Consider the following 55,412-nt stretch of genomic DNA (forward strand, 5'->3'; position numbering starts at 1 on the left):
ACCGAAGATCTCATGTCACTAAACACCGCTCCCGAACGGATGCACCTCGCAGGTACCAAGCTTGCCCTGCGCGACCTCGCGCGTCGATGGAAGGCCCTGGACGATGAGATCAAGCAACTCAACGTTCAGATTGACGCGCTGGTGACAAACGCTGCCCCCGACCTCATCCAACTCCACGGCGTTGGCACCGAAATTGCGGGACAGTTCCTGGTTACGGTCGGCGATAACACCCACCGGATCCGCAACGAGGCCGCGTTCGCGAAACTCTGTGGAGTTGCGCCACAACCCGCCAGCAGCGGACGGACCACCGGGCGGCACCGGCTCTCCCGTAGCGGCGATCGCGCAGCAAACAGTGCGCTCTACATCATCGCGATCGTCCGCATGCGCAGGCATGAACCTACCCGCGCCTACGTCGAACGACGTACCGCCGAAGGACTCAGCAAACGCGAGATCATCCGCTGCCTTAAGCGTTACATCGCCAGGGAAATCTACGCCAACTTGCCCCCAAGCGACCACTTGACAATATAGGAGCATCGAGCGCTTCAATCGGATCCTGCAGGAGGAATGGGCCTACGCCAGGGCATACCGGTCGGAAACCGCACGTCAATCCTGCTACCCAGACTTTATCGAGCACTACAATCAGCGCAGGCCCCACACCGCACTCAGAGGCGCCTCACCCATCAGCCGCGTCATCAACCAACCGGGTTAGTACATCTAGCCGCCGCTGCACTTCTTCAGTCACGCACTCCACCTCCATCCACGTCTCTTTTCCAAGGGGACAGGTCTTCCGCAGCTGCAAGAACCATCTAATAAGGCTACTTACTATCTTGTTCTATGGCCACCCCAGGACATTTCAGTCCCTGGATTGTCCTGTTGGCAGCAGGACCCGAAGACGGCCCCTGCCGCGTCCGTTTCAGCCATGGGCGCCTTTGTGGGATGACGTGCTTGCTCTTCGCGGCGGTTGTACAGGCCCTCCCATGTCGGGCTGGAGAATACGAAGAGCCGGAGGATAAAAAGAATGGGAGCGGGCTTCCTTTCAGATCTGAGACCGGAAGCCAGCTCCCCGGCGGCATTTCCCCCGATGAAGACCAGAAGCCTCCCCCAGCAAAAGGTACGAACACGCGCCAAGGCACATCTTCTGGCATCAGCACTCCCACGTCAACAACCGACCATGCCGGGCTGGCTCTAATCAAGCCTCCTGTCCGGGTGCTGCGTGGCTGCGGACTTCCGTGGGTGCGTTGGCTGAAAGACTTGACGACATGGACTACGAGCTGAGTGTCATCCCCGGCTGCCCCAACAGCGCCGCTGCTCTGGCGTTGTACTCGAAAGCGCTCCTGGCAGAGGACGCTCCCGGAGCCTACGCCTCGTGGAGCCGAGCACGGACGCACAAGCCGAGTCACTCAACTTTCACGGCTCGCCGTCCTTCGTTGCCGGCGGCCGCGATTTGTTCCACTCCACGGCAGCACCGGCCCTGACGCGCAGGGGTTTACCCGAAGCCAACTTGCTTGACCGGTTTACCGCTGCTGGAGGAACTCCAAGCCGCGCTGCGCTCGGCACCTAGGCTCCGCCCAGCTGAAGAAACACCGGCAGTCCGGCTCGCCAACCCTAGGCGCGCACTAGAGTCAGCGCCCGACCCTGCATTCGTGGACAAGCGTGTCTCTTAATTCCAGGGACATGAAGTCTCACCACGCCGCGCCCGTTTAGAGGTGCCGGAAGGTCAAATCTTTGGGACTTTCAGCGGGTAACTGACCGCGTTTACTGAATCTGCACCCGGGCGATGACTCTTCGGGCTCCCAGGGCTGAAAACCAGGGGCACCCGGTTATTTTTTGCCTACTGGCGGAGCATCGCGTAGGTGTGCACGACTGAGCCGGGGCAACCCGAAGGGCAAGCAGCGGATGGATTGTGGGAGGAAATAAAGCCAAGCGCCCACACAAGGCCTCCGCTGTGCAGCCGTCCGCAGGACGGTTGAGCCGGTGGAGCAGGCACCTACGATCCGCAGCCAGCAGCACAAACAAAAAACGCTTCTACAGTCCGGCGAAGCGAGGACCTTTTCAGCGCTTGAAGGACGCTGACCAGCACAAACTCTGTTGACGAGTATGTACATCCGTTGGATATCCCGGTAGCGTGCTCCTGTCGGTTATTGGGGGACGACGGGCTTTTGAGGAAGCTCCTTCGGCCGGCTAAGCGATTGTGGGGAGTCGTTGGAACGAGTTGAAGTTGAAGGTGGCAATGGCACAGTCGTCCTCGGGGATGACGAAATCCTTCGCCTGCGTTGGCACCCCGGGGTGAGAATTGAGTCCGCCGACGCCCACGCCGCCATGGCGGCCGTAAATGCCGCGGCGGATGGCTCCGAGTATCCCTTGCTGGTGGACATGTCAGCCACAGCCTCCCTCAGCCGCCAAGCACGCTCCGTCTTCACCATCCCCTGTGCGGCCTCCCGCATTGCGCTGCTTGGCAAGAGCCCCGTTGACCGGATGCTCGCCAACTGGTCCCTGGGCGTGCGAAACCTCCCCAGCCCTACGCGCTTTTTCACTTCCAACACCGAGGCCATCACCTGGCTGCTGGAAAACCAAACGACTACCCGGACCTGACCCCACCCTCGCCTTCCCAGCGGGGTCCCGATCCCGGTCACGACGTAGAGAAATGCCGCCCGAAGACAAACCCACAAAACCGCCCGGTCATGGATCCCCTCTTGGGGCTGTTGGGACTAAGAGCAAGCACAAACATCGCAATCTAGCGCCGACATTCCTAAGGCGGCCCCCTTGAATGAGTGTCTGGTAAACGGCCGGGTTCACAGTTCCATGTCAGAACCGTTACGCAGCCAGCGGTGATGACCGAATGTGGGCGCCGACGACTGCGACTCTTGCTGCACCAAACTCTTCAAAACTGCTCAGCGCAGCATCAAGTGGAGGCCGATGTTCCTCAAAACCGGCCCGGCACACCAACCCCGAATGACCCGCTGGAGTGAATCGTGTATCCGCATAGGTGAGTGGGACGGTAGTGGTAACTGCCCAACTCCTTTAATTCCCACGATCCCTCTTGAGGGTAAGGGCAACGGCGGATGCAGCGGCCAGCGCATCAGCAAGCCGCATGGCGTCCAGTAGCCGCATGCTGTTGGACCGCCGCACGCTGCCAGCCTCGCTGGTGCAGATCACAAGCGCCGCAGTGACCTCAGCTATCAAGCCCGTGTCACGACTACGCCTGTACTCCCGTGCCAGGTCCTCCGTGTTCTCAAGCGCTCCAGAGACAAACACCGCGACCTCGGTCCTGCGTGCCATGTCAAATTTCATCAGCACCGATGAGACCATGCTCTTCACCGTCTTTTCGGCCAAACACATTTCCTGTCCGATCTGGCGGTTAGTCAACCCGCGCCCCACTCCGACCGCCACTTTCATCTCCTGGTTTGAAAGCATCCCGAACCTAAGATCCGGCCCGTTCGTCTCGTTCGCCCGGATCGGAGCCAGGATCCCGGCCTGGAAGCGGCGGCTGTAGGCGGTGTATCCATGCACCGCCCGCCGTATCAGCCTGAGCTGCTCCGAGTTGTCATCCTGTTGCGACAAGCATCCCCAAGCACCGGCCAAGATAGCCGAGATCAGAACGGTTTCGTCGGTTTCACCCGTCATCAGCACACAACGGACGGTCGGATCAGCAGCTGCGATAGTTCGACACAGCCCGCTGCCGGAACCATCGGGAAGGTCGTCGTCGATGATGACCAGATCCGGACGCAACGCAGGAATTCGTCGTGCGGCCTGGCGAACAGACGCCGACTCACCGGAAACGCTGAACCCGTTAGCCTCCAGCAGCCCCTGCAAACCCCGCCTGACGAGCTCTTCACCACTCACGACGTACACACTCTGGGCCAAGGACTCCCCACCCAGGCCATGGTCAGTCACCATTTCGTTTCCGTTCATTCGCCCTTAAAACCAAAAGGCGCTTGCTACTCTCCTGCTGCCACCCTGGCCCCACCTTGAAAAGGAAAACAGTTACTCAACCCACAGGCTTCTGTCCAAAAAGCAAACGGACTTGCCGACTCACTTGCAAGGCTAGCCCTATAAGCAGAATCCGGACACGCCGCCCGGGTTCCAATCCAGGACAGCCTGCCGCTGCCAGCGCAAAGCCATCCCCGATTTGACGCCTATAGGAGCACCGGCTAAAGGTTCACCGAGACGGGCACAGGACGTCCGGTGGACGGCATGAGTGCCGGCCACCGGACGTCCCTTCGGATCCGCGCGAACAACTCCACTCTCGACTCCATCCAGACCAGCCTTCCGCCGCATCCATCCACTGATGGATCCAACGTTGAAGGCGGGGCCACAAATAACCGTCACAGGTGCCCGGCGAGTCATGAAGTGGGGCCAGATATAACCGTCCTACCGGGGCCATCCAAACCTGTCACAGTCAGCGAAGCCTTGGTGTTGTGCCCGAGGGCACTCTGAGATCTCGTGACACTAGCCATACGAGGCTTCTCACCGCCGGTCTAGAACGCATAAGTCAGTGGCCTAAGGTGTCCCAGTCCCAGCTCTGATTTTCGATTCCCTACCCTCTATGTACCTTGGAAGACACGGTCTCTAAAGAGCCGGCTTCCCGCGCGTCCAATTAGCCTGGGTCAGGTGCTTGGGTGCATAGGTGCGGATTACGACCAGCGGTCTCACTGAAGGCTACGTAAGCGGGAAGCGATATCGTTTTGAATGGCCGTTTCGAGCAGTTCGCCGTACCGGTTCGCTCGATCGCCAACACACCAAACGCTGGGAGTAGATTGTCCACGCCATCAGACCCTCGTTTCGAAAGCGTCGACCTCACCGGATGGCTGTTGGATAGGGACGAACCTGCAGGTGAAAATGAAAAAGCCTGGTTCAGGGATCCCACTGCCCCCGACCACCGTTGGATATACAAGCCGAATCGCCAACACCGCAGTGAACATGAGGACCGCTCTGAACTAGTTGCAGAAGCTCGGCCTTCCTTCCACCGCGGCTCCCTTTGAGATACTGGCCCGGTCATTTGGAAAGCGTGTTGCAGACACTTACGAGATGTTTGCGGAGCCTCACGTCGATTTGACGGCGGACTCGCTGCGCTTCTTAGTTCCCATCCACGGACTCAAGTATCAGAGCAGCGGGGCCCGCGAACTGGGTTGACTCTGGACGGCTTAAGGATGAAGCCGCACTTCGGGTTATTCCAGAGCCACACAACCCGGCAGATGTGCGGGCGCAGGCTGTATTCGCCCCAACAGGCGATCAAGCTGGGCTATGTGCCAGCGCCGGTTTTGGATTACGTGCAAATTCTGGACCAATCCGGGTCCTTCACAGCCGACGTAGCGGCTGTGAACCCTTCATCGGACGGTCTACACCTCCGGGTGCTTATGCGGCTGGAGTGGAGGGCGCACGTGCCCTTGGATGCTTGACTCACCAACGGTGAGAGCGGATTCACCCCGACGCTCGAAATTAACCGGGGTCCCTGGTTTCCAGCACCGCGAGCACCTGCCGTGCTGCGTCCAGATGATGCACGGCCGCGCCCACGGCATTACGCGCCGTGCCGTGCACCTGCTCAGCATCCCGCGCGAGCGTGAGGAGATCATCCTCAATCAGATACCCCAGCCTGTCCTGTACATCCAACAGCAGGCGGTAAAGCTCATCAGCAGTAGCGGTATCGATATTCACTGGTCATCTCCCATTTTTCGGGTAGCGGTACACGGAGGCGCGCGAGGCGCCGATTAGCTTCTGGATCGCGGCGAGGTACCTTATCATTCTTCACGCGGAGCGCCGCTGGAGCTCACGGTAGACCGTGGTCCGGGATACCTGGAACAGCTCCGCCAATTCAGCCTGCGTATGCTCCCCGGCGTCGTGCAGCATCAGAAGAAGCTTCCGCTGCGTCTTGGACAATTTTGCCTGCTTGCCTTTCAGCCGCCCCTTCGCCTTAGCGATCGCCATGCCCTCACGGGTGCGCATCCGGATTAGGTCCGCCTCAAACTCGGCCACCATACCCAAGACGTTGAACAGCAGCCGGCCTACCGGATCAGTTGGATCGTGCGTGCTGCCGCCGAGACTGAGCACTACCCCTTTGGCCGTCAGTTCGTCGGCTATATCCCTGGCATCGGAAAGGGAACGTGCCAAACGGTCAAGTTTCGTCACCACGAGCGTATCGCCGGCTCGGCACGCTGCCATCGCTTCACGGAGACCAGGGCGACCCTATTCGCTCCCGTCAGCCTGTGCCAGCCAGGACCTCTTTTCCCTTGGATCAAGGTGACCCACACAATGGAAACGTCTTTCATCCCGAAGCCCGTGGAAAGCAGCTTAGGTCATGGATCCTCTCGTCTCGCTGGTAGCGCTTATTGAACCGCAGGACCTCAACGCCGTGAGCCCCGTCCCCCAGACGATCAAGGACAGGGACCTCCCGGAACTAGCAGACCTATACCTAGATGCTTACGCTGGCGGAGCATCTGATCCGGACGCAGCCGGGGCCGCCGCCAGCATCCACGCTGTCTTTGCCGGCGCCCGCGGAGCTGTCATTCCCCAAGCTTCCATGCTCAGCCGTGACGTAGAGGGCCGTATCACCGCCGCCATCATCACCACAGAACGAACCTTTCGAAGCGACAAACCCAAAACAGCCTTCATTGCAGAACTTTTCACCCACCCTGACCAACGCGGGAGGGGCCTGGCCGAGCTGCTACTTCGTCATGCAATGCAAGCCCTGCACGAAAGCGGCTATAAGACCTTGGCAGTGACTATCAACAGTGCCAACGCCGCCGCTCAAGCCCTCTACCTGCGCAGGGACTTTCGCCGCTTCACCCCCGCAGTGCCCATCGACTAGATGTTGAATTGTGGATATTTTGTGGAGAAGTGGGCAAGTTTGTCGTGGCCTTCGCTCGGTGGCTCCCCTGGCCAAAACTTGTTGGGCTGAGCACATCGACACTGCCCCGCTACCCGCCCCGGCCCGTTACTACCCGCACCAATCCGCGATGCGGCGTCCAAGAACTCGACCTCGACCTCGACCTCAGTGATCAGAACCGTTGGACGGCCAACGGAAAGATGTCACCTCAGGCCCCATCCAGTCGGTCGTATCGCCCAGCGCACTGGGGAGTCAGGCTTGTGTCCAGGTCCCAGGAGTCACTTGGAGGGCCGGGCACTGGGCGGGCTGACTTCCGCCTCCGGTTGTGTAGCCGCTTTGGCGACGGGCGGGGGCCCTGCAGCCGCCGGGGACTCAGCGGACGCCGGTGAGTCTGTGCGGAAGTTGATCAGCTTGTGGGTTCCGTCGCAGTAGGGCTTGATCGCCGAAGCGCCGCATCGGCAAAGGGCGATGGTCTGCCGGTGCCTGGGGACCGCTTCACCTGAAGGCGTGAGGATGTCGAAGTCACCGCGGACGAGGATGGGACCGTCGGGGCAAACCACGAGGGAAGTGTCACCTGGGTGTCGGGGGTTGTCGTTCATGGGATCTTCCATTCTGAGCACGGGGGAACCGGAGCGGGTGCTGGGCGGATTTTGCCTGCGTGCCGGCGCCGCAGGACGGCCTCCGAATGCGCGGCTGTTTTCAGGCGGCTGCCTGCGTAGGGAACTCCACCGGCAGCTCGGAGCGCCACCGCGGCCCACACACAGACGGCGCGTTCCAGCCCGGTTGATCAACGCCCGGGAGGTATCCCAGCAGGCATGCCACGGCCAGGCACTGAAGTAGTTTTGCGGCCGCACGATGTCGGCCTCATCCAGCCCGGCTACGACGGCTGCAAGGGAATCCCGGGTGTACCGCACATCATCGTCGGCGATGACCAGCCTGTCGGCAGCGCTGGCCCGCACGCCGGTCAGGACTGCCCTGACCTTTCCATTGCCCTCTCCACCGGGCGCGGGCCGGAGGTGTGTCACGGAGGGCGGAAACCGGGCCCGGTGGTACTGGAACAGTTCATCGGGGGATCCGTCCACCACTGTCACGGCGATCCACCCGCACAGCTGCTGCAGGTAGGCCACGAGGCTGTCCAGCGACGAGTCCTCAGCCCACCGCAGCCGCAGGATGTACTCGTCCTTGGGCCCAGAGAGGACAGGCGGCGCCGCGGCCGTCATACGGCGGCGGGAACGGGGACCCGCAGGGAGGACCGGCCGTCCTGCCAGGCATCCAGGACGTGCCGGGCAAAGAGAGCGTCCAGACAGGCGACAGCGGCCGCGCCGAAGAGAACGTCCTCCAGCAGGTCAGGTTCCGCCTCCACCAGGCCGCCGGCGAGGTCTCGTCCGGCGATCTGCTCGTGGACGGCATCGGCTTCGACGTGCTCGTCGAAGTACCTGGTCACGTCCTCACCGAAGCCAAGACGACGGAACCCGTTCCCGTAGAGCTGATTGGGCCGAGAGGACGTCATCTCATACATCGCCAGGTGCCCGGCAATCGCTCCGCGTAACCTCCGGTTCAGGCCGAACAGGGACATCGCGTTCACCGATGCCAGCGACACGGCCGGCATCCCATCAATGTAGGCGCCGTAGCTGTCATCCAGCCCCAGTCCCCTCATGGTTTGGGCGAACAAGGCACTGTGCATGCGCTCCGGGTTGCCGCCTCCGTACTCGTCCGCTTGGATTTCTACGAGGGCGGCCTTGGCCCGACCGGTAAGCCGCGGAATGGCCCAGGTATGCGGATCGGCTTCCTTGAGCTGGTACAGCGACTTGTGGATCACGAATTCACGAAGCTGCCCCTCCGTCGCTTTCTTGGCCACGTGCCGGGACAGGCTGGGACCGCCGTCCCGTGCCGCGAGACCGAACAGGAGCGCAGCCGTCCCGTCACTGTCCGGAACACCGGACCCAGGACGCTCGACGGCGGCGATCAGCTCCCCGGCTTCGGACCGGAGCCACTGCTCAAAGGGCTTCTCCAGCAAGTTTCGGATCCCAATCAGCCGCGGGTTCCATTCCCAGCTGTCATCAACGCCCTCCAGCCCTCCGTAGTGCAGCTCGTAAAGACAGAACAAGGTCAGCTGCACGTCCTCATCAAGCACGTCCCCGATGCCTGCCACGCGTGCGGCGCCCGGCATCCGCCCCGCGACACGGTCATACAGGTCAGCCTCGGCGGCCGCGTCAGCACCCGGCATTCCGACAAGGAGCGAGAACAGTCCGGAGCTGAAAGGCCCCCGGGCTTCAGGGATACGCATGTGTCTCCTAGATGGGCCGCTGCCGCGGAATGTGGCTAAGAACCAGTCAGGGGCGGGCGGTGGTGGCTTGGGCGGGGTGACGGCGGTGGAGCAGCAGTGCCAGGGCGATCATGCCCAGGCCCAGCAGGAGGTGCAGCCAGTTGTCGGCGTCGTTGAGGGGGACGAAGTTAGCGGCCGAGTCGTGGTCGATCACCAGGCCGTAGATCCACAGGACCAGATAGATGACACCGCCGTAGAGCAGGAAGTTTCTCGCCCCTGCCCGGGTACGGCCCATCAGCAGGCCGGCGGCCCCGAACAACAGGTGAACGATGTTGTGGAGCACGGACACCTGGAAGATCCCCAGCAGCAGCGCCCCGGAGCCACGGCCGGCGAAACCGAGCGTGTCATAGCCAGAGGTGATGCCGGGAATGAACCCCAGGACACCGACGAGCAGGAACACCGCCCCGACCACCCGGGCGGCCTTTTCCAAGCTGGTCATCTGCCCGCTTACGCGCTCACTATTGGTATTAACCACGCCCGCACTTCCCTCCATTGGGATAACCACAGTTCCTTCCCGAAGCTGCGGCCTGAATTGGCACGATAGAGCGCCATGCTCTTCAAACAGGGCTGGGCGCACCCCAACCGCAAGTCGCAAAGTACCGCTCCTGCCATGGGATGAGACTACGCCGACCCACCCGGCTCCAAAAGGGGGCGCGGCCTGCAACAACGGAAATAGTGATACCAAATCCTCTGTGCACATTGCCGGTATAACTCGACTCCTCCGCGGCAAATTTCACCTCGAACACCCACCCCCAGGAGCGCGGCCCGCCCCCAACCAACGCAACTTTCCCCTTCAACCCCACGCATGAAGGGGAACAGAGAATCGATGACAGCGCATTGGGCCGACCGCCCGGGCTCCATGCCACACACCACCGCATCCCATCCTCCTGATTGCTGCCACCGGGCCAAACGGCAGGTCGGCGTGCAAAACGATACTTTTGGCCCACGGATATTACGCCGGCCCGGCCCTTTCGTACGCCACAAGTGCAGAACAGGGCTATTCAGACGTTGCCACCTGTGCGTATCCTGTCCGCACACGGGGCGCCAGTTTCCTGGCTTTGCTCTTCCGGCTTGCAAACACTTTAGGAGCTCGCCATGGCAGGAAATCTTGTTGCACGATCCATTCACGACCTGACCGCCGCTGCGTGGTTCGGCGGTTCCCTCATGGGCGCCATCGGACTGAACGGCGCAACAGCACAAGCCCAGGACCCGGCCGAACGCACGAGGCTATCCAGCCTCGGCTGGAAAAAGTGGTCTCCGTACCAAACCGCAGCGTTCGGCGCGCACATCCTTGCCGGCGCGGCCGTCATCTTCGAAAACAAGGACCGAATGGCCAAACAGGACGGCGTAACGCGGCTCACCATCTACAAAACCATCGTCACTCTGGCCGGGGCCGCCGTGACCCTATACGCCGGAATGCAGGGCGCGAAGGTAGACAAGCTCTCAGGCGAAGGAGCCGCAGGAGCAACCGAACCCACCCCCGGCGCTTCGGAGGAACTGCGCTCCGCCCAACAACAGCTAAAAATCCTCCAGTGGGCCATCCCTGTATTCGCCGGCTGGGTCATCGTCCTGGGCGCCAAGCACGGCGAAATGCAGCGACCAAAGAACGTCTCAAAGGGCCTGGCACGCTGATAATCCGGATAAGCGGCCCCCTCACCGGCTAAAGACTCTTACGGTTCAGGGGCAGTACCCTTCCGGTTTGTTCATCAATGATGCCGCGGCGGGAAAAGAGCGTGCCAAACGACTGTCGAATAACCCCCTCTCACACCCGTGAGCGCCTGCCGGTTCCGACAACCTTCCCCTGGGCCCCTCGGTACCCGGCCAAAGCAAGTGATCCACGCCGCCCTCTCACCAACCTCAGATGGGCAGTTCGATCGCAGGCAACGACGTGCAGAGGGCTTCAGAAACTGACAGCAGCATCGGTGGATTTTGATAGCACGGTGATCAACCGGCTTACGGTCCATGCTGCATGTCTCCTCGTTGTCGGCGCCGATAGGGTGGGATGGCCAGCGCGCATTCCAACAAAAGGACGCCCATGCCCAGCGCAGTTACCCTCGTTCGCTCGAGTACCCTCACTGCCTCCGCGCAGTACGCATATGCGGCGACCGTTCCCGGCGACGCACGCCTCATTTTTCTAGCCGGATCATGCCCCTTGAATAAGGACGGTACGACCGCAGGCCTCGGGGACTACGCTGCACAGGCTGCAAAAGCGATTAAGAGCTTGTGCCTTGCCCTGGAAGCCGCCGGCGCCGGCATTGGGGATGTAATCTCCACGCGCGTACTTGTGGCATCGACCGAACGGGCCGACTTGGTAACGGCGTGGGACGTGGTTCGGGCAGCTTTCGGTGAGCACGATGTGCCAAGCACGCTGATGGGAGTCACGGTGCTCGGCTATGAAGACCAGTTGGTTGAGATCGAAGCAGTCGCCGCAGTTATCGATTGAACCGGCGCTGCCGCCGTACAGCCCGCAAGGGGATCCTGCACTGGGCGCCTGCTCTTCTAGTGTTAGTGGCCTTCCGGGGACATTAGCTGCAGGATAGGGTTTCTGGTGTAGGAGGCATGGAAGGGTGAAATTTGCAGCTGGACACTTACATCTCCCGTGCCTCCGACGGGCTGTTCACGGCTAAGACAATGCAGATGCCGGAACTAACCGCTCAGGCGCGGACGATTGAAGAGATCCCTCACGCGGTTCGCTCCGCTGCTGCTGCGATATCCGGCCGGCCGGCCGAAAACTTCGACGTCATCCTCGACTTTTGACAGCTTCGTCGGGCGCCAGATGGAAGTCCGTTGTCCCCGTCCGAGGACCCGGTCCGATGTGCAGTAGCTGCTACAGGCTGTGGTGCCGGTGAATGATCCCCAATCGGACGCAGCGGCGTCGGCTTACGGGCCTTGCGGATGCATCGCGGCGCTGATGATTTCAGGCCGAAACATCCGATCAGAGCATCGCGGTAAGCACGCCTCCATCGGCGCGCATGGCGGCCCCGTTGGTCGCGGATGACAGCGGACTCGCAAGGAAAACAGCCAGGTTCGCAATCTCTTTAGGGTCTATAAACCTCTCAAGGAGCGAGGTCTGATTTCCACCGATGATGACCGCCTTGAGCTCACTTGCCGTGAGCTGCTGCGTCTTAGCAATTTGCTCGACCGTTTCGGCGACACCGTCTGAATATGTAGGTCCGCCAAGGATCGTGTTTACCGTAACGTCGGTACCGCGGGTTAGCTTGGCAAGTCCGTTGCTCAAGGCGAGCAGTCCCGCCTTGGTCACGCCGTAGTGCGTCATATCGCCAGGGATGTTCACTCCCGACTCGCTGCCAATGAAAATGATTCGACCCCATCCCGCCTCGATCATCGGGGGAAGTATTGCACGAGACAGCCGCACACCACTCATGACATTGACATCGAAGTAGCGCCCCCAGTCATCATCCGAGATCTCCCCGAAGGGTTTCACCTCGAAGAGTCCGACATTGTTCACCAGGATGTCGATGCCCTCGAGTGAACTCAGCAGATGCTGTACCTTGGCGGGCTCACGGAAGTCAGCAGCAATGCCTGAGACGACCGCGCCGGGCACCTCTGACCCGAGTTTCCGCACCGCACTCCCAACCCGACTCTCAGCACGCCCGTTGATGACGACAGACGCTCCCTCTTGAAGAAGTGTCTTCGCAATCGAGTAGCCGATGCCCTGGGTGGAGCCACTGACGAAGGCTCGCTTGGTCGCTAACTGCATATCCATAATCTTGAGACCTCACGTTTACTTGCTTGGGAAACAAAAGACTACGGTTTAATGATTGTCCAAGCAACTAAATGAGCCGCGCATCCCGACTGAATCTCGTACTCTGGTCGTATGACTGATACCCGCTCTCCGGTAGATCTCGCTGGGGAGGACCTTGATACATGGGCGGGACTGGCTACGGTTCTGGAGTGGTTGCCGCCCGCGCTCGATGCGCCGTTGGTGCACGATTTTGACCTCACACATTTCGAGTACGGCATCCTGTTCGCATTGGCTGACGCACCGGATCGGACACTTCGCATGAGTGATCTCGCCGGCTTTGCCAATAGCTCACTCTCACGACTGTCCCGCGCAGTGTCACGGCTGCAAAGCCGAGGCTGGGTGCAGCGCTCCCCGGACCCCAAAGACGGGAGATCCACCCGAGCAACTCTGACCGACGCCGGCCTCGAGGTGATCAATGAGGCAACTCCTGGTCATGTCGACACCGTCAGAAGGTTGGTCCTCGACCCGCTAACAGCCGCGCAAAGACGCCAGCTGCGTGAGATCACCTTGCGCATTCAACAGGCAATCAGGACACAAGAGGGATGGCGGCCACCGCGGAGTATCCGCTCTCCCGCAGCGTCGGACTAGCACTCGCCTAACGGCAACCCGCTTCCGTTCTGCTTTGCGGTCCTTCTCCTGCGTCCGGCAGGTCCTTCTGAGGACGAATGAGGGGGCACCTTGTGGGACATCTTGGCTTTTCGGGCACGAAAATTTGACAGACCTTGAGGAACAGAAGCGACTATTAGGGGAGCCGTGTAGCAGAGTGCGGCAACCCCCCGGAGCGGGCCTTGCTCGTTTTCCAGGGCCAGGCAAAGTCCCGCCGCTGGCCCTGCAGCTCAGCGGCGGGACTTTGACTGGTTAACGCATGGCCGCCGGTGAAGGATCGGCTAGCGTGGACGTTCCGGTTTCGCAGCAGCGCGTACCAGGTGCCGCCGTTGAGGTCGATTTCGTCGATGGACCTTTCATCGGATTTTTGCGTTGCGGCGCGGTGTCCCAGGGCGCGCACCGTGGCCTCAGACCCTAATCTTCTCCAGGTCCTCAAGCAGGCCCGGGTGCGTGGGCTCCCAGCGCAGCTGGGCGCGGGTGCGGATGCTTGATGCGGGCTGGTCGACCTCGAAGATGGCGCCGAGGGGACCAAAGGTCTCTGTCGGCCGTGATTCGACGGGAAGCCCGAGCCGCCGCCCTATCACGGCGGCGATGTCGCGCACCGCGTCGCCCTCGTCCGCAACGGCGTGCCACGCCGTGCCGCCGGGGGCCTTCTCGAGCGCGAGCCGGAAGAGAACAGCCGCGTCCAACGCATGCACGGCCGGCCAGCGCTGGGCGCCGTCTCCTGGGTAGCCGGCCACGCCGCTCTGGCGGGTGATTTGGGCGAGGATCCCGGCGAATCCGCCGTCGCCTTCGTTGTGAACGGTGCGCGGGAGCCTGACGGTAGATGCCCGCACCCCGCGGTCCGCGAGGGATAGGGCGCGATTGACAGACACGCTGCGCCCGCCCACAGGCCCCTCGGTCGGCAAGGGGTCGTCTTCGGTCGACGGGCGGCCGGCCGCGCGCGGAGTGCCCGACACCGTGACGAGTGGCTTCCCGGTGCCGACGAGGGCTTGGCCGAGCACGTCGAGGGCTGCGGATTCATCGGCGATGTTCTGACCGAGCGCCTCCGGCGAGCTGAAGTCGTTGCCGAAGGCGAGGTGGATGACACCGTCGGCCTTCTCAGTCTCGGCGCGAAGGACATCGAAGTCGACGAGCCCTCCCCGAATGGTGTCGGCGCCGGCCGCTTCGGCTTTCGCGGCCGAGACGTCGGAGCGGGTGAGGGCGGTGACAGAGTGCCCGGCGGAGAGCAACTCGGCGACGACCGCCGACCCGATCAGACCTGTTCCTCCAGTGATGAATACACGCACGGAAACCCTCCACGAAGTGATGCGACTAATGTCCCATCAGCGTAGCACTGTGATAAGACTTGTGTCGCATCACGTAGAATAGTCGGATGTCAAGATGGAAACCGGCTGCACGTCAGCGACTGGCCGTGGCTGCTCTCGACCTCTTCGCCGAGCAAGGTTACGACGCGACCACCGTCGCGCAGATCGCGGAGCGCGCCGGCCTCACCCGCAGCACCTTCTTCCGCTACTTCGGCGACAAGCGCGAGATCCTCTCGGCGGGCCAGGAAATGCTCAGCTTGCTGCTGGCCGAGGGCATCGCTGCAGCCCCGGAAGATGCGACCCCCCTGGATGCGGTCGCCGCCGGCCTCGACCGCGCATCCGGTGCCATGACCGACTTCAACCGCGAACTCGGCCCCCGCCTCCACGCAGCGATCGAAGCCAACGAAGAGCTCCGCGCCCGCAGCGCCATGAAGAGCATCGGCATGGCGGCCGCGATGGCAGACGCGCTCCGCCAGAGGGGCGTCTCCGAGGCGGCCGCGCAGGTGTCGGCCGAACTCGGTGTGCTGGCGTTCGGCATCGGCTACCGCCGCTGGGCCGACCCCGCGGGCAAGGACGCCCCTGGCGAACTCGTCGCTCACACCCGCACCGCCTTCGCAGAACTCCGCTCGGCTACCGCCACCCTCCGCTAAAGACGAGAGTCCCGCTCAGGGATCCCCTTAACGGCTGAACTCACGCGCCAAATAGCGCCGCCAGAACGCCGCCACTTATCGCCGAAAGTCACAGCACTTCCCGGCACCTCAGGGGCGGGTCGTCAAAAACGGTCGTTTTTGCCACAGGTGTCAGTTTCAGAAGTTGGCCGCTAAGCCCCCAGTCAACAAAAGCCCGGGCAGCCCCAGGGGCCCGGGCGCTGCGTCCGGGCCCTTGTGCATGTTCGGCTGAAGGCCTGCTGAAAACTCGGCTACCGGTCCGCAACGATCCAGATCCGTATTCCCTGATCCGTCAGACTCCGGCGAAGGCTCTCTTGGACGCTTATCTCGTACCAAAAGATTGCCGCCGGATCCGGCCGTGGAGTATCAAGGTTTCGGAAGAGTGCGTCCAACAACCGCGCCAGCTGCACGTCTGACAAGCCGGAAGTTATCGCTTCCGGACCGTTGGTGTTGCTGATGATCGCGAATAGTTCGGTGTCCGTCATCGACGAGGGCTCGGATCCTACTAAGCCCCCGCCGTCCTGCCGCCCCCTCAGCGCATCCTCCTACATCCGGCCGGCGGTAAGGTCCGGGTCAGCATCAGGATTCGTGCGGCCGGTCTCCTCGACAGTCAGGGAGGGCGCGGGCTCATCCTGAGACGCCTGGAGGGAGCGCCACACGAGCACGCCGGCCGCGACGATGGCGATTAGTGCGCCGATCCACCACCATTTCCTGGACGCTCTCCGTGCAGCCGCCGTCGGCACCGCAGCCTGAACCGCCGCTGCTTTCGGTCCAGCATGCCTTAAGCGCTCGTGGACCCGAGGGGTCAGTGTCTGTACCCCGCCTGCCAGCTCGTCAGCGAGCTGACGCACAACAGCTTGGAGGCGAGGTGATGCAGTCTCGATGCCGGTGTCCAGCCCGGCTACGGCTCTCTGCAGAGCAGCCTGCACCCCGGGGGTCGCCCATTCCTTGCCCTTGGCCAGTTGAGTCCTGAGGTTTTCGGAAAAACGGTGGACCTGCGCGGTTTCCATGGTGGGTTCTGCCGTTCGCATTAGGTGCCTCCTGGTAGTGATGGATGCCTACGAAAGATCTAAAGGATTGTGACCCCGCATGCGGAGCGCAAGTTCCGCTTAGGGGCGGACGGCGACTGGGGGGACGAACCGCTGCTTAGGGGGTTCGTTTCGCCGCCGGCCCGGTCTCACCCACGCCGGCCCCAAGGGAAACGCCACATCTCGTTACAGCAAACATTAGGTCCAGGCTTCACTCCTGTCAGCAGAAAGGGGTACCCATATTTCATGAGGGGGTGAAGCCAAGGATGCTCAGATCCTCGCTGTGCCCGCTCCTCCATTCCTGCGGCGAGGAGCCGTCTCCGATGCTGGGGTCGAAGCCCTGGGGCAAAAACGCATCTACGGGTTCGCTGCGACACTTCAGCCCGACGCTAACTTCGGCCGGATCCTGGCCGCCTACGGTGGCGTGTTCGTCGCCGGCTCCCTTGCATGGGGAATGGTCTTCGACGGCTTCCGGCCCGACCGCTGGGATATTACCGGCTCGGTGATCTGCCTGCTCGGAGTGGCCGTGATCATGTTCGCGCCCCGCAGCGCCGGCTAAAACTCTTAGTACAGAATTGCCTGAATACAGGCACAGATGTAGTTTCGGGTTATGGAAACCCTCACGCACGCCCCGGTGCTGGCACGGTTCGGTTACGCGGTCTCGGATCCGACCCGGGCCCGGATCCTCCTGGCGCTGGCCACCGAAGCCGCCTACCCGTCCAATCTGGCTGATTCACTCGGGGTGTCACGGCAGAGCATGTCCAACCACCTGACCTGCCTGCGTGGCTGCGGCCTCGTGGTCGCCGTTCCGGATGGCCGGCGGAGCCGCTATGAACTCGCGGACGCCAGGTTGGGCCATGCCATCACGGACCTGCTCGGCGTAGTGCTGGCCGTTGACCCTGCCTGCTGCGCACCGGACGGGACGTGCCTGGTACGACCACTGCACTCCAAACCGCACCCACCGCGTCCCGGCGCGCCGTGCTGAACCGCCGGATTCGGCTCTTCGCCGCTGCGACCATCACGTACAACATTGCCGAGGCCATCGTTACGCTCTGGGCCGGGAATGCCGCGGACTCCTCGGCGCTGATCGGTTTCGGACTCGACTCAGTGATCGAGGTCGCATCCGCCGTGGCCCTGTCCTGGCAGTTTTCCGCCAAGGCCCCTGAACAGCGCGAGCACCTGACCCTGCGGATCATCGCGCTCTCCTTCTTCGCCCTCGCCGCGTTCGTCACGGTGGACTCTGTGCGGTCCCTGACCGGCGGCGGCGAAGCGCAGCACTCGACCCCGGGCATCGTGATCGCTGCCCTGAGCCTGGCCATCATGCCGGTTCTGTCCTGGGCGCAGCGTCGGGCCGGACGGGAACTCGGATCCAGGACCGCGGTCGCTGATTCCAAGCAGACGCTGCTGTGCACCTACCTCTCCGCAGTCCTGCTGGTGGGACTGGTGCTGAACAGCACGCTGGGCTGGTGGTGGGCTGATGCCGGCGCAGCCCTGGTCATCGCCGCGATCGCCGTCCGGGAAGGCATCAACGCCTGGCGCGGGGATGTCTGCTGCACCGTCCCGCACGGCCACAATACGCCCGAGACCGCAACGGATGATTGCTGCGCCGGCTCTGACATGGGCGACGGCGCCGGCCACCACAGCGGCGAGTCCGGGCACGGCACACGCTTAGCTGCGGAGAGCCAGACCGATGCGCCCGGGGCTGCCGGGTGCTGCGAAGGCTGTAACTCCAAGTCCAGATCCCAAGATCGTCAGCCTGTCGCCGCCGGGCCCGGGGGAACACTGACCGTGGACTACGAACTGCGCACCATCCCGGGCTGTCCGAACAGCGGTCCGGCCCTGGAACTGTTCCGTCAAGCCCTGGCAGCCGAACGACGGGACGCCGGCCGCCTAACGGTCCGTGAGGTAACGTCCGAGGACGAGGCCGAGATGCTGGGTTTCCACGGCTCACCGTCCTTCATCGCCGACGGGCAGGACTTGTTTCCTGCCGGGACCGCACCTGCCCTGAGTTGTCGGGTGTACAGCTCGGAGGACAGGATGGCCGGGCTTCCCTCCGCCGGGTCATTGCGCGCCGCCGTCCGTGTCGCCGCCTCCGACGCATGAGCGACCGGGACTCCACGCCCCACTGCCCGCCGGTCAGCCTTCCTCGCCCCAACACCTACGCCTGCGCCTACGCCTACGCCCTGGAGGGCACTACATGAGCGGACATGACCACGACCACGCCGCTGGTGCAACCAGTCACCGGGGCAAACTGATCGTTGTCTTCTGTGTCACGTTCGCCGTGATGGTCGCGGAAATCGTCGGCGCGGTCCTCACCGGCAGCCTGGCGCTGCTGGCAGACGCGGGCCACATGTTCACCGACTCGGTTGGGCTGCTGATCGCCCTGATCGCCGCGTCCCTGGCCCTGAAGCCTGCCACGCTCAAGCGCACCTGGGGGTACAAGCGCGCTGAAATCATCGCCGCCGCAGGGCAGGCGGCCCTGCTGCTGGGCGTTGGCGGATTCGTCATCATCGAAGGAATCCGGCGGCTTCTCGAGCCCCCGGAGATCGCAGGATCCACCATGCTCTGGTTCGGCGTCATCGGCCTGGCCGGCAACGCCGTCGGCCTGATCGTTTTATCCTCGGGCCGGAACCACAACTTCAACATGAAGGCCGCCTTCCTCGAAGTCCTCAACGACGCCCTGGGATCCGCGGCCGTCATCGCCGCGGCGATCATCATCGCCGTCACCGGCTGGGTCCAGGCCGACGCCGTCGTGTCCCTGCTGATCGGTGTGCTGATCATTCCCCGCACCCTGAAGCTGCTCCGCGACACGGTCAACGTGCTGATGGAAAACGCACCGGCCGGCCTGGACCTAGCCAGCGTCCGCGGCCACATCCTCGCCCTGCCGCACGTCATCGACGTCCCCGACCTGCACGCTTCTCTCGTGGCCTCCGGGACACCGGTGCTTTCCGCCCATGTCACCGTCGAGGACACCTGCATGACCGACGGGCACGCCGCCACCATCCTGGCGGACCTGCAGCGCTGCGTGGCAGAACACTTCGACGTCAGCGTCGAACACTCCACCTTCCAGATCGAACCAGCCGCCCACCGCGACCAGGAAAGCTTGCCGCACTGATGACACAGACGGGGAGCCGCCGATCGGTTCGTCGAGCAGCTCGTTGACCGATGTCTGCCCTTCCAGTTCCCCAGCCTCCCGATTCCGGCCGCTGGGTAAGACCGGTCCCAAGATTACCCGCCTCTGAAGTCACGGTCGCGGGTGGTGCACACTGGCGGGCAGGTGTAGCCCTCCGCACAGCCCAAAGCTGGGCGGTTTCCAACAACCGACGCAACAGTCCGTGTTGACGCTGACGCCAGCAGACGAAAGGACCCCGTCCAGTCGGTGTTGGCCGGGGTCCTTGCGTCTGCTTTTTGATCTTGGTTAGTGCCCGGCGCCGAGTTTTCCGCCGAGGCGTTCGCGGATGAGTGTGCTGGCGTTGTTGAGGCCGATGATCTTCACGTCCTTGCCGTGGCGGTGGTACTTCTCGGTGATGGCGTCCAGCGCTGCAATGGTCGAGGCGTCCCAGAGGTGGGAGGCGTGCATGTCGATGATGACGTGCTTGGGGTCCAGCGCATACTCGAACTGCGTGTAGAGGTCGTTGGAGGAGGCGAAAAACAGTTCGCCGTTCACAACGTAAGTCACGGTTTCGTGGCCGGCGACGTTTTCGACCGTACGTTCGACAGTGACCAGGTGCGCGACCCTCCGGGCGAAGAGGACCATGGCGACCAGGACTCCGACGCCCACGCCGATGGCCAGGTTGTTGGTGGCGACCACGACCAGGACGGTGGCCACCATGACCGCGGTTTCGCTTTTGGGCATCATCCGCAGCGTCGAAGGACGGATGCTGTGCCAGTCGAAGGTCGCGACAGAGACAAATATCATGACGGCCACGAGGGCGGCCATGGGGATCAGGGAGACGACTCCGCCGAGGGCGACAACGAGGATAAGCAGGAACGTGCCGGCGAGGAAGGTGGAGATCCTGGTGCGGCCACCGGAAGCTTTGACGTTGATCATGGTCTGGCCGATCATCGCGCAACCGCCCATGCCACCAAAGAAGCCGGTAACGATGTTGGCCACGCCCTGGCCCCAGGCTTCGCGGGTCTTGTGGGAGCGGGTATCGGTGACGTCGTCGACCAGTTTGGCGGTCATCAGGGATTCGAGCAGCCCAACCATGGCCATGGCCAGGGCGAAGGGGCCGATAATCTGCAGCGTCTCCCAAGTGAGGGGTACGTTAGGGACGAACAGCGAGGGCAGGCTGTGCGGGAGTTCGCCCTTGTCGCCGACAGTGGGTACCTTGACGGCGGCCAGGACGGTGATGAGCGTGAGCACGATGATGGCAATCAACGGTGCGGGGACCGCTTTGGTCAACCGCGGCAGTCCGAAGACGATCAGCAAGGCCAACGCCGTCAGCGGGTACACCAGCCACGGCACGCCGATGAGTTCGTGGAGCTGGGCGCTGAAGATCAGGATCGCCAGGGCGTTCACGAACCCGACCATGACCGAACGAGGGATGAACCGCATCAGCTTGGCGACGCCGAGAAGGCCTAGGATGATCTGCAAAACACCGGCGACGATCACTGTGGCCACGAAGTAGTCCACCCCGTGGCTGCGGACCAACGGGGCGATCACCAGGGCCACGGCCCCGGTGGCGGCGGAGATCATGGCCGGCCGGCCGCCGACGAGGGAGATGGTCACAGCCATCGTGAACGAAGCGAAAAGCCCGACCCGCGGGTCCACCCCCGCGATGATGGAGAAAGCGATGGCTTCCGGGATCAATGCCAGGGCGACGACGAGCCCGGCAAGGACTTCAGTCTTAAGCCTGCGCGGGGACTTCAGGGTCTCCCGGACGGACTGCAACTGCTCCGGGATATAGGCAGGGGCATCCCCCGTGGTTGTGACGGCCATGAGCCGGCTCCGTTCTGCGTCGTGAAGGCATACTCGTGCCTTCGTTGTATGAAGAGAAGAGGGGCGCAGCTGCGCGCCGAAAGAAAATTTTAGGGGTCCGCCCTGGCGCCACGGGCGACCACTTAAAACCATACCCTAACGTGATGGTAGAGTTTAAATTCCGATCTATAGGAGTTCTTGATGACGGCAAAGACCGGAAACACCATGCACATCGGTGAACTCGCCGAACGTACGGGATTGTCCTTACGGACCATCAGGCACTACGACGAGGTCGGGCTCCTTCCCGCCACTGCGCGAACAGACGGAGGCTTCCGCGTGTACTCGGAGGACGATTTCGAGCGGCTCCTGGTCATCAAGCAGATGAAGCCGGTAGGTTTTTCACTGGAGGAGATGGCTGAACTGCTCCGAATATTTGCCACGGGCGACCCGGCCGGACTTGTCGAGGCCGACCAGGCAAAGCTTGTTCAGTTCCTTGAGAAAGCCGTCCAGCAACGAGCCAAAATGGCCCGAAACCTGGCCCAAGCAGACGAACTCATCGAAAGACTCAGCCGAAGCTAAGCTACGGGGGCCGGCTGTCCCCACCGAGCATCGATGTCACTGGAAAACCATTCCGCCGGTGCGGGAGCGGGACGGAGCTGCCCGCGCCCGGGCGGTTCGACCAGCCCCGGCAGCCTTTCGCTTGAACCTGGACGGCGGCATGAGTTGGGCGGTTTCCCACAAACGTCGCGGCAGGTCTGCCGAACGTATCAGGTTTGTGGGGGTTCGAAGACCAGTACTACTCCCGGAGTGGTGAGTAGCGTTTAGGGTACGGGATTCCCCAGCAGTTTTGCGGGGGCTGATTTCATTTTCCGTCGTGCGGGGCGTTGTCTTCGTGTGCTGGGTGCAGGTGTTGCCGGGGGTTGATGTAATTGGTGCTGTAGGGGGCGGTTGGTGGAGGGGGAAGTTCGTTGATGAGTTCATTGACGGCGTGGGCGACGAGGTCCCGTTCGTGGGCCGGGAGCTCCAAGGATCCGTTGAGATAGGCGTCTACTTCGTACTCGCCTGCGACGCCTGTGAAGCTGAAGTAGCGGATCCACACCTCGCCGAGGGGAAGCCTGGCTAGTTGCATCGCTTCCCGGGTTGCTTCTGCCTGGCTGCTGGATTCATCGAACTCGTCCAAGGGGTTCTCCTACTGCTCAGTCATACCCTGGACGATTTCCCGGGCTACCTCATGGAGTGGTTTGCCCTCTCCCCGGGACGCGGACAACATGATGGTGAAAGCTTCACGCGAGGTGATGTTCATTCTTTCGATGAGGACGCCTTCGGCCCGGGAGATCATGTCGCGGTTTGCCAGGGCTTCCACCAGCTGCGTGCTGAGCCGTTGCGCTGTTTCGCGGTCCCTGGCGTTGCCGAGCATGACGGCGGCCGGAGCGGCGAGCCGCTCGATCAGGAAAACCGAATGGTCATCAAACGCCATCGGGTGTGGGGAGTAGACCTTAAAGGCTCCGATGTGTCGTCCCTGGGTGGTGACTGGGGCGCTGAGGACGGAGCGGAGGGGAAGGTCTGCGACTGCTGCGGTCCACCGGGGCCAGCGCGTTTCCTGCCTCGCGTCCTGGATGATGATGGCGCGTTGTTCTGCCCAGGCGCTCAGGCACGGTCCCTGGCCCAGCTCGTATTGCAGTTTGTCCGCCCGGAGCACCACAGGGTCGGTGACGCCGGCGCTTTCCCGGCGGCCGCGGGCGTTGATGAGAGAGGCTCCGGCGCCGGCCGAACCTGGCACGGAGTCCTTGAGTACATAGGCCAGGGATTGCACGGCTCTGGCGGCGTTCTCCTCGGTGAGGAAACCGCCTGCCAGTTGTCCGGTCAGCGCAGCCAGTTCGTTTACTAGGGGATTGTCCATGGCTTTTCTCACCCTTTCGTGCCCTACCGGAGCTAGGCCGAATCGAAGTGTGTGGTGGGCGTGGTGCCGTTGAAGCGTGCCAGGACGGAGAGCGCTACGTCCCTGAGCTTCTCGTTGCGGTTGCTTGAGGCTTTCACCAGGATGCCTACGGCTTGTTTTTGGTCGCAGCCGGTCTGGGCCATGATCACGCCGGCCGCGAGATCGATCGCTGTCCGTGATTCCAGAGCGGCAGCCAGATCCGCAGACTTTTCTGCCTGTGTTTGCAGCTTCACGCTCAACGTCACCGCCCGCGCCGCCACCGCCGTGAAGTCCAAAAGGGTCTTTTTCACGTTGTCAGGGACCGGGCCGGGGTGGGGGCTGTACGTGTTCAGTGCGGCCGCCCCTGCTGTTTTCAGGGCGATCGGAATGGCTAAAATCGACCGCATCGGGCTCCCGGTCATGGCCCTGGTGTACCGCGGCCACCGTGTTTCAGTCCGCAGGTCAACAACCTCACAGACCTGTCCCGTCCTGGCGGTCTGCATGCACGGGCCCTGATTCGATGCGTACTGCACCTCATCCATGACCGCTGTTTCAGGATCGCTGCTGCAGACTGTGACCGGCCGGCGGTTCCTCCACACGGTCACACTGCAATGGGCCTCGGTCAGGACCTGGCCAAGCTCACGGGTTGAAATCTCCACCAACCGCTGCAGGAACACTGCCATGTCCGGGCTGTCCAGGAGCACGTCTATCAGCACATCAGTCCCGGAGTGCGTCAGCTTGGTATTCACAAAATCTCCTGCCTGCCGCCCTGAGCGGTACGTGTGTTCCTGTCCATCCCCTTACCCAGACCTGAGGGAAAGAACTGCTATGGGTCAGGCGGGCCCTGGTCTGCCGATTACCAGCGGGCCAGAGTCGGGATGGAAGCGAGGAAGCGGCAGGACAGGTCATCGACCGCGTAGTCGAGAATCTCCACTTCGAACACGTCCGGGTCCCGGAGCCCGTGCAGGAAAGCGTCGAACTCGAAGATGCCCGCGCTTCCTCCGTTGGCCCAGAACCTCAGCCATAACTCCTCAAGCCAACCCGGGTCCTGCAGGACCATCACCCGGGCCACCTGTTGTGAATTTCCCATGCGGCGCCCTCACCACTGTCGGTGGACTATCGCTTTGAAGCGCCCCTCTACTCGAGACACTATCCACGATGACAGCTAAGGCACCCCGTCACAACCCCCGAAAAGCGCGCGAGAGAAGCTTGCCACGCATGAGACCTTTGGGTTACCGCGGGTAGCATCGGCCTGCCGGGGTCACCGGCGCACGGAAGTCGGAGGTGACACTGAACCGCCCACAACTTTGGCAGCATTTGGCGAGGCCCGGTTCAGCTCCAAGGTTCGGAAAGATCAATTCTGAGGTGGCCCCTGGCCGGAGAACCAGGAACCATTGGATGGCTCACTGCAGTAGCGGTGGAGAACCGTGAGGTACTGCCCCAAGCTGTCGACAGCGGAACCCCTGCTGCCACAACCAGGTTTCCGCGTGGGTAGGGCAGCCGACTGGATGGAGCTGTCCGTGAACTCCGGTCTAAATATCCGTCGGACAAAACGGGTAAGTGATTGGGTAGTCCTGTCTGTTGTGTCATAGTCATGCTGCTTCTAGGTTGGTGTAATGACCGCCGAAGATCATGCCCACCAGCTTGAGGTGTTGCACGGCCTGATCACAAGTAGCGGAGAGCTCAAGGGCTTTCTGGATGCGATGACCGGCTTCGCAGCGGAAACGATGATCAAGGCGACCGGAAGACGGGTTGAGTGCGCCCTCACGCTCCACCGGCACAAGCGCAGCGTGGAGATCGCCGGCAGCAGTGATGATGCGATCCTGCTCGACGGCGTCGGGCAACGCCAGGGCGACGGGCCCCGAACGGAGGCCCTGCGGACCGGCCTACCGGTCTTGATTGCCGATGTTTCCCTTGATTTCCGCTGGAAGCCCTACTGCCACGCCCTGGCTGGTTTTGGCTGCCGGAGCGTGCTTGCCGTGCCACTGGAACTCGGGTCCGAAGCCGAGGCGGCGCTGAACTTCTTCGCCCCGACGACCGGTTTCTTCACCGCGGAAGTCATAAAGGATGCGCGGGCTTTCGCCAATACCGCAAGCCAGGCCCTTCGGGTGGAGCTCCGGATCGTGTCCGCGGAACTGCTCGCCGAAGACCTTAAAGCCGCCATGGAATCCAGGACCGCGATCGACCTAGCCTGCGGAATGATCATGGCGCAGAACCGGTGTTCCCAAGAGGAGGCTTTCCAGATCCTTGTCAGAGCGTCCAGTACCCGGAGCGAGAAGCTTCACACCCTCGCACAAAAAATCGTCTCCAACGTCTCCGGAGATGACGCAACATGCACCCATTTTGACGACTGAAACTGCTGCCAGCAGCAGCATTCCAAACAGGCTCCGGGCGGACCGGAACCCGGACCACTAGGGGTGGGCAGAGCGGAAGGCCCGGGGATGGCTGGGTTAGCTTTGGCATTCCTGGCAATATTGATGGCCTTCGTGTTCGCGGGCCAGTTGCGAACGGTGCCGGACCAGGAAGCAGGAGTGGCACGTGAACTCGTCCGCGGCCTGAGGGACGACCTGGATGATGAGCTCTTCGGCAACGATTTCGCCGCCGGGGACGCCCAGAGCGTCGGCATCATCGGGTGCGTCCAGTTCCCGTACGACGCTGAGCGCGTCAGGTGCGTTGGCGGACTTCAACGCCTCCAGTGAGCTTTCCTGTGTTTCCTTAACATCGGTCCGGAGCTCATCGTAATCGGCGGTGGCCATGGTTCAGTCCTCAATTCCTGTTCGTTCTGTCTGCAACGGATTTCGGTGGCCCTTTTTCCCATTTGGTTGCGGGCGCCGCCCAGCACGTCCTCACGTCGGTTCTGTCCCTTGCCCCTTGCATTCAGGAGGCAGGCCGGAAGCGGGGAAACGAGGCCAAGGCCATGATCGGGAAGGGCGGGGCGAAAGAGACCTCTAGGTGGCACGGCCCCAAAGCAGCGGGGAAAGCACTGACGCCAGCTTCTTTTGGACTCATCACTGCTCCTTCCTCTTACTCGCCGGTGGCCTCTTGGAGAACATTTCGTGCTACTTCGTGGAGCGGTGTGCTCTCTCCGCGGGAACGGGCCAACAGTACGTCTAAAGCCTCTTGTGAGTTCACATTCATGCGCTCCATCAACATCCCCTGTGCTTTTGAAATCATGTCCCTGTTGGCCAGAGCCTCGGCCAGTTGCCCGCTCATCCGTTGTGCAGCTTCCCGGTCCCGGATGTGGCCGAGCAAAGCCGCTGCTGGGGTGGCGAGCCGTTCGATCAGGAAAACAGAGTTGTCATCGAATGCCAGCGGGAGGCGGGAGTAGACCTTGAGGGCACCAATGTGCTTTCCCCCAGTGGTCAGTGGTGCGCTGAGAACCGAACGGAGCGGAAGCTCAGCTACCGCCGCCGTCCATAGCGGCCAGCGGGTTTCTTCCTGGGTGTCCTGGATGATGATGGGGCGCTGTTCGGACCAGGCGCTCAGGCACGGGCCCTGACCGAGCCCGTACTGCAGTTTGTCGGCCTGGAGCACGACCGTGTCGGTGGCGCCGACGCTTTCGCTGCGGCCGCGGGAGTTGATGATGGACGCCCCGGCTCCCGCGGAGCCCGCGATCGAGTCCTTCAAGACGTATGCCAGGGACCGCACCGCTTTGGCAGCATCCTCCTCGGTGAGGAGGCCAGTAATCATCCTCCCCGTGACTCCGGCCGGTTCATAGGCCTGGGGAAGAGAATGGTTCATGGTTGGCCACCTTGTCCTGCCCGGCAACCGGGCGGGTATAGCTGAATGAGAAGCAATGCACCCTTGCTGGGTGAGCGCGTGAGGGGACCATCCGCAGGTGGTTCAGCCCTCGGATGCCGCGTGAGGACAGGCCTATTCGGGCAGTTCTATTTGGAACCCGCAGGGGCAATGCAGCACCTGGGTGGTCAGATAGACGTCCAAGTCGTCTTCGGTCGTGCGGTCGGTGAAGATCGGGGCGCTGAGCCGGCGGAGCTCCGAGCCGGTTTTTTGCATTAGCTGCCCGCAGTGAAAGTAGCTGCCGGCGAAGGTCACAACGTCGTCTGCATGACTTTCTCTGTTCAGGATTTCCGCAACGGCGGCCACGTCGGCGGGGTGAAGGTAGGTCCGCCGGCAGGCCCTGCAGGCGTAGCCCACTTCCACCATCACAGTCGAGGGTGGGCTGAGCGCCGCGATCGAGTGCAGTTCAAGGTCCCGGTCGTGTCCGCATGCGCGGCAGGTCAACGGTGCCGCGCCTGATGGGTGTCCGGGTGGTTGATTGTTTTGAGCGGGAGAATGTATGGACATCATGCAGCCGCCGGGTAGCTGAAGAGGATGTAGTCAGCTGCCGCGGGGCCGACCATCCGCAGCCGGCTCTCGTGAACGTCCACGCCACGGCCGTGCATCGCTGCCCGGAACGTGAAGTCGGGCTCTGCCTCGATCCCGTGCAGGAAACACCAACTGACGTACAGGCCGTAGAGGCAATCAGCGGTCAAGGGGCAGTCGGTGTCGAATTCAGGGACGGTGGCTTCTGCAAGGAACGTGGTGAAATGCGAGGCGGCCATGGTGGCTCTCTTTCCCCGGTGTGCATCTGTCCGCCGGCAGGCTCTAGCGGTACCTCCTCAGAGCCCTGCACTCGGCCAAGAGGGGAACGTCCCACAACGGTGTGACGCTTGCCACTTAGAATGTACGCACTCCCGTGCCACCTGTCCAGTCGGCCCGGCGGCCGATAAGCAGGGGTCGCGCCCGTAAATGGGATCTTGGACCGCGCCGTGCAGCTCGCCGCATCACTCGCATGGCTTGGAGCACAAGCTTTAGCAACACGCCCTAGTAGAACGAGATGAGCTCTACGAGCTCGCCCACTCGATCTTCCGGGTAGTTCCTGGCGACGTCGGCCTGGGTAAGAATCCCTACAAGGTCGTGGCCATCGATGACCGGCAGCCGGCGGACCTGGTGCTCTCCCATTACCCTGATGGCTTCTTCAACCGAGTCGTCTGCGCCGATCGTTACCGGCTTTCCCTGCCCGAAATCACCAGCCACAGCCGCGCGGGGGTCACCACCTTCGGCGAAGCATTTGATGACCATGTCGCGGTCGGTAATCATGCCCTTGAGCCTGTTGTCCTCCCCGCAGATGGGCAGCGCGCCGACGTCAAGCTCCTTCATTTTCCGGGCAGCCGCTTCGAGCGTTTCATTTTCACCAATGCACTCAACGCCGCCGGTCATGATTTCACGGACTGTAGGCATGGCGCTCTCCTGATGTTGGTAGTTCCGGTATTTAAGTCGCACCAGGCGTGCCGGCGTCCGGTCGCGACAGGCGCGTTTCGGTCACGGTTAAACGGTAGGGACGCAGGACGACAGTGTCCAGATCGAAAACAGGACCTGCGGGCCGGTACGGACGCTGAGGTTGTTTTCGTTGGGGGCCCGCTGCCACTGCCTCCGAGCGATCGCCCTAGCGAGGACCCACGTACCGCAGCCAGCCTCTGATAAAGAGTATTTCGATGATGCCGTCCAGCAGGTAGACCTTGCTGATTCGACCTTGGGTGGCGTAAATGATGTCGATGGCTGCCAACGTGGCCGCTGTTCCGATACCGAGACGTTTGGCTGCGGAACCGCCTCCAACACCCGGGGCAGCCCGGATTTGCTCGGCACCGATGGTGATGAGCAAGCCCGCAACGGTGCGGACGAGCCATTTATCGGTTTTCGGTCCGCTGACCGTTTCGAAGCTGCGCATGTGCAGCAGGGGCCAAAGGCCAGTGGCGAGATTGAAACTGCCATGGAGTTTCGCCAGTTGTGCTTCTTCCACCCTTTTTCTCCGTTCCGGCAGGACGAAACCTGCATTCCTAGTGGCTCATGGTCCCGGCGCGGGATTCGAGTACCGGCCGGATCCAGCGGTCAGCGACGACGCCTGTGGTGATGGAATAGACGGCCTTGTGCAGCACGTCGACAATCTGGTCCTGACGGGTCCAGGTGGAGGGCGGGGCTCCCATGCCGGTGGCGTTTTCGAGTGTCTGGTCGAACGCCAAGCGTACGCCTGTGTGCTTGGTGTTGGCCAGCGCTCCCCGAATGCCTGTGACCGACCACATTCCGCGAAGAACTCCCAGCAGCGCTCCGGTGCCCCAGTGCATTGCGTGGTTCCACATCAAAGGCTCGTCCGCCTGGCCCGGCGTCCTGCCCATCAGGGTCAGCAGTGTCCGCGCAGGAACGTATGAGTTCGGCCGCCCGGTGACGGCCTGTTCCACCTTCTCGCCCACCGTCATTGCTGCGACTCCTGCCAGGCCGCACATGGCGCCCTTGGCCCCGGCAGCGGCCAAGGTTCTTATCCGTCGTGGTTCCTGCATCTGCTGGCACTCCTATCTGCTTCGGCGCTACTCAAATCCCGCTGGTTCGATTCCTCTACCCAGCAACGCTGCGCGGCTAACCTGTCCGAACCAGCGCCCTGTGCGGTTATGCGTCGAAGCAGGTGCGGACGTTTGGTTCTCCTGATATCGATGTGACCACGTGGGCCAGGGAAACGTCGGGAACGTGCACCGCCTCCCGCTCCCGGATTGCGCTGAGCGAGGGCCCCGGCTTGAGGCATACTGCAACTGGTCGATACGGTCCGCTTCTTCGTCGCTGCTTGCCACGATGACCGGTTTCTTGGGCCGGATCAGGGTGATGCTGCAAAACGCACCGGCAGAGCCGGTGAGGGTGCGAGGTGTGAAACGTGCAAGTTCGGTGAGCATGTCGCGGACGTCCTCGCTCTGCAGGACGAATTCGACGATGTGTTCCGGCGGGAGCTGGGATGTGTCCTTGGCCATCATTGGCCTCGTTCCCTTTATGCCGCCCAACGCCCCGGCAACGGGGACTTGGTCAGGCTCTGGAGCCGCGTGGAGGGCGGCCGCAACTCTGCCGGAGCAGGTGGTTCAGCTGTTTCCGGTATGGACGATGCTTTCCTGATCCTCTTCATGGGCCGGAGCGTCAGCCAAGCCATCGGGGGTGAGGTCAAGATCCTCAACACCGGTATCCGTCACTGCATGGGGCGTGGTTGGGCTGGTATCAGTCATGGTCACTCTGCCTTCAGGTTCTGCCGTGGGTACGGGGGGCGGGATGGTTCAGGGTGGGTCCTGACGAACGCGCTCGACAGGTGCGGCCGCATCTCAGACCACGGGGGGGTAGCTGGCCAGGATGTAATCGGCGGCTGCGGGGCATTTCTTCATGTGGAGGTGTTCCCCTGCGCCGACCCGTTCCCGGATCGCGGTCCAGAAGGCGTGCTCTGCCTCGGGCTCCTGCCCGGATACGCAGCACCAGCTGGTGTACAGGCCATAGAGGGAGTCCCGGTCCAGGTGGGTTCCCGGTTCGCGGTCACGGTAGGTGGCTGCCTCAAGGAACTGGTCGAACTGTAATTGCGCCATCATGGCTCTTTTCAACAGGTGCAGTTGTCCACCATCAGGCTCGAGGCCTCAGAACCAGTGCCCTGCACGGGACACACGGTCAGGCTAACAACGATGAGGGGACAATCCCGGCCCGGCATCCCCTGGCGGGAATCCTGCGCCGGGACTCGTCCATTCTGGCCGGAAAGCCAGGAGAGAGCGGTTACGCGTGGGCAGTATCGGCGCGGGTGCCGGGGTTCTGGTTCTTGGTCCGAGGGGTCATGCGGTCCTCCTAAAGGTGAAGTGAGCAGCCTGGACGGCTATGCAAACTCTGATCCCTTTACTGAAACCATGTTGACAACTTCTCTACACTGTAGACTTTACTCGTAGAGTAAAGGGTAAGCAAGCTTAACGCACACATAAAGCGTCGACGTTTGGCGTGATGAACAGGACGACTTCGCAATGGCCCCTCCCGAACGCACCCCCAACAACGCAGGATCCCGGAAAGTGCCCCTGAGCAGGGCCGTTGTCCTTTCCGCCGCGCTGGAACTCGTGGACGCCGATAGGTGCCGGCTTCTCCCCCACCGACGCCCTTCACGTCTACCGGGCCTACTACGGCTTCCTTTACGGCCACATCCTTAACGAACTCCAGGAATACATCGTGGACCCGGAAGAAAACGAAGCAATCTCCGCCTCGGACTGCACCACCTGCCGACAAAGGAATTCCCCCACCTCCGGGCACTCGGCCCAGTCCTCGCGGACTACGACGGCGACGCCGAACTCGACTAAGGACTCACCATCCTCCTCACTGGATTGAGCGCCCAACTCGCCAGCCACGACCCCCACCGGGTCACTGAGGCACAGAACTTAACCGAAACCCGTGGATGGTGCGGCAGAAGCGGTTCCCGCGGGTGAGAAACTCAGGTTCTCCTGCGCAGAAAGTTGACAGACCTTGAGGAGCAGAAGCGATGATCAAGAGGAGTCGTGTAGCAGAGTGCGGCCATCCCGGAGTGAATACTCATCTCCGCGCCGGGATCAGGCAATGCCTGGAGTCCCGCCGATGGCCCTGCAGGGCCATCGGCGGGACTTTCATTTGGGGGACGCGCAGGATCAGGGAACGCACACGCCGGTGCCGCCAGAGAATCCTGGCCTCTACAGTGCTCTGGTGCCACAGCGAAGTCTGCGGCCCGCTACGAATTGAACTCGAGGCAGGACGGTAATACCGACCATTTTTTGTACGGGCAACAGACCCGAACGCTCGGGGCGGGCAAGGAATGCTCTCAACTTGCCCGCCCCGCGTTACTGGTGCTGCTCTGGCCGTCTCAAGCTGTCCGACGACCAGGTGTTACTGATGCTGCACTGGCCGTCTCAAGCTGTCCGACGACCAGGTGTTACTGATGCTGCACTGGCCGTCTCAAGCTGTCCGACGACCAGGTGTTACTGATGCTGCACTGGCCGTCTCAAGCTGTCGACGACCAGGTGTTACTGATGCTGCACTGGCCGTCTCAAGCTGTCGACGACCAGGTGATACTGCAACGGTGCTTCCCCCCAAACAGGCAACTAAAGCTACTTCGAGCGGGGGAACTTCCGTTCTCTTTTTCTTACGCAAAAAAATATAACGACACTCTGAAACCTCGTCAAATCGCCTTTGGGCGCTCTGAGTCAGGTCGCCTTTTTGCGGTTGCTCGGGGCCTACCTTGGAGGACACCCAAGGGGCAGGCGCGCCGCAGTCGCTAGATAGCCGGCTTACAAGCGTCCGGCGAGGGATCCTCGACTGGGGCAGGTATGCGCCTCTAGCGGATGGAGCGCCTCCGCCCCTCGCTTGTTTCTTGGGTCTCTTCGAGGTTGGTTCGCTTCCGTCTAAAATACTCCCTTCGCGGGTTTCCGAATCGTCTGGAGTGCCGCTAGTGAAAGGGACGTGCCATGTCAGCCAGTTTGCGGATCACTCCTACAGATCCTTTCCCTGAGGATCTGGAAAAGCTGAAGGACGAGAAGTTGCAGGTTCTCGACAGCCAGGTCCATCGTCAGCTAGACCACGAAATCGTCACTGCGGGTGAATCTCACCCAGAGACAGAGTTTCGCCACCAGGAGCTTGATATGGAGTTCGAACACCGCGACAACTAGATGCCCAGTTCCTTGAAACTGGGCCATCGAGTTCGCCCGGGTGGGCATGCATCCAATCAGGCCAGCGCTGCTGTAGAGAACCTATGCCGGGCCAGCCAGGGTGGACATCAAAGAAGGCGCACTCCCGGAAAAGCTCAAACCCGAGGCGCAATACCACTGGGTGAGTCATACCCCAGCCAGTCCACAGCCTCAGACTGCCAGCTGCTCACGGAGCAACCGGGTAAAGACTTACAGACCATGGGGAAGTGTCCGGCCAGGCAGAATGCCAAGCGGTGGGTAGTTTACGGTGAGAGAAGGTTCCGGAAGGGGCGCTGGGCGAACGCGGGAAGAAGGTCGGCGTATGGGAGCAGCCCGGCGTGCGGCACCTAACGCGGAGTGGGTTCAGATGTACCGTATGGGCCTGCCCGCTCCCAGAATCGCTTCCTTGTCCGGCGCCGCCGGGTCCACGGTGCGGTACCACCTGCGAATGGCTGCCCAGAAAGATCCGGCCCTCCGGGAACAGCACGCGCAGGCCACCCCGGCCACTCCCCCGAGGGTGGACAACCGCAGCCTGGAAAACCTCGAGGACATTCTTGCGCTGTACCGGACAGAAGGCCGCCTGCCCAGCAGCCGTGCGAAGTCGGCGCGGGAGCGTACCCTGAGCAGCTGGCTTGGACGCAAACGCCAGGAATCCGAGACCGGGAGGCTCTCCGCCGTCGTTAGAGACCGTCTCCGGGAAATCCCGGGCTGGGACGCGCCACGAAAACAGAAGGAAAAGCGCGCAGCGCTGTGGAACCAACGCCTGAGCGAACTCGTGAAGTATCGGGCGGAAGGCAACGACTGGCCGCTGCACAAGAAAGCCGCCACCGAGCAGGAGCGGCTGCTCGGAGTATGGATCCACAGCCAAAGAATCACCCACCGCAAGGGAACTCTGACGCCGGCAAGGCAGGCACGGCTGAACACAGAACTGCCCGGCTGGCGCCAGGGCCGGCCACGACGTGGCGGCCGTCCCTCGGCGCGTCAACTTGAAAAGTAAGTATGCTTTCTATTAGCTTGGTGTCAGCTTCTCCGCCTGTCCCCCATCAAGCGGAGTGGTCGCTAGGAAAGCCCCGTATCACGTTCTCGTGCTGCGGGGCTTTTCGCTATCCTCCACCGGCACTCAACGCCGGCGGGGACAAGCTGCCCGACTAGGAGCGTTCTACTGGGAGCTTTTACCGTGAGCCACAATTCGCAGCTGGCGATACTGAAATCAGCAGCGCGGTCAAGGACTGCCACGATCGAGGGTCCGGGCCGGAGCCGCCACGGGTTGGACGGGAACCAGTCGGTGGCCGTGGCTGCCCATGTGGACTGCAGAACCGCGGGGTACGCCCCTTCGGTGTGGAACACCGCCCAGGTGCCTGCAGGGACCTCGAACGCATCGAGCACCTCGGGCACCGGAGTCGTTTCGGTGACGGCGACGCCATGGAGGTAGGTCAGCTCGCTGCCCTCTGTGTAGTCCGGGTCACGTCGGCGCTCACCTGGAACAGACCCACGGGGTCGGTGTTGCTCAATTCCTTGAGCCGGGCGTGCTCTGCTGATGGGAGTGAGGCGATGTGCGCCTGGATGTGCGGGTTTGGGCCGTGGTGAATAAGCGGCACACTGGCCGAACGGTCGATGAGTCGGAATGCCGGACTATCTGTGATGCGAGTGTCAATTGTGGTGTTCCCTTCTACGGTAGGGCGGAACCTGAGCTGCGGTTGTCGATCTCCTCAGTGAGGTGACCGCCGATGCAATCGACGAGTTGGTTGAGCGCTGATCATCGGACGCTCTGCTGTCCATCCAGGGATCCCGCTGCGGGCTACACCATGCGCCAAATAGCACTGTGAAAACGCCGCCATTTATCGCTAAACGTCAGACCGCTCATCAAGGACAACGGGCATGCGTGCAAAAACGGTGGTTTTCGACTGCACACTGTGGAGTCGGCCACGTGACTAACATGAAAGTCTTGCCGTTCCGTCCGGGCTTCCCTTCATGGCACTCAACGGAAAACTTCCGGCCGTGCCCCGGCCGTCGGGGAAACGCTCGCACCAATCTGGCACCAGCCGGGAGAAAGTCTCCCTGGCGCCCATTAGAAGGCACCACCACCGCTCCCGGTGTCCTCCCCCGCACATGCGCAGGTCCTTCAGAACAGGCTCAGTTGGCTAAGCGGGTCGCCTGGCCTTGGGTAACGTGTACATCGCACGTTGACTGATCCAGCTGGCGGTCACGTCGTCATTGGGCGGGCTGCATCCTAGAGGTACTCCTGCAGCTCGACAGCCTGTGGCTCCGAAGTGGCTAGTGGCTGAGGATTGGCACAAGTGGGTTAACTGCCTACTCCCCCGCCCGTGGCTGCCTCTGCACAAGCCAGCGGCTAGCATGGGCTGCAGTCGCAAGACTAAAGCGCCTTCCCCCGTTGCTCCCTAGGTGCCGAGCGCGTCTCTCGACCAACGACTTTCATGCCATAAGACACGCCATAGGTCCTATTGGAGGCCACAGTCTGCCCTATGGCAGGTTGCACCGCGTGCCGTCACACTCTGCAGATCATATGGATCCATGTAGACATTCAAGTTACACCTCCCGTTGCTCACCACGCTTTCCTCCCAACTAGGATTCCGGCTGGCGATCACGTTTGCACACACATGGGCCCATCAACTACCCGGACCGCCGAGATATGCACGGGAGGCCAAACCATTTATCTAAGATGCGACTCAATTGCCAGTCTGACGGGAGCTATCACAGAAGGCACCGTAGGGATGCCAGCGTGGCACTCAGTCGTGGATATAACGTGGCGTGCAACGGAGGGACTCATTCGATGAATTGTGGTGTCCCAAATGCGTGTCACTGCCATCATTCCCGGAGAAGTGCACATAGCGTTGAACGCAGGACAACATGCCCCTCACCAAGTAGGAGAGTTACAGGCCGATGGCACGATCTCTGCAAACCCCCGTACCGCCGAGACCTCAGGCAACGCGCGCCATTGACCGTGTGGTCTCCCTGGCGAACGGCAAAGGCGGAGTGGGCAAGACCACGACTGCAGCCAACGTCGGCGGGTATGTGGCCCTGGCCGGCTCCCGCGTGTTACTGATCGACCTTGACCCACAGGGCGACCTGGCTCGCGACCTCGGATATGAGCGCCAGACAGGCAGGGAACTTTTTCAGGCCCTCATCACTGGCACGACGCCGGTGATCCTGCGTGACGTGCGGGACAACCTAGACGTCATCCCTGGCGGCCAGGATTTGGAAGACATCCAAGGACTTATGGTGTCCCGTTCCAGCCGCTCCGATGCAGGCGACTTCGGCGACATGCTCTACGCCGTCCTAGCCCCGTTGGCGGAGGATTACGACTTGATCCTGATCGACACCCCGCCGGGGGAGCGGATCCTCGTGGAGGGCGCCTTCGCGATCTCCAGCGCCGTCGTCATTCCTACCCGCTCCGATGATGCGAGTATCGACGGAGTCGAACGCATCGCCCGCCGCTTCATGGCGGTGCGTGACCGCAACCCATCGCTGCAGTTGGCCGGAATCGTCCTTTTCGGTGTTGGACCGCGTTCCCTTCGCTTGGAGCGCAGCGTGCGAGAAACTCTGGAAGAGATGCTCGGCACCGTCGCCCCGGTCTTCGAAACCCGCATCAGGAACCTGGAAAGCGCAAGCGCCGACGCCCGTCGCAAGGGCTTGCTCTTCCACGAACTCGAAGGTGCAGTTACCGACGCTCAGAAGAACCGCCTAAAGGCGCTCCGAGCGGGGGAGAAGCCGGCAGACGGCTTCTTTTCACGCAATGCCGGCGGACTGGCTGAAGAGTACGAGCAGTTGACCGGGGAGATCCTCGCCCGACTGAACGAGATCGAAAGCGGTAACCAGGCATGAGCGGCCGACAAAGTCTTGCAGGGGCATTCGCACCTGTAGCGCCTGCCCGCGGCGCAGCACTGCAAGGGTTGCTGGCTCCAAAGCGGGGGAGAGGCGCACCTACCCCGGAACCCAACCCCAAGGAGTCCCCGGAGGTGCCGGCCTGGGAACTTGTACAGGTGCCGCCGGCAGCCGCACCCGAGCTCGCAGATACGCGGGTGCCTACTGAACAGCCGCGGACCGATACTCCGCCTGCTGAACAGGCAACTGTTGAAGAGGCGCCCCTTGAGGCGACAGGGGAGCGGGAGGACCCCAAGCCTTCGTCCGTTCAGGGCACTAAGGCTATCGCTCGGCAGCGGCCTGCGTCCAAGACGGCAACCAGCCCGGCCAAGGCCTCCGAGCTGGTTCCCGGGGCGCTGCGCAACGTAGGGGTGTACCTGCCGCCGGCACTCCTCGCGCAGGTCAAGGATGCCGTTTACCAGGAGCGGACCACATACGCAGACCTGTTAATCGATGCCTTCGAAGCCGTCGACGACAAGCAGATCGCTAAGGAATTCACTCCCGTGACCACGCCGACCAACTCCGGCATGCCCAGGCGCGCACCACGGAAACGGGGAGAAGCGGGCATTCAGATCCAACTGCGTCTCGACGGAGTGCAGGTTGCCTGGCTGGATGAAAAGGTCGCTGAATTTGACGCACCGTCACGTAGCGCGCTGGTATCTACCGTCTTCAAGCTTCATATCCAAGCGGAAAAGTCCGTAGCGGAGTAATGCTGCTCGGCTATGGTAAGCCTTCCAATAGTATTTATGGCATGCCTTACGGCATGCCTTATGGCATGAACGGGGCAGCGCAAGGTACTTCCCAAGGTATAAATACGACAGCTGCCCGGCTGCAAACCGTCCAAGTAGGCGGCCGAACAAACGCGCTTACGCCTGACCGATCCTTGGTCCTGGTTCTATGCCGTTCTGTTGAAAGCCATGTCGGACAGCGACCATTCATCAGGGGGCCCCTCAAACAGTTCCCAGGGATAGTCATCATCGGGGGAGAGCAACTGCGGAACGCAGTCGACGTTCTTTGCGAGCCATTCCCGCCAGATAATCCGGTCGTTGCGATACCGCTGCAACTGGAGGGCCACAGCTTCGAGGACCCCGAACTGTTCGGCGAGCTGCCTTAGCGAGGTGCTAGCGACGATTGACCAGGCCCGGCCTACACCTCGGGAGACCAAGTTCCAGGCGGCGAGAACCTCCAGGGCTTCGTGCACGGCGGACCGGGACAACCGCGTGGCACGGACAATTTCGGATGTCGGCATGGCGGGGGAGTGCTCCAGGGCTTCGTAGACGAAGGCCGCCGGCAGCCCCAGTTCCCGGAACACCGGGCGGAGGGCGTGGATCTTCCCTTTCTGCCAAGAGGCGTCTTCGGCTGCTGCCTTCAGCTCTTCAGGAACGGTCAACATGTAAAGATCGCCCTTGGTTCCACGGGCCTCTTCAACGAGGGTGACTAGGGGATCCTTTTCGCCACGGAGTTCCCGCAAGTGGAGGCCGACGGTGGTGTGGTCGAGTCCTGTGGCGACCGCGATGGACCGGACGCCGAATTCGATAAACCGGGAAGCTGTCTTATGTGCTGCCTCACCCAACGCCCTAAGCACCATCCGTCGTGCCATTCCTGTCCTGGATTCCTGGTAGTTCACCTCCCTAAGGCGCAGGGCACTTCGCCAGCTCCGGATGAACCGATGCTCCGCATCGGGATTAGAAATGGGAGGGACCCCCTTTACCCCTGCCGCCTGTGTATTTGGCTGGCTTGTGGTGGATCTACGGACATTGTCATCCGGGTCGGTTTTTGCGGGCTTTTTGCTCAAGTAGCTGAGGGCTTTCATCCAGTCCCGGCGTAGGGCCGGGAGCCGGTGGCGGGCTGCGTACCGGGCGTAGAAGGAGGCCAGTCCAGGCCATGTCCCCTGGAGCATGCGGCGCTCCACGTCAACGAGCTCGAGGCCGGCGGCCGCGGCGCCGACGATGACTGCCTGGCGCGCGTCCGAATCTGAGGCGTACCGGTTGGTGTCGTACATGCCGCTCTGGGCGAGTGCCTGCATGTCCCGGGACATGCGGCCCACGGGATGGTCCACGATGGGTGCAGAGGAGGTTGCCGGGGTGAAGGTCTCTTCCTGGCGGAGTGCCCTGACGGCCTTGATCTCGGCGGAAAGGTCCTTGGTCATAGCGGCCCAGACCGCTGCGCTGTTGGGCCGACGGGCGATGTCGTAGGCCATGGACAGGCTCATCGCCAGTTCCTGGTGGCCACCTCGCTTGTGCGGTGAGCCAGGGGTTCGCATGCAGCCGTGGAGCAGGTTCTGGTGCGGGGTCTTGTCCAGGGTCCGGTACCGGGTGCCCAGCGCCTCAACAAGATCACGCGCTTGGGAGAAGGTGACCCGCTGCGCCAGCGGGACGTAGACGTGGCGGCCGCCATTGGGGGAGTAATCCTCAATCCACCGGGCCCCGACCGAATGCAGCCAGGTCTGGACCGCGCGGACGTCCGCCTGGACCCAGTCTGTACCTGCTACCGAGGAGTCAAAGTCGAGGAAAATCGCCGCGCAGGTGCCGTCCTTGCCGAAGATCCGAACGGCGGCGGGAAAAGACGGGAGTGTCTCGGTGAGGTTCCGTTCATGTCTCTGTGGATAGGACTTTCCGGAGTCCTTGGAAAGCCGGACCCTGGGCTGACCCGCGAGAACAGGAGCAAGGGCTGCCCACGCTTCGGCTGGCGAGCATGACGAGGAGAGGTTGCGCGACACGCCAGACTCAGATATGGCTGGCGACGCACATGGGTGTCCATGTACGATGTGAGTAATCCTTTCGGGGATTGAGGTACGAAAAAGGGCCGATCCTGCCAGATCGGTTTCATAGCAACACAAAGGATGGCCGTTTTAGGCCTTCCACGACTTACAATCTGATCCGCCGGCAAGCAATCCAGAGGGTAAGTCTCAAGCTTCGAAGGCCCGCCTAGTGCGGGCCTTCTTTTGGTTATGAGGCCATGCGGATGGGCAACTCCTGCTGATAGTCATCCCGGTCGAGTGCGGCCAGGTCTTCCTTGAGCTGTGGCTCGACAACGGACAGAAGGTATTCCGTGACGGTCAGGCCCTTGTGAGCTGCCACTTTGGCGATACCGTCAGCGGTTGGTTCCGGTGAGCGGAAACCAATGAACTTACGCAGCCCCTTGCTAGGACGCCCGCCGCCTCGATTTACTGCTACTGCCGTCATTTGCTCTGTCCTTTGATTTTGTAGCCGCCTAAGCCGCTACAGCTTCATCGTTGTGATGCCCGCCCCGGAGAATCACAGGTAGATCCTTCGCGACTGCTCCGAAACTATCACCGGCCTAGCAGCCGGTTGGGGATTTGTTTTCAGAAAACGGCAGCGTGTCGCTTGTGTGACTTTTCCCGCGACCATCGGGGCCTCCCTTCGGCCAAGCATTCTTTCTTACGTTTACAAACTCCCCGCGTGACAAGCGCAGCTGAGGGCCCCTTGGTAGGGTGTCCCCTTGTTTGACTGATGCTGTCAGGCGCTAAACCATATTACACATCACTGAAATAATTTCAGTGGCATGTTCACTGGGGTGAGAAGTTGACGGAGAACCAATTGTTAGAACCTACGGAGTTGTCCCTGCGGACCATCCAGTCCTTGCAGCTGCCGGCTTCTCCAACTCTCCCGCATCTGATCAGCGCCGTAGAACGGGCATACGGCAAACCATTGGAGTTCGATGAAGTGGCGGATCTTGTTCTGGCGGATGGCGTCACTGGGCGCTGGGTGGATATGCCGGACCGTGGCCTCATTCAGTACCGGCGCGGTCACGCGTTCTGGTGCCGTCATGTCATCCTGCACGAGTTTGGGCACATTCTGCTGGGGCACAAGGGCGAGCCAGCCGACGGCCTCCAGTCCGCGGGCTTCTTTTCCGGAGTTGGTAAGCGGCGCGGGATCAGCTGGATGTGTCGCCCGGCCTCCATTCCCCTCGAAGAGGCTGAGCAGGCCGCAGAAAACCTCGCCTATGCACTGGCACAGCGGCTGGTGACAGGTCAGGACGCCTGCGTCTCCGAGGCGGAACGGATTTTCGGACTGTGATTCAAGCTGCATTCTGGCTGTTGACCCTTGTCTTTGCGGCGCGGTTGTACCTCGTGGCGCGGCATAACGCGTCGTCCGCGTTTCTGGGGGCCACAGGTGTCGGCGTGGTTGGCCTCTTCTGTACCGGCCAAATCGTCCCCGAAAGCACCCTTGACGCTCTGATCGGGGGGACCAACTGGCTACACCTGGTGAGGAACCTCCTTGTGACCGCAGCAGTATGGTTGGTCCGGGAAGGTGTGTTCACCGCGCTGTCCGCTGAACCCGAAGCAAGGCAGCGTGTGACGCGCAGGCCGTTGTTTCTCGGCGCTCTCCTGCTGGCCATAACCATCCCATTCACGTTGCAGTCCTTCGTCCCCACCACGGACGCCTTCGTCCCCGAGACCGTTCAACAGCCCGCGGTCTATAGTTACGCCACGATCTACATGGCAATCCTTGGAGACTTGGGCCTGTCCGTCCTGCAAGTGAGCATTGGTCCGCGAGACAGCCGCACCGTACGCGCAAGCGCCACAGTCGTCGGCACCGGAATGGGCCTCATGGTCCTGGGCTGTGTCGATGAAATCATCTACATGAGCCTGCGCTTCCTCGGCCACCAGGGTGCCGCGACCGATGTGACGCACGGGCTCTTTACACCCCTCTTCTACAGCGGAATCCTGCTCACGTCGCTAGGACTAGGCATACCGCCAATGGTGCGGCTATGGCGCAGACTGGCTCTCGTTGACCGTTTCTGGATCCTCGTGCTCCATTGCAAGTTCCCTGCCGTAAGAAGCACCGCCAAGGTATCGGAGGCGCGGTTGTCGGTTGCGGCGGACGCCTTGGGGCCTCGCCCCGCCGATCGGCTGTACACCTTGGTCATTGCCATCGGTGACCTTCGTGCCGCGGGCCGGCAAGCAGCTTATTCCCCGCCAGCTGATAGGGCGCTTGTCCTGGCTCAGCGGCGGCTGGCCAACACATTCGAGCCCCTTGGGCTGGAGCTTAGGAAAAGGGCGGAAATCTAGGTGGCTACAGACACCCAATTCGCAGTCGTTACCCCTTCGGTGATGCAGCGTTTGGCGCGCCTTTCAACGGAGGTCGCGCAGCCGCCTCTCGTTCTTTCGCTGCTGCTCGTTCTTGCTGCAGTGCGTGACGGGGGAGGGTTCGGCGCCCTGTTCCCTGGGCTCGTGGCCGCTGTGACGATCTGCTTGGCGCCGCTCCTGGTGGTGGTGATTCTGGCCCGCCGCGGGAAACTCACGGATCACCATGTGGGGGACAAGAAGCAACGCCGCCCGGTGATGTTGTGGACGCTGGGATCGGCCCTTGTTGGCTGCGGAATTCTGACACTGATCAACACTCCGGTGACCGCGTGGGCCTTGATTGCCGGCATTCTCGGCGGCATCCTGGCACTGATTATCGTCAGCCCTTTCTGGAAGGTGTCCGGGCATGCCATGACGCTTGGAGGAGCGACGATCTCCTCGGCCATATTGTTCGGAGTCTGGTCAATCCCGTTCGTGATTGCCGCACCTTTGGTGTGCTGGTCAAGGGTGTACCTGAAGGATCACACGCTCTCCCAGGTGCTGGCCGGGTTCGTAACAGGCCTTGTTGTATTCGGATCGGCCTGCGCGCTGATTCTGAATTGACATAGTATTTTTTCTGAACGTTCAGGGTCCCCAGTTTTGGAACAGCAGACCGGTACTACGAACGGCTTGATGCGGCTCCGAGAGCAGGGAAAATGACTGAGGGCACCAACCCCGTTGACAGCAGGACTGACCGGGAGGTCTTGGCGTCCAAGCTGCAACTCCTTCTCGATATCGTGCATGCCAAGGATGCCGCCAGCTTCACTTATGACGAGATCCGAGCCGGCCTGGCTGAACAGGGCTTCAATCTGACGAAGACCCGGTGGCATCGGCTCCTGGCCGGCTCTCCCGATAACCGGTGGGACCCCGAGCTGTTGAAAGCTCTGGCGTATTTCTTTGACGTGGACCCCGACTACTTGCTGCAGCGCAGCGGCCCTGTCCCCGAGCGTGTGGAAGCCGAGCTTCGCCTTATCGAGGCGTTGCGCTTTTCAGAGGTCGAACATTTTGCTGCACGCGTCCTTGGGGAAGTGAACATCGACGCTGTCCGCGCAGTCACTGAGGCCCTCAGAAATCTCCCGGGCCGGTCGCGGCATGAAGGCACCACGCACGACTGAAACAAATTCACTACTGAAATAATTTCAGTAGGATTGGTGCATGCCCCGCTACCTCCCGACCGCCAAAAGCCATTCTTCGGCCCGTCCTGACTGTCATCACAAGGCCAACAGTGACCACAGAGGTAGTGGGACGAGGGGTCTATCCGCCCTCGGAAACGACACCTATAGCTTCGCCAAGAAGCCTGTAGCGCCTCTGGACCTCGTCCCGTGCCAGCAGGTACTGCACCCTCATTCCATTGCGCTCTTCAGTGGCCGGCGGATCCTGAATGGTAATCCCCTCCTCGGTAAGCAATTGCAGATTATGCTTCGCCGTCGCGACTCCGATATTGAGGCCCGCTGCCACCTCTCCGCGCGTGGCAGGTCCGTTCTGCGCCAGGAATCCAATGATGGCCACCCGCGTCAGGTTTCCGAATGCGTTAATGACCGGCTCCAAATGAGCTGTGGTCTTCGGGTGGGCGTACCTGGGCATACCTGCAATCTTGCCGTACCCACGTGTGTGCTCGCATAGCAACACCGTAGCGGATAGTTTAACTAACCGGTACGCTCGAGGCAGAAGTCAGACGCCATCAGGTGAAGACAGATTCAAGTTGGGAGAAAGCACGATGACCAGGTTGCGGTTCGACGCCCGCTGTCACGGTCAGGACCTATCGTGATGCAGCGGAAGCCGCTTGGCCTCGTGGCGCTGATCGTGGTCCCCGGCCTCGTGTTTGGGTTGGTCTTTTCCATACTCCTGCTCCTTGCCCCGGCGAAGGGCGCCGCTGCCGACTGCGGCCCGACAGTCTCGGTGTCGATCAACGGCGATACCAAGGTTGATGGTTACTCCCAGGAGCAGTTGAAGAACGCTGCGGCGATCATGGGTGCCGGCAAGGCGCTGAATCTGCCCGTGAAGGGCCAGATGATCAGCGTCATGGTCGCACTGGGGGAGTCCGGATTGCGTGTTCTGGACCGCGGCGACGTGGCCGGACCGGATTCACGGGGTTTGTTCCAGCAGCGCGGGAACGGTGCGTGGGGAACGTACGCGGATCGGATGGACCCGACCATCAGCGCGACGAACTTCATCAGGGCGCTGCACAAGGTGGATGGCTGGGAGCTGCTGGAGCCGACCATTGCCGGCAACAAGGTCCAGCGCAACGCCGATCCTTACCACTACCAGAAGTACTGGCCCGAGGCCGTGAAACTCGTTCAGGCACTCTCGGATGGCAAGTTCTCGCTGGAAGGCAGCGGCTGCGCTATCCCGGGGCAGTCCGGCGCCGGGGATGACTACCCGTGGAAGAACTCACCGACCTGGGTGCAGGCCGGGACGGGCCCAGCGGTGGCGTCGCCGCTGGGCATGTTCCACCGCGAATGCGTGGACTTTGCCCTGTGGCGGGTCAACCAGCAGATGGGCTCCACCAAAGCACCGTTCAAGTTCCTCAACGGCACCTTCCGCCCGGACGGTCAGAAATTGGGTTCGGCGCTGACGTGGAAGGCCGGCTGGGACGCCAAAGGCTGGGCCACCGGCAACACGCCCCGGGTCGGCGCGGTCGTTTGGTACGCGCCCGGTGCGGGGGGAGCGGACCCTACCTATGGCCACGTCGCCGTGGTCAAGGAAGTCAAGGACAACGGGACCTACGTCGAAGAGGGATACAACGGCAACCCGCCGCCGGATGACCACAACTACTACACCCGGACGGTCAGCAACACGGTCCCGTCAGCCTTCCTGTACCTGCCCATCCAAGAGGAGAAGAAGTGAAAGAATCCCTGGCACTGGCCACGGTGGTGGTGCTGCTGTGCACGGCCTGCGCTCCCGTAGCGAACACCACACCGGTCCCGACGAGCAGCACGGCCGCCAATGCCTCGGCACCTGTCTCCCTGAGCGCAAGCAGCGGGCCGCAGGCCCCTTACGGCACCGTCCCGGCCACCATCGGCATCAGCTGGGACCAAGCCAGCAAGGACGCCGCCGTAGACACCGCGCAGAAGGCCATGGCGGACTTCGCCCGCCCGGGCGTGGAGGACAAGCAGTGGGCCAACGACCTGGCCCGCTGGCTCACGCCGCAGGCAACCGCCGACTACTCCGCCGTGGATCCGGCCAATATCCGCGCCACGCGGGTCACCGGCCCCGCCACCCTGACGATCGATGAGGCGAACGGCTACGGCGTCATGGCAGCCGTGCCCACCGATGCCGGGACCTACACCGTGCAGCTGCTCCGCACCGGCCCGGAAGCCCCGTGGAAGGTCAACCGACTCACCCCGCCCACGTCCTAATCGCCCGCACTTCACCAACCCGTCAACGTAAGGAATCAGGTTCATGAGCACCACTCCAACCGAGGTCCTGGCCTTCCCGAACATCAAGGCCATCATCAGCGACAACGGCACCGCCGAGGTCGTCGTCGCAGGAAACTCCCGCGTCGTCCCGGCAGGGGAGACCCTGCAGGACCTGCGCGACAACGCCCTGGCCCTTGTCGTGGCCGAAGCCAGGACGCTGCAGCGCCCCGTCCGGGTCCGCATCGAGGATCCCGAAGGCCACGGCGAACTGATCGTCCACCCGGGCGGCAACGTCGAATCCGTCTCCTACGAAACCCGCCCAGCCCGCCGCCGCACCGCCGCACCCGCCAGCACGCCCCCTGCGGCCTGCGCCGAAGTTATCGACGCCACTCCAGCGCCAACGCCGGTGAAGCCTGAACCTGCCTGGCCGACGGTGGAACGCCAACCGTGGCCGCCCCTTGCCGCCGAGACCGCGTTGGCCGAGGACGTGGCTCCGGCCGACGATGAGGCGCCGCAGCAGACTGCTGCAACCGATACGCCGGTGACCCTACGCAGTTTGAAGGAGACCTCCTTCCTGGTCAGCGCCCCGGTGCTGGAGCCGGCCACGCAGGGCTGGCGCGGGACCTTGACCCGCCTGGGCTTCCGGATGGACCCCTCGGAGGAGGAACTGTCCGAGCGGGAGGACATCCGAACTGTCAGCCAGCACTGGCCCGGCCCGCGCACCATCGCCGTGGTCAACCGCAAGGGCGGGGCCAACAAGACCCCCACGGTCGTGATGCTCTCGGCGATCCTTGCCCGCTACAGCGGCGCAGCAACCGTGGCCTGGGACAACAACGAATCCCAAGGCACCCTGGGATGGCGGACCGAGAAAGGCGCCCACGACCGCAGCGTCCTGGACCTGATCGGTTCCTCCACCGAACTGCTGTCCCCATCCACGAACGCGGCCGAGATCGCCAAGTTCGTCCACCACCAGACCGCCGACAAGTTCGACGTCCTGCGCTCGGACGAAAACGAAGAAGGCGACCACGAAGTCACCGCAGAGGAAGTGGACATCGCCCACCAGGTCCTCACCCGGTACTACCGGCTGGTCATCATGGACTCCGGCAACACCGCCCGGGCCGCCAACTGGCGGCGGATGATCGACCACACCAACCAGCTCGTCGTCCCCGTCACCGCCATCGAGGACCGCGCAGAAGCAGCCCGGCTGACACTGCAGACCCTCGAATCCCGTGGTGGCCACGACGCCGAGCTGGCACGCAACGCCGTCGTGATCGTCTCCGAATCCACCGACGCCAAACGCAGCATGACCGGCGATGCCCTCAAGCGCGCCAAAGCCGAAGCGCAGCGGATCGCGGACGGCTTCGAGCCGTTCGTGCGCGCCGTCGTCCGCATCCCCTACGACCCCGCCCTAGTGAACGGGCCGATCCGCTACGAAGCGCTCCAGCCCGCCACCCAGCGCGTATGGCTCGCGGCAGCGGCCGCCGTCGCCAAAGGCTTCTAGAACATCCCCACGGAACTTGAGAGTTGAGAGGAGGAACCATGCAACAGACCCTGAACCCCTGGGTTACCCGCCCCACGACCGATGAACCGGCCGAGGAAACCAGGACTGCGGCCGTCCCACCGCCGGCGGCCATCAGCACACCACTGCGGGGCATGGTCGAGCCAGACGCGGCAGACCGGCTGGCGACCCGCACCATGGCCGGCACAGCCCGTCTCTGGGTTGTCGGTACCCACGGCGGAGCCGGTGAAAGCCGGATCACTGACCTCATCGAATCTGCCCGTTCCACGGACCATTGCTGGCCGGTCCTCCCCGGCGGCGGCAAGCCGCAGGTGCTGCTGGTCTGCCGCGCAGACATGAGGGGCCTGACAACAGCCAGGAACGCACTCACCCAATGGGTGTCAGGCGCCACCCCGAAGGTCGACCTGCTCGGCCTCGCCGCCCTGGCAGACGCCCCGGGAAAAACACCCAAAGCACTCCGGGACTTCACCGCCCTCGTAGGCGGCGGAGCACCACGATCCTGGACTCTGCCCTGGGTGGACGCCTGGCGGCACAAGGACACCACAGCACTGCCAGCCGCCCGCGAATACCAGCGCTTCATTACCGACGTGACCGCCCTGGCCACAGCAAGCAACCACCGAAAGGTCTCACCATGAACACGTTCACTGCACTCTCAACCAGCGTCATTCCCAACCCCACCCCCGTCGTCCCGGCGCAGGCCGGCGGCCTGCTGACCATCCTGAACTGGGCCTCCGGTATCGGCCTGGTCCTCGGCGTCCTCGGCGTCATCATCGTCGGCATCGGCATGGTCATCCAGCTCCAACGCGGTGAAGGCGCACAGGCAATCGGCAAGCTCGGCTGGGTCCTCATGGGCTGCATCATCATCACCGGCGCCGCAGGCATCGTCCGCGCCTTCGTCTAAACCAGCACCATCAACGGGAGGTTCCGTATGAACCAGTCAACAGAGAACACCACCCAAAGCAATCCGTTCACCAAACCCGGCTTCCTCACCGCCGCAGTGCTGGTCGTCGCGCTGGTCGCAGCAACCATCATCATCTTCCTGCTCCCCAAAGGACAGGGCAACGCCCAGCCCGCGCCTGCCCCGGCAGAAACCAGCGGTTCAGCCACTGTCAGCCCCAGTGCTTCAGCTGGGGCCAACAAAAGTGTCTGCGGACTTCCCGCTAGCAGCGAAACCGCACTTGGAGCAGCACCTCAGTCCAAGTGGGAGCTGCTAGGAACCATGGCTGTTCCCGCAGAGCCGTCAACGGCAGGTCCTGGAAAGGTCGGCACGGATGGGCTGAGGTCCTGCTTTGCGCAGTCCCCGACAGGAGCTCTCTACGCGACGGCGAACATCTGGGCGGCGTCGTTCAACGGCTATGCAAAACAGGTTTACCTGGAACTGGCCGCTGACAGCCCCTCACGGGACAAAGCGGTACACGCCATACAGGAAGGCAAGGATGTCGGTGGCGGGGCGTCGCCGAAGGTTCAGATCGCCGGCTTCATCATCCATTCGTACAGCCCCGAAGCAGCAGTAGTAGAGCTAGCGCTCAAAAGCAACGATGGCGGATACGGCGCTCTCTCAACGTCACTGCTGTGGGAAAACGGCGACTGGAAACTGGACATGCCCGCCGCCGGGGGAGGCATGGTGCGCCAGATCAGTGACCTAAGTTTGTTTATCCCTTGGGCTGGCGTCTGACATGGCGGAAAAAGCATGCGAAGTCTGGGATGTGGCCTGCTGGGGTAAAGAGGGTGCCAGCAAAGTTGCCGCGGGGATCGCGGACGACGCAATCAACAATCTGGCCAAGGTCATCATGGAGGGCCTGAGCCAGATGGTGACAACACTGTCTACCTTCTGGGTCTCAATGCCCACAGTGAACCTGGCCAGCGTGGACGGGAGCACACCAAGCCCCGTTGTTTCTGCGGTCAACAGCGAATTGATGCCCTGGACCTTGGCGTTGGCGGTTCTCGCCGTGATCCTCGGAGGGATCCGAATGATCTGGGAACAGCGTGGGGCACCCTTGAAGGACCTGCTCCGTTCGCTGCTCACGCTCACTTTCGTGTCGGGGCTGGGCTTGGGGGTCATCTCGATTCTGGTGATCGCCGCGGATGCCTTCGCCAGCGCCATCATCGAAAGATCCACGGACGGTAAGGGGTTTGCCGACGCGTTCCAGAAAATCGTGGCTATTCACACAAGCGACGCCGTCTTCATCCTCATCGTCCTTGGCTTGATTGGATTGATTGCATCCCTGGTCCAGATCGTTCTTATGGTCGTCCGCAGCGGCATGCTGGTGATCCTGGCCGGCATCCTGCCCACGACAGCCGCATTTACGAATACCGAGATGGGCAGGCAGTGGTTCCAGAAGGCAGTTGGCTGGACCATCGCATTCATCCTCTATAAGCCGGCTGCCGCCATCGTGTATTCGGTCGCATTCCTGTTGATGAGCAAGACCAGCGGGAAGGATGCCCTGATTGGCTCCATTACGGGGTTCACGTTGATGATCGTTGCCCTGTTCGCCCTTCCAGCTCTGATGCGGTTCGTCACGCCGATGGTCGGAGCCGTTGCCGCTGGCAGTGGGGCAGCGGCAGGAGCCTCCGTGGGTGCCCTTGCCACGGGGGCTGTGTCCATGGGCCGGGTTGGCAGTGGACGGGGCAACGCAGCGCCCACTCCGGCCAGCACCAGCAGCACAACGAGCACGAACACAGGCAATTCGCCCAAGGGTAGTTCTGGATCTTCAGGCCCCCGCGGTGGGGGAGGGCAGCCAACGCCTGGCTCTTCGGGTCCGAGCGGCGCCGCTGGCACCTCGGGCAAAGCGGGGGCGGCAGCAGGGGCCGGAGGTGCTGGGGCTGCGACAGGAGCAGCAGCCACGGGTCCGACCGGCATGGCCGTAGCCGCAGGCGTGCAGGTGGCGTCGAGGACATCCGAGGCAATCAAGACGACCGCGCAGGATTCAACGGGGGAGGGCCCCAGTGGCAGCAATTAACACCGAATACAAGGAACCGTCCTACGGGAACTGGCGCGTTCCGCGCTCAGCCGGTTTGGGCAACCTCGGCGCTATCGGCACCGGCATCGTGATGGTCGGCCTCCTGCTGGGCATCGTCAGCTTCGCCATTTGGGGCCTGTTCGTCGGCTTGGGGGTCCTTGCCGTTGCTGGCGCCTGCGCGCTGCTGCTGACAGTGAAGGACAAACACGGCCTGTCAGTAGTGGATCGTGTGGGTATTCGCCTGGCGTTCAAGGTCTCGAAGTCCTCCGGTACCAACCTTTACCGTTCCGGCCCGCTGGGTGTAACCGAGTGGGGGATGTACCAGCTGCCCGGATTGGCGGCGAAGTCCACGCTGTACGAGTTCACCGACTCCTACAAGCGCCCCTTCGCCATGCTGCACGTCCCGGCCACCAGCCACTTCACCATCATCTTCTCCACCGAACCCGACGGGGCGTCCCTCGTGGACCCCGAACAGGTCGATGCCTGGGTCGCGAACTGGGGCGGCTGGCTCGCCGGGCTCGCCGACGAGGCCGGCCTGGACGCCGCTGCCGTCACCGTTGAGACCGCCCCGGACTCCGGCTATCGGCTGCGGAATGAGGTCATGATGAACATCGATCCGGACGCCCCGCAGTTCGCACAGGACATGCTCCATGAGGTCGTCGACACCTACCCGGAAGGATCGGCCACGGTCCGCGCCTGGGTGTCCCTGACTTTCAACGCTTCCCTGCGTGCAGGGTCCAAGAAGCGCACCCCGGAAGACGTCGCCCGCGACCTGGCCTCCCGGATCCCGGGCCTGTCGGCACGGCTGCAATCCACCGGCGCCGGAATCTCCCGGCCCATGTCCGCCCAGGAACTCTGCGAGGTAGTACGCATCGCCTACGACCCGCCCGCAGCGTTGATCATCGACGAAGCCCATGCCGCCGGCACCCCGGTGTCCCTGACCTGGGGCGAGGTCGGCCCGACCGCGACGCAGGCAAGCTGGGACGACTACCGCCACGACTCCGCGTTCTCGGCTTCCTGGACCATGACGGGGGCTCCCCGCGGTTCGGTGAACTCATCGGTCCTGTCCCGGCTGCTCGCCCCGCACGGGGACATTGACCGCAAGCGCGTCTCCCTGCTGTACCGCCCGATGGACTCGGCCCGCGCCGCAACGGTCGTTGAGCGGGATCAGAACAACGCCAACGTCCGCATCACCTCCGGCACCCGTCCCACAGCACGGGCACTGGTGGATGCCCGCTCTGCTGCGCAGACCGCCCAGGAAGAAGCCCAGGGCGCCGGTTTGGTGAACTTCGGCATGGTCGTCACCGCCACCGTCACGGACAGGGAACGCCTGCCGGACGCCACCGCCTCCGAGATGCCGCTGCTGACCTCCGCGATCCCCCTGTCCCGGCAGGAACAGCAAAAGCTCATTTCCTGGCAGGACCCGCCCGCCTGGGACTCCCGTGGTGTTGACGTCGAACCGCCAGGGCGTGGGAAGTTCCTCATCAAGGTCGGCGGCCGTCCCGGGATCCCTGTCCAAGTGGGCCTGACCTCCGTGGAGCACGGCCCCGACGGGGTCAACGACACCGACGGGAAATGGCACGGATCCCCGGAACCGATCCTTGACCCTGCCGCAGCCATCCTGCCAACTGAAGGAGGTTCCCTGTGAGCGCACCGAACCGCAAAGGCATGGGTCTCGGCGACGCCATCCTCGTCTGGCTGGCCATCGGCTTCATCGTCGTCTTCGGTGGCGGCACCTACGCCGCCGCACACATCGGCTCGTGGATGGCAGGCATCGACGCCCCGCCAGCCCACCCCATTGACCTGGTCGCCGGGCTCATCAAGGGCAAGGTGCCCTGGCCGGCCCAGTCCACCGTCGTCGTCTGCGTCATGGCCTGCCTAATCCTGGCCCTGGCCGTCGTCGTCCTGGTGGCGTGGCGGCAGGGCGCGTCCAAGCGTGCCCGCGTGGACAAGGCCGCCCGCTACCTGGGCCGGGGCAAGTCCCTGGCTGCGTTCTCTGAGAAGGGTGCCCACGCCAAAGCTGAACGGCTGGACATCAAGGACAACCCCGGCATCGTTGTCGGCAAGGTGGTTTCCACCGGCCAGAAGTTCGTCCAGTCCTGGGAAGACCTCAGCCTCGACATCTGGGGACCCCGTACCGGCAAATCGACCTCCCGGGTGATGCCCGCGATCCTGGACGCTCCCGGCGCGGTGGTCTCGACGTCGAACAAGCGTGACGTGGTGGACGGCACCCGTGGCGTCCGGGAGGCCACGGCCCCGGTGTGGGTGTTCGATCCGCAGAAGATCGCCCAGGAAGAACCGGACTGGTGGTGGAACCCCCTGTCTTACGTCACCGACGAAGAGAAGGCGTACAAGCTCACCCAGCACTTCGCGGTCGGCTCCCGCGTGCCCGGGTCAAAGCCGGATGCCTACTTCGACCCCAAAGCCGAAGACATTCTTTCCTCGTACTTCCTCGCGGCCGCACTGGGCGGGCTGCCGATCACGCAGGTCTACCTGTGGGTGACTGAGCAGGTCAGCCAGGAACCCATCGAAATCCTCCGGGAGCATGACTACGAGCTTCAGTACAAAGGCCTGGAGTCCACGCTGAAGCTGGCCGACAAGCAGCGCGACGGTATCTTCGGCACTGCAGAGAAGATGATCCAGTGCCTCAAGAGCCGCAACACCCTCCGCTGGGTCGCCCCGACCGGGTGCGTAAGCGTCGCCACGGATCCCCGCCGGCAGTTCAACCCGCACGCCTTCGCCGGGTCACAGGAGACGATCTACATCCTCTCCAAGGAAGGGGCCGGCTCCGCCGCCCCGCTGACCACGGCACTGACCGTGGCGATCGCCGAGGCGATGGAGGAACGGGCCGAGCGCAGCGGCGGCCGGCTGCCCAAGCCGGCGCTGTTCGCTTTGGATGAGCTGGCCAACGTGGTTCGCTGGGCCGGGCTGCCGGACCAGTTCAGCCACTACGGCTCCAAGGGCCTGATCGTGATGGGCATCCTGCAGTCCTGGTCCCAGGGCGTCGAGCTCTGGGGTGAGGCGAACATGCGGAAGATTTGGTCGGCCGCGAACGTCAAGGTCTACGGCGGCGGTGTTGCCGAAGAAGGCTTCCTCCGCGCCCTCTCCGACCTGGTCGGGGACTACAGCTACATCAACGTCTCCGTCTCCTCCGGGAAGTCCGGGTCCAGCCGCTCCCGGCAGGAGTCCAAGGAGCGGATCTTCGACGTCTCCAATCTCGCCGAACTCGATCGCGGCCGCGCCGTCGTCCTCGCCTCCGGCGCACCCGCCACCCTGGTGCGGACCATGCCCTGGTACACAGGCCCGCACAAGGACGCTGTGGAAGCATCCATCAAGAAATACAGCCCGCGGCCGGAGAAAGAACCGGTACCGGTGGCAGCGGCGCCGCCCACAAATCCATGGGTGACCGGGTAGGGGAGCAGGGTATGACGATCGATATCGGACGCTTCGGTGAAGCCTCCAGCGCGGACGTAGAGGACACTGGCGCCAAAGCCGATGAACAACGGGCCCTGCAGCTGGTTTACGGCTCTGCCGAAGAGTTCCTGCATGAACAGCTGCTGCCCACCTACGTCCGCGATGTCGACGGCCGCGCTGCAAAATGGTGCCTCGAATGGTACTTCCACCCCGAAGCAGTCTCCCGGGTCGAAGCTCTCTGGCGGGCCTGGGAACATCTCAGGCTCGACGGAGCCACTGGCATCAGCGTCTGGTTCAAAGACCACGCTGACCACCACATGAGCGTGCTCCTCGACCCACGCGGACCTTTCTACAAATGCGATATGCAAAAACACCGCGACCCCGAGCATCTGGAGCCCAAAAAGGCCCCGACAGGATGGTTCCCCGACGTTCGGACTATTCCTGCTTGACAGGGACAACCGCAAATGACCTATGACCCAACAAATCAGGGCTGGAACCCGTTATAGGTTCCAGCCCTGACTTCTATTTTGTTCTGGTTCTAGTGAGCGGCTTCGTATTTTTCTACGACTTCCGCCTGGATCCGACCGCGCGTATTTACCGGAATGCCATTCTCAACCGCCCATAACCGCACCGCTTTGGCGTCCGGGCCACCTTGGGAGGAGGACTTGGTACGGGCTGCGGGACGCCCGCGTCCGCCGGACACTTTGCGTCCGGCGTTGGTAAAGCGGGCCAAGGCTTCACGCAGTTCGCTCGCGTGGCCATCGTTGAGGTCAATCTCGTATTCACTGCCGTCGAGAGCGAAAGATAAGGTCTCGGTCGCTTCCGAACCATCAATATCGTCTTCCAGCAGCACGACTGTCTTTTTTGCCATAAATTAACGCTAGCAGTCGAGAGCCCAACCGGATTCCCTAAGAACCATTGCCCTGTCAGAAACTCTGCACCATCAGGAAGAAGTTTTGGCTTTGGGAGTAAATCTCAAGGGAAACGCCGAACGTATCGGACCCCGGGAGGCAAGCAGTCCATAGTTGGGGTCAATCCGGGTTATCCACGGCTGGAATTCGGGAGCCATTGGGGTAGCTCCCTCGGCAGCAGTAGCCGTGGATAACCCATCAGGTTTTTCCCCGGCTGTGGGCAGCGGAACTGATTACCCAGGGGCCGACTCGGGGATTGTGCACCGATCTGTGGCGGATTTTCCGGATGGGCGGAGCAACCCCGTACGTTCGGTCTCCCGGCTGCCACACAAGGGCAATTGTCCAGACGGTGTCTGGACAATTGCGGATGACGCCCTGCCGGAAGAAGAGCAGCGGTGCCGCCCGTCGCCCCCAAGGTGATAGTGATCGCGTCGACGGCCGGCCGATCACCCAGGTTCACACCTGGCTGACCCGGCCCGCGGACGACGAGACAGTGGACGTCCTCAAGGCCCACGGCTTCCTGCAGCCCTTGAGCGCCGTCGGCGGGAGTACCGGCCCGTGGAGGGCCGATTTGGATTTCTGGCATCACTGCCGCGATGCTGGTTCAGGTTGAATGACATCCAGGCCTCCCCCCTGGCCTGGATTTCATGAACCTCAGTGCTGATCAGCCCGTTTGATTAGCCCTCTGTCGGGCCGTTACGCAGTCAGCGACCTGATGGAGCCTTCGCCACTCACGGGCAACCAGCCGAGAACATGTTCCGTAGAACCGGACTACCAGGCAGAGCGTTGCACCACGTTTAGGATTAGCTGGGCGGAATGCGCGCAGTCTGCTGTCCTTTTGTATCGGGTCTACGGTCCAGAGGGCTGGAGCCGCTAGGGGCCAAGTGGCAAATGCGGGTATTCCGGTGCCCGCTGCTGGAACTGCAATACCTCGCTGTTAAGAATGACTCCATCACGGATTTCGATCGCCCGCCGGATGGTGTCGTTCTCTATCCATGAGTCAGGGCCAGCCACCATGGTCTCCAGGAAGGGCAGCAGCGCCTCACTGATTTCCCAGGTTGCCGAATTCCAGAGGTAGGAAGGGCTGTGGTCCACGGCGTAGTAGTCGATATGGTCACCGACCGTGAACATGGGTTCGGCGAAGGTGGTGCTTTTCGCCCAGCTGAAACCCATGCCCTCATCGCAGGATACGTCCACGATCAAACTGCCGGGACGAAACGCGCCAAGGTCCTCGGTGCGCAGGTAGGTCAGCGGCGCATTGGGGTTCTGCAGGGTGCAATTGACCACGATATCGCTCTCGGCCAGGAACGGCGCCAGCGGCACACGGCCACGCTCAGTAATCACCTCACTGAGAAACGGGGACTGGGGGTCGTGATCGAACTGCGCCATCCGCACGGAATGGATGGGCGATCCAACCGCTGCAACAC

At 62.5% G+C, this 55,412-nt stretch carries 59 protein-coding genes and 4 pseudogenes (1 of these 63 running past the window's edge); 34 read left to right on the forward strand and 29 right to left on the reverse strand.

Translation table 11 applies throughout. From position 1 onward, the window contains the following. The 3 genes from J7I84_RS10605 to J7I84_RS10615 all read left to right on the forward strand — a co-directional run. Positions 1–528: transposase (locus tag J7I84_RS10605; protein ID WP_214944290.1), on the forward strand; the 528-nt coding region annotated here is incomplete at its 5' end. Positions 529–532: 4 nt separating this feature from the next. Beyond that, positions 533–709, forward strand: a complete 177-nt coding sequence (locus tag J7I84_RS22060; protein WP_214944405.1) for an integrase core domain-containing protein — start codon at positions 533–535, stop codon at positions 707–709. 1,577 nt (positions 710–2,286) lie between these two features. Next, a complete protein-coding gene (locus tag J7I84_RS10615) occupies positions 2,287–2,592 on the forward strand; it encodes an STAS/SEC14 domain-containing protein (RefSeq protein ID WP_311381117.1) in 306 nt (101 codons plus the stop codon). Between the two features lie 429 nt (positions 2,593–3,021). Here J7I84_RS10615 and J7I84_RS10620 read toward each other — a convergent pair whose 3' ends face one another. The 3 genes and pseudogenes from J7I84_RS10620 to J7I84_RS10630 form a co-directional block, all read right to left on the reverse strand. After that, positions 3,022–3,912 (reverse strand): response regulator, encoded by an 891-nt coding sequence (locus J7I84_RS10620; RefSeq protein ID WP_214944294.1) that lies wholly within the window; start codon positions 3,910–3,912, stop codon positions 3,022–3,024. Positions 3,913–5,439: 1,527 nt separating this feature from the next. After that, complete coding sequence (locus J7I84_RS10625) at positions 5,440–5,655, reverse strand: hypothetical protein (RefSeq protein WP_214944296.1); 216 nt, start codon at positions 5,653–5,655, stop codon at positions 5,440–5,442. A 90-nt stretch (positions 5,656–5,745) separates the two neighbouring features. Further along, positions 5,746–6,206 (reverse strand): annotated as a pseudogene (locus J7I84_RS10630) (recombinase family protein); the annotation flags it as partial. Positions 6,207–6,295: 89 nt separating this feature from the next. Between J7I84_RS10630 and J7I84_RS10635 the strand changes: the two are divergent. Further along, positions 6,296–6,805, forward strand: a complete 510-nt coding sequence (locus J7I84_RS10635) for a GNAT family N-acetyltransferase (protein WP_214944300.1) — start codon at positions 6,296–6,298, stop codon at positions 6,803–6,805. A gap of 296 nt (positions 6,806–7,101) precedes the next feature. On the opposite strand, the gene J7I84_RS21535 is transcribed toward J7I84_RS10635, so the two are convergent. Genes J7I84_RS21535 through J7I84_RS10655 form a run of 3 tightly spaced genes read right to left on the reverse strand, consistent with a single transcriptional unit; the run spans position 7,102 to position 9,588 of the window. Continuing rightward, positions 7,102–8,043: a CDGSH iron-sulfur domain-containing protein gene (locus J7I84_RS21535; protein ID WP_251046467.1), complete on the reverse strand. Its 942-nt coding sequence runs from the start codon at positions 8,041–8,043 to the stop codon at positions 7,102–7,104. Continuing rightward, positions 8,040–9,110 (reverse strand): iron-containing redox enzyme family protein, encoded by a 1,071-nt coding sequence (locus J7I84_RS10650; RefSeq protein WP_214944303.1) that lies wholly within the window; start codon positions 9,108–9,110, stop codon positions 8,040–8,042. The genes J7I84_RS21535 and J7I84_RS10650 overlap by 4 nt, the downstream gene beginning before the upstream one ends. Positions 9,111–9,156: 46 nt before the next feature. Further along, entirely contained in the window at positions 9,157–9,588 is a 432-nt protein-coding gene (locus tag J7I84_RS10655; protein ID WP_251046468.1) for a DUF4383 domain-containing protein, read from the reverse strand. A 656-nt stretch (positions 9,589–10,244) separates the two neighbouring features. On the opposite strand from J7I84_RS10655, the gene J7I84_RS10660 reads away from it, so the two are divergent. The 3 genes from J7I84_RS10660 (at position 10,245) to J7I84_RS10670 (ending at position 11,906) form a co-directional block, all read left to right on the forward strand. Further along, positions 10,245–10,781 (forward strand): hypothetical protein, encoded by a 537-nt coding sequence (locus J7I84_RS10660; RefSeq protein ID WP_214944307.1) that lies wholly within the window; start codon positions 10,245–10,247, stop codon positions 10,779–10,781. Between the two features lie 403 nt (positions 10,782–11,184). Beyond that, the gene (locus tag J7I84_RS10665) at positions 11,185–11,592 is read left to right on the forward strand and encodes a RidA family protein (protein ID WP_214944309.1); all 408 of its coding nucleotides are present in this window, start codon (positions 11,185–11,187) and stop codon (positions 11,590–11,592) included. A gap of 131 nt (positions 11,593–11,723) precedes the next feature. Next, a complete protein-coding gene (locus J7I84_RS10670; RefSeq protein ID WP_214944310.1) occupies positions 11,724–11,906 on the forward strand; it encodes a hypothetical protein in 183 nt (60 codons plus the stop codon). Positions 11,907–12,084: 178 nt separating this feature from the next. Here J7I84_RS10670 and J7I84_RS10675 read toward each other — a convergent pair whose 3' ends face one another. Beyond that, the gene (locus tag J7I84_RS10675; RefSeq protein ID WP_251046469.1) at positions 12,085–12,870 is read right to left on the reverse strand and encodes an SDR family NAD(P)-dependent oxidoreductase; all 786 of its coding nucleotides are present in this window, start codon (positions 12,868–12,870) and stop codon (positions 12,085–12,087) included. A gap of 117 nt (positions 12,871–12,987) precedes the next feature. On the opposite strand from J7I84_RS10675, the gene J7I84_RS10680 reads away from it, so the two are divergent. Further along, positions 12,988–13,503, forward strand: a complete 516-nt coding sequence (locus tag J7I84_RS10680; RefSeq protein ID WP_214944314.1) for a MarR family winged helix-turn-helix transcriptional regulator — start codon at positions 12,988–12,990, stop codon at positions 13,501–13,503. A gap of 425 nt (positions 13,504–13,928) precedes the next feature. On the opposite strand, the gene J7I84_RS10685 is transcribed toward J7I84_RS10680, so the two are convergent. Continuing rightward, positions 13,929–14,810, reverse strand: coding sequence for an SDR family oxidoreductase (locus J7I84_RS10685; RefSeq protein ID WP_214944316.1), 882 nt, complete (start codon positions 14,808–14,810; stop codon positions 13,929–13,931). Between the two features lie 86 nt (positions 14,811–14,896). Here J7I84_RS10685 and J7I84_RS10690 point away from each other — a divergent pair, with 86 nt between their 5' ends. Further along, complete coding sequence (locus tag J7I84_RS10690; protein WP_214944318.1) at positions 14,897–15,478, forward strand: TetR/AcrR family transcriptional regulator; 582 nt, start codon at positions 14,897–14,899, stop codon at positions 15,476–15,478. A 563-nt stretch (positions 15,479–16,041) separates the two neighbouring features. Here J7I84_RS10690 and J7I84_RS10695 read toward each other — a convergent pair. Further along, positions 16,042–16,527 carry a hypothetical protein gene (locus J7I84_RS10695; protein WP_214944320.1) on the reverse strand — a complete coding sequence of 162 codons (486 nt, stop codon included), beginning with the start codon at positions 16,525–16,527 and terminating at the stop codon, positions 16,042–16,044. 280 nt (positions 16,528–16,807) lie between these two features. Here J7I84_RS10695 and J7I84_RS10700 point away from each other — a divergent pair, with 280 nt between their 5' ends. From J7I84_RS10700 to J7I84_RS10720, 4 genes and pseudogenes are all read left to right on the forward strand, one after another. Next, entirely contained in the window at positions 16,808–17,083 is a 276-nt protein-coding gene (locus J7I84_RS10700; protein WP_311381118.1) for a YnfA family protein, read from the forward strand. 51 nt (positions 17,084–17,134) lie between these two features. Then, complete coding sequence (locus J7I84_RS10705; protein ID WP_214944322.1) at positions 17,135–17,509, forward strand: helix-turn-helix transcriptional regulator; 375 nt, start codon at positions 17,135–17,137, stop codon at positions 17,507–17,509. Next, a pseudogene (locus tag J7I84_RS10710) lies at positions 17,449–18,135 on the forward strand (cation transporter); the annotation flags it as partial. The gene J7I84_RS10705 and the pseudogene J7I84_RS10710, both read left to right, overlap by 61 nt. Before the next feature lie 586 nt (positions 18,136–18,721). Continuing rightward, entirely contained in the window at positions 18,722–19,639 is a 918-nt protein-coding gene (locus J7I84_RS10720) for a cation diffusion facilitator family transporter (protein WP_214944324.1), read from the forward strand. 303 nt (positions 19,640–19,942) lie between these two features. Here the strand turns inward: J7I84_RS10720 and J7I84_RS10725 are convergent, their stop codons facing one another. Then, positions 19,943–21,466 (reverse strand): SulP family inorganic anion transporter, encoded by a 1,524-nt coding sequence (locus J7I84_RS10725; protein ID WP_214944326.1) that lies wholly within the window; start codon positions 21,464–21,466, stop codon positions 19,943–19,945. Between the two features lie 180 nt (positions 21,467–21,646). Here J7I84_RS10725 and J7I84_RS10730 point away from each other — a divergent pair, with 180 nt between their 5' ends. Continuing rightward, complete coding sequence (locus J7I84_RS10730; RefSeq protein ID WP_214944328.1) at positions 21,647–22,024, forward strand: MerR family transcriptional regulator; 378 nt, start codon at positions 21,647–21,649, stop codon at positions 22,022–22,024. A 283-nt stretch (positions 22,025–22,307) separates the two neighbouring features. Here the strand turns inward: J7I84_RS10730 and J7I84_RS10735 are convergent, their stop codons facing one another. The 4 genes from J7I84_RS10735 to J7I84_RS10750 all read right to left on the reverse strand — a co-directional run bounded on the left by J7I84_RS10735 (position 22,308) and on the right by J7I84_RS10750 (position 24,453). After that, positions 22,308–22,625: a hypothetical protein gene (locus tag J7I84_RS10735; protein ID WP_251046470.1), complete on the reverse strand. Its 318-nt coding sequence runs from the start codon at positions 22,623–22,625 to the stop codon at positions 22,308–22,310. 9 nt (positions 22,626–22,634) lie between these two features. After that, entirely contained in the window at positions 22,635–23,345 is a 711-nt protein-coding gene (locus J7I84_RS10740) for a GAF and ANTAR domain-containing protein (RefSeq protein WP_214944330.1), read from the reverse strand. 32 nt (positions 23,346–23,377) lie between these two features. Beyond that, positions 23,378–24,112 (reverse strand): GAF and ANTAR domain-containing protein, encoded by a 735-nt coding sequence (locus tag J7I84_RS21920; RefSeq protein ID WP_214944332.1) that lies wholly within the window; start codon positions 24,110–24,112, stop codon positions 23,378–23,380. A gap of 107 nt (positions 24,113–24,219) precedes the next feature. Then, on the reverse strand, positions 24,220–24,453 hold the full coding sequence (locus J7I84_RS10750; protein WP_214944334.1) for a hypothetical protein: 234 nt from the start codon (positions 24,451–24,453) through the stop codon (positions 24,220–24,222). A gap of 526 nt (positions 24,454–24,979) precedes the next feature. Here J7I84_RS10750 and J7I84_RS10755 point away from each other — a divergent pair. Beyond that, positions 24,980–25,717, forward strand: coding sequence for a GAF and ANTAR domain-containing protein (locus J7I84_RS10755; protein ID WP_214944336.1), 738 nt, complete (start codon positions 24,980–24,982; stop codon positions 25,715–25,717). 96 nt (positions 25,718–25,813) lie between these two features. Here the strand turns inward: J7I84_RS10755 and J7I84_RS10760 are convergent, their stop codons facing one another. The 9 genes from J7I84_RS10760 to J7I84_RS10800 all read right to left on the reverse strand — a co-directional run bounded on the left by J7I84_RS10760 (position 25,814) and on the right by J7I84_RS10800 (position 30,754). After that, positions 25,814–26,119: a DUF4193 domain-containing protein gene (locus J7I84_RS10760; protein WP_214944338.1), complete on the reverse strand. Its 306-nt coding sequence runs from the start codon at positions 26,117–26,119 to the stop codon at positions 25,814–25,816. A gap of 268 nt (positions 26,120–26,387) precedes the next feature. Next, a complete protein-coding gene (locus tag J7I84_RS10765; RefSeq protein ID WP_214944340.1) occupies positions 26,388–27,104 on the reverse strand; it encodes a GAF and ANTAR domain-containing protein in 717 nt (238 codons plus the stop codon). 132 nt (positions 27,105–27,236) lie between these two features. Beyond that, positions 27,237–27,605, reverse strand: a complete 369-nt coding sequence (locus J7I84_RS10770; protein WP_214944343.1) for a hypothetical protein — start codon at positions 27,603–27,605, stop codon at positions 27,237–27,239. A gap of 62 nt (positions 27,606–27,667) precedes the next feature. Continuing rightward, positions 27,668–27,925, reverse strand: coding sequence for a hypothetical protein (locus J7I84_RS10775; RefSeq protein WP_214944345.1), 258 nt, complete (start codon positions 27,923–27,925; stop codon positions 27,668–27,670). A 262-nt stretch (positions 27,926–28,187) separates the two neighbouring features. Next, the gene (locus J7I84_RS10780; RefSeq protein ID WP_214944347.1) at positions 28,188–28,604 is read right to left on the reverse strand and encodes a CBS domain-containing protein; all 417 of its coding nucleotides are present in this window, start codon (positions 28,602–28,604) and stop codon (positions 28,188–28,190) included. A 205-nt stretch (positions 28,605–28,809) separates the two neighbouring features. Then, positions 28,810–29,163 (reverse strand): hypothetical protein, encoded by a 354-nt coding sequence (locus J7I84_RS10785; protein ID WP_214944349.1) that lies wholly within the window; start codon positions 29,161–29,163, stop codon positions 28,810–28,812. A 37-nt stretch (positions 29,164–29,200) separates the two neighbouring features. Further along, positions 29,201–29,698, reverse strand: coding sequence for a hypothetical protein (locus J7I84_RS10790; RefSeq protein ID WP_214944351.1), 498 nt, complete (start codon positions 29,696–29,698; stop codon positions 29,201–29,203). Positions 29,699–30,262: 564 nt separating this feature from the next. Continuing rightward, a complete protein-coding gene (locus J7I84_RS10795) occupies positions 30,263–30,403 on the reverse strand; it encodes a hypothetical protein (protein WP_214944352.1) in 141 nt (46 codons plus the stop codon). A gap of 93 nt (positions 30,404–30,496) precedes the next feature. Then, positions 30,497–30,754 (reverse strand): hypothetical protein, encoded by a 258-nt coding sequence (locus tag J7I84_RS10800; protein WP_251046471.1) that lies wholly within the window; start codon positions 30,752–30,754, stop codon positions 30,497–30,499. Positions 30,755–31,271: 517 nt separating this feature from the next. Here J7I84_RS10800 and J7I84_RS10805 point away from each other — a divergent pair. The 3 genes and pseudogenes from J7I84_RS10805 to J7I84_RS10815 form a co-directional block, all read left to right on the forward strand. Then, positions 31,272–31,498 (forward strand): annotated as a pseudogene (locus J7I84_RS10805) (TetR/AcrR family transcriptional regulator); the annotation flags it as partial. A 1,134-nt stretch (positions 31,499–32,632) separates the two neighbouring features. Continuing rightward, the gene (locus tag J7I84_RS10810; protein WP_214944354.1) at positions 32,633–32,833 is read left to right on the forward strand and encodes a hypothetical protein; all 201 of its coding nucleotides are present in this window, start codon (positions 32,633–32,635) and stop codon (positions 32,831–32,833) included. A 466-nt stretch (positions 32,834–33,299) separates the two neighbouring features. Continuing rightward, positions 33,300–33,848 (forward strand): helicase associated domain-containing protein, encoded by a 549-nt coding sequence (locus tag J7I84_RS10815; RefSeq protein ID WP_251046472.1) that lies wholly within the window; start codon positions 33,300–33,302, stop codon positions 33,846–33,848. A gap of 173 nt (positions 33,849–34,021) precedes the next feature. Here the strand turns inward: J7I84_RS10815 and J7I84_RS10820 are convergent. Continuing rightward, a pseudogene (locus J7I84_RS10820) lies at positions 34,022–34,551 on the reverse strand (GyrI-like domain-containing protein); the annotation flags it as partial. Between the two features lie 1,201 nt (positions 34,552–35,752). On the opposite strand from J7I84_RS10820, the gene J7I84_RS10825 reads away from it, so the two are divergent. Then, the gene (locus tag J7I84_RS10825) at positions 35,753–36,694 is read left to right on the forward strand and encodes a ParA family protein (RefSeq protein WP_214944358.1); all 942 of its coding nucleotides are present in this window, start codon (positions 35,753–35,755) and stop codon (positions 36,692–36,694) included. Positions 36,695–36,828: 134 nt separating this feature from the next. Further along, on the forward strand, positions 36,829–37,443 hold the full coding sequence (locus J7I84_RS10830) for a hypothetical protein (RefSeq protein ID WP_311381119.1): 615 nt from the start codon (positions 36,829–36,831) through the stop codon (positions 37,441–37,443). Positions 37,444–37,628: 185 nt separating this feature from the next. Here the strand turns inward: J7I84_RS10830 and J7I84_RS10835 are convergent, their stop codons facing one another. Continuing rightward, a complete protein-coding gene (locus J7I84_RS10835) occupies positions 37,629–39,452 on the reverse strand; it encodes a helix-turn-helix domain-containing protein (RefSeq protein WP_311381120.1) in 1,824 nt (607 codons plus the stop codon). Between the two features lie 229 nt (positions 39,453–39,681). Next, complete coding sequence (locus tag J7I84_RS10840) at positions 39,682–39,918, reverse strand: hypothetical protein (RefSeq protein WP_026264817.1); 237 nt, start codon at positions 39,916–39,918, stop codon at positions 39,682–39,684. Positions 39,919–40,278: 360 nt separating this feature from the next. Between J7I84_RS10840 and J7I84_RS10845 the strand changes: the two genes are divergently transcribed. The 4 genes from J7I84_RS10845 to J7I84_RS10860 all read left to right on the forward strand — a co-directional run bounded on the left by J7I84_RS10845 (position 40,279) and on the right by J7I84_RS10860 (position 42,937). Beyond that, positions 40,279–40,773, forward strand: a complete 495-nt coding sequence (locus tag J7I84_RS10845) for a hypothetical protein (RefSeq protein WP_251046473.1) — start codon at positions 40,279–40,281, stop codon at positions 40,771–40,773. Between the two features lie 203 nt (positions 40,774–40,976). Next, positions 40,977–41,768, forward strand: coding sequence for a hypothetical protein (locus J7I84_RS10850; protein ID WP_214944364.1), 792 nt, complete (start codon positions 40,977–40,979; stop codon positions 41,766–41,768). Continuing rightward, complete coding sequence (locus tag J7I84_RS10855; protein ID WP_311381121.1) at positions 41,769–42,386, forward strand: phosphatase PAP2 family protein; 618 nt, start codon at positions 41,769–41,771, stop codon at positions 42,384–42,386. 92 nt (positions 42,387–42,478) lie between these two features. Continuing rightward, entirely contained in the window at positions 42,479–42,937 is a 459-nt protein-coding gene (locus tag J7I84_RS10860) for a hypothetical protein (RefSeq protein ID WP_214944366.1), read from the forward strand. Between the two features lie 139 nt (positions 42,938–43,076). On the opposite strand, the gene J7I84_RS10865 is transcribed toward J7I84_RS10860, so the two are convergent. Beyond that, on the reverse strand, positions 43,077–43,406 hold the full coding sequence (locus tag J7I84_RS10865; RefSeq protein WP_214944368.1) for a helix-turn-helix transcriptional regulator: 330 nt from the start codon (positions 43,404–43,406) through the stop codon (positions 43,077–43,079). A gap of 183 nt (positions 43,407–43,589) precedes the next feature. Between J7I84_RS10865 and J7I84_RS10870 the strand changes: the two genes are divergently transcribed. The 10 genes from J7I84_RS10870 to J7I84_RS10920 are packed head-to-tail and all read left to right on the forward strand — an operon-like array spanning position 43,590 to position 53,523. Next, positions 43,590–44,669, forward strand: coding sequence for a CHAP domain-containing protein (locus J7I84_RS10870; protein ID WP_214944370.1), 1,080 nt, complete (start codon positions 43,590–43,592; stop codon positions 44,667–44,669). Beyond that, positions 44,666–45,181 (forward strand): hypothetical protein, encoded by a 516-nt coding sequence (locus tag J7I84_RS10875; protein ID WP_214944372.1) that lies wholly within the window; start codon positions 44,666–44,668, stop codon positions 45,179–45,181. Before J7I84_RS10870 ends, J7I84_RS10875 begins: the two co-directional genes overlap by 4 nt. A gap of 43 nt (positions 45,182–45,224) precedes the next feature. Further along, positions 45,225–46,682, forward strand: coding sequence for a chromosome partitioning protein ParA (locus J7I84_RS10880; RefSeq protein WP_214944374.1), 1,458 nt, complete (start codon positions 45,225–45,227; stop codon positions 46,680–46,682). A gap of 38 nt (positions 46,683–46,720) precedes the next feature. Then, positions 46,721–47,335 carry a DUF6668 family protein gene (locus J7I84_RS10885; protein ID WP_214944376.1) on the forward strand — a complete coding sequence of 205 codons (615 nt, stop codon included), beginning with the start codon at positions 46,721–46,723 and terminating at the stop codon, positions 47,333–47,335. Continuing rightward, positions 47,332–47,601: a hypothetical protein gene (locus tag J7I84_RS10890; RefSeq protein WP_214944378.1), complete on the forward strand. Its 270-nt coding sequence runs from the start codon at positions 47,332–47,334 to the stop codon at positions 47,599–47,601. The genes J7I84_RS10885 and J7I84_RS10890 overlap by 4 nt, the downstream gene beginning before the upstream one ends. A 27-nt stretch (positions 47,602–47,628) precedes the next feature. Further along, positions 47,629–48,375 (forward strand): hypothetical protein, encoded by a 747-nt coding sequence (locus tag J7I84_RS10895; RefSeq protein ID WP_214944380.1) that lies wholly within the window; start codon positions 47,629–47,631, stop codon positions 48,373–48,375. Between the two features lies 1 nt (position 48,376). Next, on the forward strand, positions 48,377–49,660 hold the full coding sequence (locus J7I84_RS10900) for a type IV secretion system protein (protein WP_214944382.1): 1,284 nt from the start codon (positions 48,377–48,379) through the stop codon (positions 49,658–49,660). Continuing rightward, positions 49,647–51,308 carry an SCO6880 family protein gene (locus tag J7I84_RS10905; RefSeq protein ID WP_311381122.1) on the forward strand — a complete coding sequence of 554 codons (1,662 nt, stop codon included), beginning with the start codon at positions 49,647–49,649 and terminating at the stop codon, positions 51,306–51,308. Before J7I84_RS10900 ends, J7I84_RS10905 begins: the two co-directional genes overlap by 14 nt. After that, entirely contained in the window at positions 51,305–53,074 is a 1,770-nt protein-coding gene (locus tag J7I84_RS10915; protein WP_214944384.1) for a type IV secretory system conjugative DNA transfer family protein, read from the forward strand. Before J7I84_RS10905 ends, J7I84_RS10915 begins: the two co-directional genes overlap by 4 nt. A gap of 11 nt (positions 53,075–53,085) precedes the next feature. After that, entirely contained in the window at positions 53,086–53,523 is a 438-nt protein-coding gene (locus J7I84_RS10920) for a DUF4913 domain-containing protein (protein ID WP_251046474.1), read from the forward strand. Positions 53,524–53,612: 89 nt separating this feature from the next. Here J7I84_RS10920 and J7I84_RS10925 read toward each other — a convergent pair whose 3' ends face one another. Further along, entirely contained in the window at positions 53,613–53,945 is a 333-nt protein-coding gene (locus J7I84_RS10925) for an Lsr2 family protein (protein ID WP_214944388.1), read from the reverse strand. 913 nt (positions 53,946–54,858) lie between these two features. Continuing rightward, on the reverse strand, positions 54,859–55,412 hold the final stretch of the coding sequence (locus tag J7I84_RS10930; RefSeq protein ID WP_214944390.1) for a N(5)-(carboxyethyl)ornithine synthase. It continues 607 nt past the right edge of the window; 554 of the gene's 1,161 nt are visible here — the last part of the coding sequence; its start codon lies beyond the right edge, outside the window; the stop codon is at positions 54,859–54,861.

Origin of the sequence: Arthrobacter sp. ISL-85 (assembly GCF_018613675.1) — a bacterium.
GTDB lineage: Bacteria > Actinomycetota > Actinomycetes > Actinomycetales > Micrococcaceae > Arthrobacter.

Coding starts and splice junctions, on each gene's coding strand:
- J7I84_RS10690 (WP_214944318.1), top strand. CDS start 14,897: ATGTCAAGATGGAAACCGGCTGCACGTCAGCGACTGGCCGTGGCTGCT.
- J7I84_RS10765 (WP_214944340.1), bottom strand. CDS start 27,104: ATGAACCATTCTCTTCCCCAGGCCTATGAACCGGCCGGAGTCACGGGG.
- J7I84_RS10720 (WP_214944324.1), top strand. CDS start 18,722: ATGAGCGGACATGACCACGACCACGCCGCTGGTGCAACCAGTCACCGG.
- J7I84_RS10705 (WP_214944322.1), top strand. CDS start 17,135: ATGGAAACCCTCACGCACGCCCCGGTGCTGGCACGGTTCGGTTACGCG.
- J7I84_RS21535 (WP_251046467.1), bottom strand. CDS start 8,043: ATGACGGCCGCGGCGCCGCCTGTCCTCTCTGGGCCCAAGGACGAGTAC.
- J7I84_RS10810 (WP_214944354.1), top strand. CDS start 32,633: ATGTCAGCCAGTTTGCGGATCACTCCTACAGATCCTTTCCCTGAGGAT.
- J7I84_RS10880 (WP_214944374.1), top strand. CDS start 45,225: ATGAGCACCACTCCAACCGAGGTCCTGGCCTTCCCGAACATCAAGGCC.
- J7I84_RS10665 (WP_214944309.1), top strand. CDS start 11,185: ATGCCCAGCGCAGTTACCCTCGTTCGCTCGAGTACCCTCACTGCCTCC.
- J7I84_RS10725 (WP_214944326.1), bottom strand. CDS start 21,466: ATGGCCGTCACAACCACGGGGGATGCCCCTGCCTATATCCCGGAGCAG.
- J7I84_RS10755 (WP_214944336.1), top strand. CDS start 24,980: ATGACCGCCGAAGATCATGCCCACCAGCTTGAGGTGTTGCACGGCCTG.
- J7I84_RS10860 (WP_214944366.1), top strand. CDS start 42,479: ATGACTGAGGGCACCAACCCCGTTGACAGCAGGACTGACCGGGAGGTC.
- J7I84_RS10815 (WP_251046472.1), top strand. CDS start 33,300: ATGGCTGCCCAGAAAGATCCGGCCCTCCGGGAACAGCACGCGCAGGCC.
- J7I84_RS10800 (WP_251046471.1), bottom strand. CDS start 30,754: ATGATGGCGCAATTACAGTTCGACCAGTTCCTTGAGGCAGCCACCTAC.
- J7I84_RS10895 (WP_214944380.1), top strand. CDS start 47,629: ATGAACCAGTCAACAGAGAACACCACCCAAAGCAATCCGTTCACCAAA.
- J7I84_RS10920 (WP_251046474.1), top strand. CDS start 53,086: ATGACGATCGATATCGGACGCTTCGGTGAAGCCTCCAGCGCGGACGTA.
- J7I84_RS10695 (WP_214944320.1), bottom strand. CDS start 16,527: ATGCGAACGGCAGAACCCACCATGGAAACCGCGCAGGTCCACCGTTTT.
- J7I84_RS10925 (WP_214944388.1), bottom strand. CDS start 53,945: ATGGCAAAAAAGACAGTCGTGCTGCTGGAAGACGATATTGATGGTTCG.
- J7I84_RS10680 (WP_214944314.1), top strand. CDS start 12,988: ATGACTGATACCCGCTCTCCGGTAGATCTCGCTGGGGAGGACCTTGAT.
- J7I84_RS10620 (WP_214944294.1), bottom strand. CDS start 3,912: ATGAACGGAAACGAAATGGTGACTGACCATGGCCTGGGTGGGGAGTCC.
- J7I84_RS10655 (WP_251046468.1), bottom strand. CDS start 9,588: ATGACCAGCTTGGAAAAGGCCGCCCGGGTGGTCGGGGCGGTGTTCCTG.
- J7I84_RS10825 (WP_214944358.1), top strand. CDS start 35,753: ATGGCACGATCTCTGCAAACCCCCGTACCGCCGAGACCTCAGGCAACG.
- J7I84_RS10660 (WP_214944307.1), top strand. CDS start 10,245: ATGGCAGGAAATCTTGTTGCACGATCCATTCACGACCTGACCGCCGCT.
- J7I84_RS10790 (WP_214944351.1), bottom strand. CDS start 29,698: ATGCAGGAACCACGACGGATAAGAACCTTGGCCGCTGCCGGGGCCAAG.
- J7I84_RS10760 (WP_214944338.1), bottom strand. CDS start 26,119: ATGGCCACCGCCGATTACGATGAGCTCCGGACCGATGTTAAGGAAACA.
- J7I84_RS10890 (WP_214944378.1), top strand. CDS start 47,332: ATGAACACGTTCACTGCACTCTCAACCAGCGTCATTCCCAACCCCACC.
- J7I84_RS10795 (WP_214944352.1), bottom strand. CDS start 30,403: ATGACTGATACCAGCCCAACCACGCCCCATGCAGTGACGGATACCGGT.
- J7I84_RS10730 (WP_214944328.1), top strand. CDS start 21,647: ATGACGGCAAAGACCGGAAACACCATGCACATCGGTGAACTCGCCGAA.
- J7I84_RS10885 (WP_214944376.1), top strand. CDS start 46,721: ATGCAACAGACCCTGAACCCCTGGGTTACCCGCCCCACGACCGATGAA.
- J7I84_RS10870 (WP_214944370.1), top strand. CDS start 43,590: ATGCAGCGGAAGCCGCTTGGCCTCGTGGCGCTGATCGTGGTCCCCGGC.
- J7I84_RS10675 (WP_251046469.1), bottom strand. CDS start 12,870: ATGCAGTTAGCGACCAAGCGAGCCTTCGTCAGTGGCTCCACCCAGGGC.
- J7I84_RS10635 (WP_214944300.1), top strand. CDS start 6,296: ATGGATCCTCTCGTCTCGCTGGTAGCGCTTATTGAACCGCAGGACCTC.
- J7I84_RS10865 (WP_214944368.1), bottom strand. CDS start 43,406: ATGCCCAGGTACGCCCACCCGAAGACCACAGCTCATTTGGAGCCGGTC.
- J7I84_RS10840 (WP_026264817.1), bottom strand. CDS start 39,918: ATGACGGCAGTAGCAGTAAATCGAGGCGGCGGGCGTCCTAGCAAGGGG.
- J7I84_RS10650 (WP_214944303.1), bottom strand. CDS start 9,110: ATGCGTATCCCTGAAGCCCGGGGGCCTTTCAGCTCCGGACTGTTCTCG.
- J7I84_RS10775 (WP_214944345.1), bottom strand. CDS start 27,925: ATGGCCGCCTCGCATTTCACCACGTTCCTTGCAGAAGCCACCGTCCCT.
- J7I84_RS10780 (WP_214944347.1), bottom strand. CDS start 28,604: ATGCCTACAGTCCGTGAAATCATGACCGGCGGCGTTGAGTGCATTGGT.
- J7I84_RS10900 (WP_214944382.1), top strand. CDS start 48,377: ATGGCGGAAAAAGCATGCGAAGTCTGGGATGTGGCCTGCTGGGGTAAA.
- J7I84_RS10740 (WP_214944330.1), bottom strand. CDS start 23,345: ATGGACAATCCCCTAGTAAACGAACTGGCTGCGCTGACCGGACAACTG.
- J7I84_RS10750 (WP_214944334.1), bottom strand. CDS start 24,453: ATGGGAAATTCACAACAGGTGGCCCGGGTGATGGTCCTGCAGGACCCG.